55 protein-coding genes and 1 tRNA gene (2 of these 56 cut by a window edge) are annotated in these 57265 nt (G+C 53.6%); 41 read left to right on the top strand and 15 right to left on the bottom strand.

Features of this window, described 5'->3' with window-relative positions:
* Nucleotides 1-414: the start of a serine/threonine-protein kinase gene (locus ONV78_RS12705; RefSeq protein WP_279503515.1), read on the bottom strand. The gene continues 879 nt to the left of window position 1, outside the view; 414 of the gene's 1293 nt are visible here — the first part of the coding sequence; it begins with the start codon at nucleotides 412-414; the stop codon falls past the left edge of the window.
* Between the two features lie 331 nt (nucleotides 415-745).
* Between ONV78_RS12705 and ONV78_RS12710 the strand changes: the two genes are divergently transcribed.
* Nucleotides 746-1213, top strand: a complete 468-nt coding sequence (locus tag ONV78_RS12710) for a flavodoxin family protein (protein ID WP_279503516.1) — start codon at nucleotides 746-748, stop codon at nucleotides 1211-1213.
* Between the two features lie 67 nt (nucleotides 1214-1280).
* On the opposite strand, the gene ONV78_RS12715 is transcribed toward ONV78_RS12710, so the two are convergent.
* Together ONV78_RS12715 and ONV78_RS12720 are read right to left on the bottom strand one after the other, a co-directional pair.
* On the bottom strand, nucleotides 1281-1916 hold the full coding sequence (locus ONV78_RS12715) for a YchE family NAAT transporter (protein ID WP_011398640.1): 636 nt from the start codon (nucleotides 1914-1916) through the stop codon (nucleotides 1281-1283).
* A gap of 171 nt (nucleotides 1917-2087) precedes the next feature.
* Complete coding sequence (locus tag ONV78_RS12720; RefSeq protein ID WP_127969340.1) at nucleotides 2088-2840, bottom strand: ABC transporter substrate-binding protein; 753 nt, start codon at nucleotides 2838-2840, stop codon at nucleotides 2088-2090.
* 698 nt (nucleotides 2841-3538) lie between these two features.
* Here ONV78_RS12720 and ONV78_RS12725 point away from each other — a divergent pair.
* Nucleotides 3539-4384 carry a helix-turn-helix transcriptional regulator gene (locus ONV78_RS12725; protein WP_279503519.1) on the top strand — a complete coding sequence of 282 codons (846 nt, stop codon included), beginning with the start codon at nucleotides 3539-3541 and terminating at the stop codon, nucleotides 4382-4384.
* A complete protein-coding gene (locus ONV78_RS12730; RefSeq protein WP_279503521.1) occupies nucleotides 4381-4704 on the top strand; it encodes a cyclic-phosphate processing receiver domain-containing protein in 324 nt (107 codons plus the stop codon). Before ONV78_RS12725 ends, ONV78_RS12730 begins: the two co-directional genes overlap by 4 nt.
* A 141-nt stretch (nucleotides 4705-4845) precedes the next feature.
* Here ONV78_RS12730 and ONV78_RS12735 read toward each other — a convergent pair whose 3' ends face one another.
* On the bottom strand, nucleotides 4846-5631 hold the full coding sequence (locus ONV78_RS12735; protein WP_279503522.1) for an iron-containing redox enzyme family protein: 786 nt from the start codon (nucleotides 5629-5631) through the stop codon (nucleotides 4846-4848).
* 495 nt (nucleotides 5632-6126) lie between these two features.
* Between ONV78_RS12735 and ONV78_RS12740 the strand changes: the two genes are divergently transcribed.
* The 5 genes from ONV78_RS12740 (at nucleotide 6127) to ONV78_RS12760 (ending at nucleotide 11735) form a co-directional block, all read left to right on the top strand.
* Complete coding sequence (locus tag ONV78_RS12740) at nucleotides 6127-6672, top strand: YbhB/YbcL family Raf kinase inhibitor-like protein (protein ID WP_279503524.1); 546 nt, start codon at nucleotides 6127-6129, stop codon at nucleotides 6670-6672.
* A 128-nt stretch (nucleotides 6673-6800) separates the two neighbouring features.
* Nucleotides 6801-7262 carry a GNAT family N-acetyltransferase gene (locus ONV78_RS12745; RefSeq protein ID WP_279503525.1) on the top strand — a complete coding sequence of 154 codons (462 nt, stop codon included), beginning with the start codon at nucleotides 6801-6803 and terminating at the stop codon, nucleotides 7260-7262.
* Between the two features lie 314 nt (nucleotides 7263-7576).
* Complete coding sequence (locus ONV78_RS12750) at nucleotides 7577-9595, top strand: methyl-accepting chemotaxis protein (protein ID WP_279503526.1); 2019 nt, start codon at nucleotides 7577-7579, stop codon at nucleotides 9593-9595.
* A 97-nt stretch (nucleotides 9596-9692) separates the two neighbouring features.
* On the top strand, nucleotides 9693-11150 hold the full coding sequence (locus ONV78_RS12755; RefSeq protein WP_279503527.1) for an oxidoreductase: 1458 nt from the start codon (nucleotides 9693-9695) through the stop codon (nucleotides 11148-11150).
* Between the two features lie 48 nt (nucleotides 11151-11198).
* The gene (locus ONV78_RS12760) at nucleotides 11199-11735 is read left to right on the top strand and encodes an O-acetyl-ADP-ribose deacetylase (RefSeq protein ID WP_279503529.1); all 537 of its coding nucleotides are present in this window, start codon (nucleotides 11199-11201) and stop codon (nucleotides 11733-11735) included.
* Between the two features lie 246 nt (nucleotides 11736-11981).
* Here ONV78_RS12760 and ONV78_RS12765 read toward each other — a convergent pair whose 3' ends face one another.
* Nucleotides 11982-12248 (bottom strand): hypothetical protein, encoded by a 267-nt coding sequence (locus ONV78_RS12765; RefSeq protein ID WP_216737212.1) that lies wholly within the window; start codon nucleotides 12246-12248, stop codon nucleotides 11982-11984.
* A gap of 134 nt (nucleotides 12249-12382) precedes the next feature.
* Between ONV78_RS12765 and ONV78_RS12770 the strand changes: the two genes are divergently transcribed.
* Together ONV78_RS12770 and ONV78_RS12775 are read left to right on the top strand one after the other, a co-directional pair.
* Nucleotides 12383-13297 carry a LysR family transcriptional regulator gene (locus ONV78_RS12770; protein WP_216737211.1) on the top strand — a complete coding sequence of 305 codons (915 nt, stop codon included), beginning with the start codon at nucleotides 12383-12385 and terminating at the stop codon, nucleotides 13295-13297.
* Between the two features lie 4 nt (nucleotides 13298-13301).
* The gene (locus ONV78_RS12775; protein WP_279503535.1) at nucleotides 13302-14291 is read left to right on the top strand and encodes a ribonuclease Z; all 990 of its coding nucleotides are present in this window, start codon (nucleotides 13302-13304) and stop codon (nucleotides 14289-14291) included.
* 129 nt (nucleotides 14292-14420) lie between these two features.
* On the opposite strand, the gene ONV78_RS12780 is transcribed toward ONV78_RS12775, so the two are convergent.
* Complete coding sequence (locus ONV78_RS12780) at nucleotides 14421-14732, bottom strand: hypothetical protein (RefSeq protein WP_279503536.1); 312 nt, start codon at nucleotides 14730-14732, stop codon at nucleotides 14421-14423.
* Nucleotides 14733-15095: 363 nt separating this feature from the next.
* Nucleotides 15096-15587: a hypothetical protein gene (locus ONV78_RS12785; protein WP_279503537.1), complete on the bottom strand. Its 492-nt coding sequence runs from the start codon at nucleotides 15585-15587 to the stop codon at nucleotides 15096-15098.
* Between the two features lie 401 nt (nucleotides 15588-15988).
* Between ONV78_RS12785 and ONV78_RS12790 the strand changes: the two genes are divergently transcribed.
* Complete coding sequence (locus ONV78_RS12790) at nucleotides 15989-18571, top strand: M14 family zinc carboxypeptidase (protein ID WP_279503538.1); 2583 nt, start codon at nucleotides 15989-15991, stop codon at nucleotides 18569-18571.
* 419 nt (nucleotides 18572-18990) lie between these two features.
* Nucleotides 18991-19422: a hypothetical protein gene (locus ONV78_RS12795; RefSeq protein WP_216737206.1), complete on the top strand. Its 432-nt coding sequence runs from the start codon at nucleotides 18991-18993 to the stop codon at nucleotides 19420-19422.
* A gap of 71 nt (nucleotides 19423-19493) precedes the next feature.
* Here ONV78_RS12795 and ONV78_RS12800 read toward each other — a convergent pair whose 3' ends face one another.
* Entirely contained in the window at nucleotides 19494-19700 is a 207-nt protein-coding gene (locus tag ONV78_RS12800) for a 4-oxalocrotonate tautomerase family protein (protein WP_279503539.1), read from the bottom strand.
* Nucleotides 19701-19787: 87 nt separating this feature from the next.
* Nucleotides 19788-20978: a YbfB/YjiJ family MFS transporter gene (locus ONV78_RS12805; RefSeq protein ID WP_279503541.1), complete on the bottom strand. Its 1191-nt coding sequence runs from the start codon at nucleotides 20976-20978 to the stop codon at nucleotides 19788-19790.
* A 101-nt stretch (nucleotides 20979-21079) separates the two neighbouring features.
* Between ONV78_RS12805 and ONV78_RS12810 the strand changes: the two genes are divergently transcribed.
* The 13 genes from ONV78_RS12810 to ONV78_RS12870 all read left to right on the top strand — a co-directional run bounded on the left by ONV78_RS12810 (nucleotide 21080) and on the right by ONV78_RS12870 (nucleotide 35002).
* Nucleotides 21080-21934: a LysR family transcriptional regulator gene (locus ONV78_RS12810; RefSeq protein ID WP_279503543.1), complete on the top strand. Its 855-nt coding sequence runs from the start codon at nucleotides 21080-21082 to the stop codon at nucleotides 21932-21934.
* Between the two features lie 88 nt (nucleotides 21935-22022).
* Entirely contained in the window at nucleotides 22023-22418 is a 396-nt protein-coding gene (locus ONV78_RS12815; RefSeq protein WP_279503545.1) for a diacylglycerol kinase, read from the top strand.
* A 204-nt stretch (nucleotides 22419-22622) separates the two neighbouring features.
* Nucleotides 22623-24374: a phosphoethanolamine--lipid A transferase gene (locus tag ONV78_RS12820; RefSeq protein ID WP_279503547.1), complete on the top strand. Its 1752-nt coding sequence runs from the start codon at nucleotides 22623-22625 to the stop codon at nucleotides 24372-24374.
* Nucleotides 24375-24462: 88 nt separating this feature from the next.
* A complete protein-coding gene (locus ONV78_RS12825; RefSeq protein ID WP_206618045.1) occupies nucleotides 24463-25185 on the top strand; it encodes a response regulator transcription factor in 723 nt (240 codons plus the stop codon).
* 1 nt (nucleotide 25186) lies between these two features.
* Nucleotides 25187-26419 carry a HAMP domain-containing sensor histidine kinase gene (locus ONV78_RS12830; protein ID WP_279503553.1) on the top strand — a complete coding sequence of 411 codons (1233 nt, stop codon included), beginning with the start codon at nucleotides 25187-25189 and terminating at the stop codon, nucleotides 26417-26419.
* A 312-nt stretch (nucleotides 26420-26731) separates the two neighbouring features.
* Complete coding sequence (locus tag ONV78_RS12835; protein ID WP_279503555.1) at nucleotides 26732-27238, top strand: hypothetical protein; 507 nt, start codon at nucleotides 26732-26734, stop codon at nucleotides 27236-27238.
* A gap of 22 nt (nucleotides 27239-27260) precedes the next feature.
* Nucleotides 27261-27659 carry a hypothetical protein gene (locus tag ONV78_RS12840; protein WP_279503557.1) on the top strand — a complete coding sequence of 133 codons (399 nt, stop codon included), beginning with the start codon at nucleotides 27261-27263 and terminating at the stop codon, nucleotides 27657-27659.
* Between the two features lie 374 nt (nucleotides 27660-28033).
* The gene (locus ONV78_RS12845) at nucleotides 28034-28345 is read left to right on the top strand and encodes a hypothetical protein (RefSeq protein WP_279503559.1); all 312 of its coding nucleotides are present in this window, start codon (nucleotides 28034-28036) and stop codon (nucleotides 28343-28345) included.
* A gap of 24 nt (nucleotides 28346-28369) precedes the next feature.
* Nucleotides 28370-29062, top strand: coding sequence for a DUF6882 domain-containing protein (locus tag ONV78_RS12850; protein WP_216737196.1), 693 nt, complete (start codon nucleotides 28370-28372; stop codon nucleotides 29060-29062).
* Between the two features lie 147 nt (nucleotides 29063-29209).
* Complete coding sequence (locus ONV78_RS12855; RefSeq protein ID WP_279503562.1) at nucleotides 29210-30985, top strand: alkaline phosphatase D family protein; 1776 nt, start codon at nucleotides 29210-29212, stop codon at nucleotides 30983-30985.
* A gap of 265 nt (nucleotides 30986-31250) precedes the next feature.
* Complete coding sequence (locus ONV78_RS12860; protein WP_279503565.1) at nucleotides 31251-33212, top strand: methyl-accepting chemotaxis protein; 1962 nt, start codon at nucleotides 31251-31253, stop codon at nucleotides 33210-33212.
* Nucleotides 33213-33321: 109 nt separating this feature from the next.
* Nucleotides 33322-34029 (top strand): metallophosphoesterase, encoded by a 708-nt coding sequence (locus tag ONV78_RS12865; RefSeq protein ID WP_256446012.1) that lies wholly within the window; start codon nucleotides 33322-33324, stop codon nucleotides 34027-34029.
* A gap of 109 nt (nucleotides 34030-34138) precedes the next feature.
* Entirely contained in the window at nucleotides 34139-35002 is an 864-nt protein-coding gene (locus ONV78_RS12870; RefSeq protein WP_279503569.1) for a CAP domain-containing protein, read from the top strand.
* Between the two features lie 72 nt (nucleotides 35003-35074).
* Here ONV78_RS12870 and ONV78_RS12875 read toward each other — a convergent pair whose 3' ends face one another.
* Nucleotides 35075-35548: an Lrp/AsnC family transcriptional regulator gene (locus ONV78_RS12875; RefSeq protein ID WP_279503571.1), complete on the bottom strand. Its 474-nt coding sequence runs from the start codon at nucleotides 35546-35548 to the stop codon at nucleotides 35075-35077.
* A gap of 127 nt (nucleotides 35549-35675) precedes the next feature.
* Here ONV78_RS12875 and ONV78_RS12880 point away from each other — a divergent pair, with 127 nt between their 5' ends.
* Nucleotides 35676-36644, top strand: coding sequence for a hypothetical protein (locus ONV78_RS12880; protein ID WP_279503573.1), 969 nt, complete (start codon nucleotides 35676-35678; stop codon nucleotides 36642-36644).
* 100 nt (nucleotides 36645-36744) lie between these two features.
* Complete coding sequence (locus tag ONV78_RS12885; protein ID WP_279503576.1) at nucleotides 36745-37554, top strand: lipase family protein; 810 nt, start codon at nucleotides 36745-36747, stop codon at nucleotides 37552-37554.
* Between the two features lie 9 nt (nucleotides 37555-37563).
* On the opposite strand, the gene ONV78_RS12890 is transcribed toward ONV78_RS12885, so the two are convergent.
* On the bottom strand, nucleotides 37564-38082 hold the full coding sequence (locus ONV78_RS12890; RefSeq protein WP_279503577.1) for a GNAT family N-acetyltransferase: 519 nt from the start codon (nucleotides 38080-38082) through the stop codon (nucleotides 37564-37566).
* 874 nt (nucleotides 38083-38956) lie between these two features.
* Between ONV78_RS12890 and ONV78_RS12895 the strand changes: the two genes are divergently transcribed.
* Together ONV78_RS12895 and ONV78_RS12900 are read left to right on the top strand one after the other, a co-directional pair.
* Nucleotides 38957-39544 (top strand): hypothetical protein, encoded by a 588-nt coding sequence (locus ONV78_RS12895; protein WP_279503579.1) that lies wholly within the window; start codon nucleotides 38957-38959, stop codon nucleotides 39542-39544.
* Nucleotides 39545-40356: 812 nt separating this feature from the next.
* Nucleotides 40357-42852 carry a DNRLRE domain-containing protein gene (locus ONV78_RS12900; protein ID WP_279503581.1) on the top strand — a complete coding sequence of 832 codons (2496 nt, stop codon included), beginning with the start codon at nucleotides 40357-40359 and terminating at the stop codon, nucleotides 42850-42852.
* A 59-nt stretch (nucleotides 42853-42911) separates the two neighbouring features.
* Here ONV78_RS12900 and ONV78_RS12905 read toward each other — a convergent pair whose 3' ends face one another.
* The 4 genes from ONV78_RS12905 to ONV78_RS12920 all read right to left on the bottom strand — a co-directional run bounded on the left by ONV78_RS12905 (nucleotide 42912) and on the right by ONV78_RS12920 (nucleotide 45324).
* Nucleotides 42912-43382, bottom strand: a complete 471-nt coding sequence (locus ONV78_RS12905; protein WP_279503583.1) for a GNAT family N-acetyltransferase — start codon at nucleotides 43380-43382, stop codon at nucleotides 42912-42914.
* 223 nt (nucleotides 43383-43605) lie between these two features.
* Nucleotides 43606-44478 carry a hypothetical protein gene (locus tag ONV78_RS12910; protein WP_279503585.1) on the bottom strand — a complete coding sequence of 291 codons (873 nt, stop codon included), beginning with the start codon at nucleotides 44476-44478 and terminating at the stop codon, nucleotides 43606-43608.
* A 70-nt stretch (nucleotides 44479-44548) separates the two neighbouring features.
* Nucleotides 44549-44902 carry a hypothetical protein gene (locus ONV78_RS12915; RefSeq protein ID WP_279503587.1) on the bottom strand — a complete coding sequence of 118 codons (354 nt, stop codon included), beginning with the start codon at nucleotides 44900-44902 and terminating at the stop codon, nucleotides 44549-44551.
* 345 nt (nucleotides 44903-45247) lie between these two features.
* Nucleotides 45248-45324, bottom strand: a tRNA-Arg gene (locus ONV78_RS12920).
* 160 nt (nucleotides 45325-45484) lie between these two features.
* On the opposite strand from ONV78_RS12920, the gene arsS reads away from it, so the two are divergent.
* The 12 genes from arsS to ONV78_RS12980 all read left to right on the top strand — a co-directional run.
* A complete protein-coding gene (arsS, locus tag ONV78_RS12925) occupies nucleotides 45485-46447 on the top strand; it encodes an arsenosugar biosynthesis radical SAM (seleno)protein ArsS (protein ID WP_279503588.1) in 963 nt (320 codons plus the stop codon).
* Nucleotides 46444-47139, top strand: a complete 696-nt coding sequence (locus ONV78_RS12930; RefSeq protein WP_279503589.1) for a TIGR04283 family arsenosugar biosynthesis glycosyltransferase — start codon at nucleotides 46444-46446, stop codon at nucleotides 47137-47139. Before arsS ends, ONV78_RS12930 begins: the two co-directional genes overlap by 4 nt.
* Nucleotides 47132-47794, top strand: a complete 663-nt coding sequence (locus ONV78_RS12935) for a TIGR04282 family arsenosugar biosynthesis glycosyltransferase (protein WP_279503591.1) — start codon at nucleotides 47132-47134, stop codon at nucleotides 47792-47794. The genes ONV78_RS12930 and ONV78_RS12935 overlap by 8 nt, the downstream gene beginning before the upstream one ends.
* Before the next feature lie 263 nt (nucleotides 47795-48057).
* Nucleotides 48058-49038 carry an NAD-dependent 4,6-dehydratase LegB gene (locus tag ONV78_RS12940; protein WP_279503592.1) on the top strand — a complete coding sequence of 327 codons (981 nt, stop codon included), beginning with the start codon at nucleotides 48058-48060 and terminating at the stop codon, nucleotides 49036-49038.
* Complete coding sequence (locus tag ONV78_RS12945) at nucleotides 49031-50215, top strand: LegC family aminotransferase (protein ID WP_279503594.1); 1185 nt, start codon at nucleotides 49031-49033, stop codon at nucleotides 50213-50215. Before ONV78_RS12940 ends, ONV78_RS12945 begins: the two co-directional genes overlap by 8 nt.
* Nucleotides 50212-51396, top strand: coding sequence for a UDP-N-acetylglucosamine 2-epimerase (neuC, locus tag ONV78_RS12950; protein ID WP_279503595.1), 1185 nt, complete (start codon nucleotides 50212-50214; stop codon nucleotides 51394-51396). Before ONV78_RS12945 ends, neuC begins: the two co-directional genes overlap by 4 nt.
* Nucleotides 51393-52484 carry an N-acetylneuraminate synthase gene (gene neuB / locus ONV78_RS12955; RefSeq protein ID WP_279503596.1) on the top strand — a complete coding sequence of 364 codons (1092 nt, stop codon included), beginning with the start codon at nucleotides 51393-51395 and terminating at the stop codon, nucleotides 52482-52484. Before neuC ends, neuB begins: the two co-directional genes overlap by 4 nt.
* On the top strand, nucleotides 52477-53112 hold the full coding sequence (locus ONV78_RS12960; protein WP_279503598.1) for an acetyltransferase: 636 nt from the start codon (nucleotides 52477-52479) through the stop codon (nucleotides 53110-53112). The genes neuB and ONV78_RS12960 overlap by 8 nt, the downstream gene beginning before the upstream one ends.
* Nucleotides 53113-53375: 263 nt before the next feature.
* The gene (locus tag ONV78_RS12965) at nucleotides 53376-54431 is read left to right on the top strand and encodes a nucleotidyltransferase family protein (protein ID WP_216737831.1); all 1056 of its coding nucleotides are present in this window, start codon (nucleotides 53376-53378) and stop codon (nucleotides 54429-54431) included.
* A gap of 34 nt (nucleotides 54432-54465) precedes the next feature.
* Complete coding sequence (locus ONV78_RS12970) at nucleotides 54466-55191, top strand: acylneuraminate cytidylyltransferase family protein (RefSeq protein ID WP_279503601.1); 726 nt, start codon at nucleotides 54466-54468, stop codon at nucleotides 55189-55191.
* Between the two features lie 19 nt (nucleotides 55192-55210).
* Complete coding sequence (locus tag ONV78_RS12975; protein WP_279503604.1) at nucleotides 55211-56527, top strand: glutamate-1-semialdehyde 2,1-aminomutase; 1317 nt, start codon at nucleotides 55211-55213, stop codon at nucleotides 56525-56527.
* A 165-nt stretch (nucleotides 56528-56692) separates the two neighbouring features.
* Nucleotides 56693-57265 carry the 5' portion of a class I SAM-dependent methyltransferase gene (locus ONV78_RS12980; RefSeq protein WP_011398589.1) on the top strand. The gene runs 288 nt beyond the window's last position, so 573 of the gene's 861 nt are visible here — the first part of the coding sequence; the start codon lies at nucleotides 56693-56695; its stop codon lies beyond the right edge, outside the window.

Below are 57265 nucleotides of genomic sequence, written 5' to 3' on the forward strand. Positions count from 1 at the left end.
ATCCAGGCGGGATATGGCTTTGGCTTCCTGCATCAGGCGAAAACGGACGCGTTCGTCGGTCGCGACTTCCGGCGCCAGACACTTCAGGGCCACAAAGCGCTCCAGTCGCGTGTCTTCCGCCTTATACACCCAGCCCATGCCGCCTTCTCCGATCTTGCGAATGATCTTGTAAGGGCCGACCATGACGCCGGGGTGCATCTTCGGCAGCACCAGTGTGGCCTCGGCGGAGGCGATGTCATATTGCTTGGGGAGGATGTCGTCAACGTGCTCATCAGCCTGCACCAGTTGCAGGACTTCTTTCTTCAGCTCGTTGTCCTGGCAATGAATATCCAGATAAGCCCGTTGTTCTTCTGTGGATAGGTCCGCGATTGCTTCGAACAGTTCTTGTATTTGATTCCAGCGAGATACATCCATAATGCGCAGTAGCTTATTTGTCTTAGTTGCTGCTGTTCGGACCAGCGCCGGATGTCCAGGACGGCGTGGGTCGGTTTATTGGGGATAGCGGACGCTCTGATGGCGCGACGCATCGATATCCTCCAGTCCTGTGGAAATTATAGCCTCAGGTGCGGGCCAACCTCTGATTATTGCAATAATCCATCTGCGCAAACATTAACCTGAGGGCGGTTCGGCTTGGTTATATTAACCTCTAAGCGCTGAAATGTCGCAATTGCCCGTCGCTGGCGTTGCAGACGATGTCGATTCAGCCAATCATGGTTGGTGGACGAAGATGTTTAAGGAATGGGATATGGCTGAAAAACACCTGCTCATCGTTGCGCATGCGCCTTCCCCCAATACGCAGAGACTGGTTGAGGCGGTGATGCGCGGCGCTGGGCATGAGGATATCGAGACGGTGACAACGACGTGGATTCCTCCGCTTCAGGCGACGCCGGAGGATGTGTTGGCCTGCGACGCGATTATTCTCGGGACGACAGAAAACCTGGGATATATGAGCGGAGCCTTGAAAGATTTTTTCGATCGCTGCTACTACCCCTGTCTGGAGAAAACCCAGGGACTGCCTTATGCGTTATACATCCGCGCTGGCCATGATGGGACGGGAACCCGGCGGGCGGTGGAGAGCATTGTCACTGGTTTGCGTTGGCGCGCGGCGAGAGAGCCTTTGATCTGTCGGGGAGAGTTTCAGGAAATATTTGTGGCGCAGTGTGAGGAGTTTGGCATGTATGTGGCGGCGTCGCTGGACGCCGGCATCATATGATAACGATTCTTTTGCTGTAGAGCAGAGAAGGGCTCATGACCACGCCCTTCAAAACCGAACCCAGGTATTAGGCAAGAACTGGGAAAAGTCCTTTCAGGCCGTTGGCGATAAACTCAATGGCGATCGCCGCCAGAATTAAACCCATGATACGGGTGAAGATATTGATGCGGGTCTTGGTCAGATGGCTGGAAAACCAGGGGATCATGGAGAACACAAGCCACAAGGTCAGGCAGAGTATCAGAATCGCCACGCCCACCAAGGCGTAGTGAGCCGCGTCAGTGCCCCGGTGGGCGTAAAGAATTACGGTGCTGATCGCTCCTGGGCCCGCGAGCAGCGGCATCGCCAGGGGGACAATTGCGACAGAGTGATGATGTCCTTCCTCTTCCACGGTTTCTTCTTCTGTATGCACGGTGGCGCTGACTTTGGCGTGCAACATGGATATGGCCATCAACAGAATCAGGATGCCGCCGGCTACCCGGAATGAGTTGATGGTGATGCCGAAGAAGCTCAGCAGGTATTCGCCTAATAACATGGATATCAGCAGGATCAGGCCCACGGCGATGACCACGGATTTGCCGATTTTCTTACGTTCCGCTCCGCTGACGTTGGAGGTGAAGGCGACGAATATGGGAACCGCGTTAACCGGGTTCACGATGGCCATCAGGCCGATGAGAATCTTGGTGTATTCATGGAACTCAAGCATAGACGTCGCGCCTTTTACTCGTAAGTAAGGGGAGGTAAAAATTCGGCGCAATCATAGCGGCGGGCCGCTTAATAATCGAGGTAATAAATATACCTACCGTCAGGCGCCGCCATGCTCGTCCGAGTTCCGGCTGCCTATCCGGGACGGCTGAGCGTCCCGGATATCGACAGCTTACTGCATGTAAACGTCAGTAATGGATTTGGCTTCACCGGAGTCGGTGATGGCCTTGAAGCCGGCCTGCAGCGCTTTCAGCACTTCGGGGCTGGTTTCTTTGTTGATCGCCATGTACATCGGGGTGGTTTTGAACACCAGGGCGGGAACCAGATTAGTCATGTCTTCCACTTCCGACGCCACGTAAGGACCGGACAGGCCGTCAGTCACCCACAGGTCGATCTGATCCAGCGCCAGACGGCGTGGGTTCAGGCTGTCGTTGGCGATGGTGGATACATTAAAGCCGCGCTCGATGAGATAGTTGCTCATGACGTCGCCTTTGTAGCCGCCGATACGGTACTTTTTAGCCTGATCAAGGCTAGTCAGCTTCAGGTTGGAGCCCGGTTTGGCGAACAACGTCCATCTGATCTCCGCCAATGGTCCGATCCACTCGAAATAGGGGAGGCGGTCATCTGTTTTGGAGACGCAGTAAATAGCATGGTTGGGCTTGTTTTTGGACCGGTTCATGGACGTAGCCAGATCCCGCAGTTTCAGAGAATACTCAAGAGGCGTACGCTTCAGCAGCGCTCTCACCATCTCCGTACACAACCCTGCAATCTCTTCCTCTTTGTGGGCGAAAGGCTGCCCGCTCAGAGACATGTTATAGGGAGGGTAGTTCTCGGTAAAAATATGCAGCTTTTCCGCAGCCAAGCTTTTACCGCTGACAAGGGCCGCCAGTAGCATATAAGTCCAAAAAGCCAGTTTGGATCTCATATTCAAATATCACCTCTATTTACTTAAAAACGCTTCGTTGGCGCCCGGATGCATCCCGTGCGCCGGCCTTATTAACCAGGTTTGTGATTGTTCCGGCTGCGAGCGACTCCAAGCCTGCTGCTACCGACAATAACCCACACGCAAACTCCGGAAATCAATTCCGGGAATTCGTCCGTAAAAACCCTTTATAGACGGAAGATTCTGTCAGATGGATTACTACATTTTTTTGGACGACTTGTCTGTGGCAAGTCTTTGGGCTCTGCGTCGGCATACGGCTGATTGCCGGTTTGGTCCGCGCGCCCGATTTGTTATATGAAAGGCGCAATTTTATAACACTTTGATGTAATGTTTGTGAGCTTATTGTAATGATAGTTCATGATTTGTTAAGCGCCACATCGGGCGCGGATTCTTGTCTGACGGGCGATTCCACGGCAGGAGAGTGGATGGCGGTGGGCTAACTGGCTTGTGGACTGCATTAAGTTAAGTTTTATTCTTCATTATCCTGTCCGACAGTTTTGCCTCGTAGATATACCGATAGGAATACGCAATGGATTGACGTGTTTTTGATAGGCGACAAACGGGATTAAATGTAATGATAGAAACGGGCGAGCGCGCGTCGCCAGACAGGGCTGAATTTCGCATTTAACTGACTGGCGGAAAGAACTGTTTATCACAACTGATCACAACGGGAGACGAAGGTGTTGCTGGAAACCATGCGGCCAAAGTTGATTCGCCTGATGCAGCGTGAGGAAAAAGAATCCGTCGCGCTGCCTTTCAGCGTCTATCGGTGTCTGCAGCCGCAGAACCTGCACGGCGTGCCGTTCATTGATCCTTGTCTCATCATCGTACTGCGCGGCGCCAAGGTGTTGAGCTTGCAGCCGGAATTGACGTGTCGGTCGGGCGAATTCATTTTGGCTCCGGCGGGTATTGAGCTGCAATTCATGAACCTGCCGGAAGGGGAGTATATCGCTGTGGTGATTGGCTTCTGCGCATCCGATCTGGAAGCGATCCCCGTTTCCGCGTCTCCGGACAGGGACGGCGCGGCCATCGCCAAAGTGGACCGGACGCTGGCGGAATTTCTCAACCAGTGGATTAACTGGATAGACGTCAGTCCGTCGGAGTTGTGGGCGTTGCGGCGCAAGGAGCTGGCGCATTTGCTGTACGCCAAGGGCTACGGGTCTTTGTTGAAAAGTCGTAGCGGGGCGTCCTGGCGTCGTAAGGTGAGTGAGATTCTGATACAGGAGCCGGCGAAAGACTGGAGTTTATTGGAGATCAGCCGCTCGCTGGCGGTGAGCGAATCCACTTTACGCCGTCGCCTGCAATCGGAGAACGCCGGTTTCCGTGATTTGCTGGAGTCCGTGAGGTTGAGCATGGGATTGCATCTGGCGCAAACCACGCTGCTGCCGATCGCCCATATTGCGGATCAATGCGGGTATCAGTCGCAATCCCGTTTTACCGAGCGTTTTAAGCAGCGTTTTGGCATGACGCCGAGTGAGCTGAGGCAAACCCGGCTGGAGGAATTAGGAGAGGGCATTTTGACGTGAGCGAAGTTTATAAAGTTTATCTGGACGATGAGCGTCCAACGCCGCCGGGCTGGACCCGGGTTTATTGGCCGGATGAAGCCATTGCGCTACTGGAGACGGGCGCGGTGGTGGAGATCAGTCTGGATCACGACCTTGGCGACGATGAGCGGGGAACCGGCTATGACGTTGTGCTCTGGATTGAGGAAGCGGTGGCTACGCGGGGTTTCAATCCGCCGTTGATTCGGGTGCATTCCGCAAATTCTTCCGCCCGCAAGAAGATGGAGTTGGGCGTGGAGAATATCCAGGCTCTGGCGAAGAGATTAAGTGCGGTCGTCGGTTAGGACTAACAAGACAACAGCGGCAAGTCTTTTGCGAGCTTTGGGGGCGGCTCCTTGTGCCCCCGGCCTTCCTGGCGGTTCAGATAATTCCTCCTGACCTGAATGCTTCTGTTCCGACTTAAAATTAAAGCTCTGTGCTGCCTGCTATTGCAGTCTGAATTGCGATCCTGGCGGATTGACCAATTCTCCCTCGTCATCGAAACGGGGCAGGTAATCCACGCCTATCCACGAATGCAGCATCGCCCCCCACAGTGAGACGCCTTCCAGCGCCTTACGCAGCAGCACTTTCGCGCGATGAGAGTCGGCGGGATCGCAGTCTTCTGGAAATGACGTCAGATACTCCAGGCCCATAATGGAGTGGTGCTCGTCCGCTTCCACATGAATATCGAAGTAACAATGGCCAGCGTTCAGCTCGTACATTTTGGGCGCCACGACCTTGAAGAAGTCATTGGAGCAGCGCTCGATGCCGCTATTGATGGCGACAAGCCACTTCTCCTGATCCTGCTCAATCGCCAGTTGATAGGCCATATTGACGCAGGCGTTGGTGTATAGACTGGTGATGACGTTATCCAGCTCCGACGCGTTGCGAATAAGCCCATGCTGCAACATCCAATCGCGCAACAGCATGTGATGATCCGCCTCGCCGAAAGCATGTTTGGCGTAAAACGGCATCATAGGATTGTTGCGTAGCGACGTCATACCGAGCATTAGCCCGAGCACTTTGGGAAAAGTCGCGGAATGGTAGTACAGTTGCTCCGCCACAGGCTTGAACTGTCTGGCGTCGTTGAGGTTTCTTACCCAAGTAAAGAAAGGCAGCCGGGTGATATGGTCGCTGGCGCGGTAGATGGGCTCCACCAGCCAGGCATGTCTTTTTCTCAGCGCATCCATTTTTCCATGATCAACCACTTCATATACGGTCTGTTCAGTCATGATCCATCTCCTTTTGACTGTATTGAGAACATTGCGTCGCACCGAAATTGGGTCCTCGGGCGCGTCAATGAAGCGTTAGAACCTCCGTGGAGGTAAGGCTACTGTCCGTAATATCCGGCGCGCCGACAATTTGAAAACCGTAACGAATTGCGACGCCCCTGTAGTGATGCGTTATTGCTGTGAGAAAACAATGTGTTTGCGGCGCAAAATGCAACGAATTGTGTGAGAGGCCTAAGAGTGCGATGTTACTGCGACGAACTGAAACCTCCTGACGCTAAAGGCGATGGGCGCATATTCTGAGTGATAAAGAGTTGATAGCCTGAAGCGATGGGCGGGCGAATTTCAATAAAACGTAACTGCTGGTCACACAAGCATGCAAAAACAAAACTGAACGCATCAGGCGAACTTTTGACGTTTTCAGGCGAACGCCGGCGGGCTCTTTTGGGTAGATTGAAAGCCTGTTATTTAACTCAGTCTGACTATATGGAGACGGCCATGAATACGACGACGGCGGCATTATTGGGGCTTTTGGCGGCCAGCATGTCACATGCGGAGATGACCCTGACCAGTCCGGATGTGACGGACGGCGGCAAGCTATCGAAGCAGCAGGAATATAAAGGATTTGGTTGCGATGGAGGAAATCAGTCGCCGGAGTTGGAGTGGCGGGGAGCGCCAGAGGGAACCAAGAGCTTCGCCATCACCGCCTATGATCCAGATGCGCCCACTGGCAGCGGCTGGTGGCATTGGCAAGTGATCAACGTACCCGCCGATATTAATAAGCTGGAGCGCAATGCTGGCGTGGAGAACTCAACCGCTTTTCCCAAAGGGGCGCAGCAGATTGAGACGGATTATGGCTCCGCTGCATTCGGCGGCGCCTGTCCTCCTGCTGGCGATAAGCCCCATCGCTACCAGTTCAAGGTATATGCGTTAGGCGTGGAAAAGATTGATTTGCCTGCCGATAGCTCCAACGCCCTGGTGGGCTACTATATTCACGCCAATATGCTGGACAGCGCGGTGATTGAAGCGACCTATCAGCGTTAGAACGTTTCCTGCTAAAACCTAACCTTTAGGAATCACTAGTCATAGTGGAACAAAAGGAACAACGAGCGTAGACGAAGCTGTGCTACGCTCGTTTTCTTTTATGTCATTGGGAAAATCAGGGAGCGTTGATGACGGCTGTCGAAGAAATTCTTTTTTGTTCGCCGCGAGATCCTATGGCGGCGACATTGGTGGAGGAACTGTCGCAGGCGTTGCGTAATCTGACTGGCGATGACGGACGTTCGTCCTTCTCGGAAGCCGATGCGGAAACGCCGAACTCCGCGTTTGTGGTGCTGTTGCAAAATGGCGCGCCAGTCGCCTGTGGCGCGCTGCGACCACTACAGGATGACTGTGCGGAAGTTAAGCGCATGTACTCCCGGCGCCCTGGAGGCGGACTCGCTGTGCTGCTGGCTTTGGAGCGGCGCGCGAGGGAGCTGGGCTACCGTGAAATATGTCTTTCAACGCGTAAAATCAATGATCGGGCGGTCTCCTTCTACCGTAAACATGGGTACGTCATTGCCCAGCCTTATGGGAAATATCGGGAGACGGATTTGTCCGTCTGTTTCTCCAAACGGCTGCTACCAAATGCCTGAGAAAGGAAACCGAAGCGGCGTATTAGGTAACAGAAAATAACTCGAAAATTTTCCGCTTTGCCTCTATAAATTGTGATAGGCGTCACAAAACGAGGCGTCTCTGCAGAATGAATGACGTTATAAGGACAAGACGGTCAATTCCCCATAAAAGGAATTCACACCGCGTACATAGATAGTAATAAGTAAATAGATAGTAGTAAGTAAATAGTATCCCTTCCGAACCCAAGCGTGTCCCGCTGGATTCTGATCTGCCAAAGCAGAAGGACCTGCGGACAGCCTGATGAATACGCCTGAGAAAATTCGAGGTGGACGCCATGTTCAGACGGTCTATAGCAGTACGCCTTTCCAGCGTGGTGGCTTTATGCATTGCGGTGGTGCTAGGTGTGGCTTCCTTTTTCCTGATTCGTTCGGTTGACAAATCCGTCACCCAACTCACCCGGTCGGACTTACAGCACTTGGTCGGCGCCGCTCACATGGCGGCTAAAGCGTACAGTGAAGAGCTGGATAACGAGGCGGTGCGCCTGTCGGAAGTATTTGGCCTCACATTCCCCGGTGAGTTCAGCACCAGCGCAGGGGAAAAAGTGGATGTCGCGGGACAAAGCGTCTTTCAGATGTACTCCGGCGACACCCCGTTAGCGGGAAATTATACGGCGGTAGATAATTTCGCCAGCGCCACCGGCGGCAATGCGACGATCTTTGTGCGGCGTGACGATGATTTTGTGCGCCTGGTGACGTCAGTGAAAAAGGAAGACGGCTCTCGTGCTGTCGGCACACTACTGAGTCATTCTTCTCCTGCCTATGAAAAGAATCTGAGTGGCGAGGCCTACACCGGCAAAGTCACGCTGTTCGGGCGCGATTTTATTACCAACTATACGCCGATCAAGAACAGTCGCGGCGATGTGGTCGGCATTCGTTATATCGGCATTGAGTTCTCCAGCTCCCTGGCCAACCTGAAACGTCAACTCGGTTCTCAGCAAATTGGAGAGGAAGGGTTGCTCTTCGTGGTCAACGCCGATAAGGGCGAAGCCCGTGGGACCTTCCTGCTGCATCCTTCGCTGGAAGGCAAAAACGTAGTGGGACAGGACGGACTTGGGCAGGCGGTCACCGCCATGTTGCAAAAGCATAATGGGGAAGTCACCTTCACAGCCCCGGACGCCAATGGCGTACAGCGCAGCTATCTGGCGTTTTTCCAGGAGGCGCCGGAGTTACGCTGGGTAGTCGCCGCCGCCATGCCCATGGACGAGATCTCCGCCACCAGCGACTGGCTGTTGAACGTGATGATCGTAACCGCTGTCTTGATTGTGGCGATCCTGTCCATCGTCATCTGGTTCGCGACCAAGCGTATGGTCGGCAAACCGCTTGAAGAGGCCGTGTTCTGGATGGAGGAAATGGCGCATGGCGACTACTCCCGCGATATCGAGGTCAATCGCGAGGATGAGGCGGGCAGGCTGCAAGAGGCGCTTAACACCATGCACCGGCATATGCGCGACATTGTTAAAGATATCGCCTCCACTGCAACGGATCTGGCTTCGGCTTCGTATCAATTATCCGACGCCAGCAAACAAGTGGCGGCAGGCTCCACACAGCAAAGTCAGGCGGCTTCCTCTATGGCTTCAACCATCGAAGAGCTGACCGTCAGTATCGACAGGCTGTCGGAAAACGCCGACGAAGCGCAACGCCTTTCATCGGAATCATTCCATACGGCGGAAGACGGCGCGGTGGTGATTGAGCGGGCGGGAGAAGAAATGCAGCGCATCTCTACGACTGTGAAGGAGTCTTCTGAAACCATTGGAGCTTTGGGAGAACTATCCGAGCAGATCTCTTCCATTATCATGGTGATTGAGACTATCGCCGGGCAGACCAACCTGCTGGCGTTGAATGCGGCGATTGAGGCGGCCCGGGCGGGAGAACAAGGGCGCGGCTTCGCCGTCGTGGCGGATGAGGTGCGCAGTCTGGCGGCGCGCACGACTGAGTCGGCGCGGGAGATTACCTCCACTATCGCGAAGATTCAGGAAGGCTCGCTGGATGCGGTGGAAACCATGAGTCGCGGCGTAGAGCAAGTGGAGCAGGGCGCCACATTGGCCGGACAGGCCGGAAGCTCCATTCATGGCATTCGCAACAGCGCCAAACAGGTCATGGACGTGTTCAGCGATATCTCTCTCATGCTGCGGGAACAGGCTCAGGCCAGCACCGATGTCGCGCGCAACGTGGAGCAGATCGCTACCATGACGGAAACCAATAATCGTGCGGTGCAGGATGTGGCGACTGCAGCCCGCGAGCTGGAAAATATGGCCGGCGGCCTGAAGACGCTGGTGGGACGTTTCCGCACTTGATGCGCCGCTGCGAGCGGCCCGTTACTCTGCGTTAAGGTGACAAAGGACTGTCGCCTGCAGTATAAAGCGGTTTTAGCCGATGTAGATGGAGAGGACAATGCGTCCGGTACGAACCGCCTTGATTGGCCTGGGATTTTCCGGCCAGACCTTTCACCTTCCGTTTCTTAAAACCCTCCCTGAATTTGAAGTCAGCGCTGTATTGACCCAGCGTGAAGAGCTGGCGCAATCCTTGGCTCCGGAAGCCGCGCATTGCCGCACTATGACGGAACTGCTGCAACAGGATATTGAGTTGGTCGTCATCACCGCGCCTAATGTTGAGCATTATCCGCTGGCGCGACAAGCGCTGGAGGCGGGTGTGCATGTGCTGGTGGAAAAGCCGTTTACGCCCGAGTCCGAACAGGCCAAGGCGTTATGTGAGCTGGCGGCGCAACGTAATCTTGTGCTCAGCGTTTATCACAATCGTCGCTGGGATGGAGACTTTTTGACGGTCAAGTCGTTATTGGAGAGTGGCCGGCTGGGCGACCTCTATCACTTTGAAAGCCATTTTGACCGTTTTCGTCCCCAGGTGCGCGACCGCTGGCGCGAGAAGCCAGGAGCAGGCAGCGGCTCGCTGTATGATCTGGGCTCCCACTTGATTGATCAGGCGCTGTGTCTATTTGGTCCCCCAAAAGCGGTCACCGCGCAAGCTCTGAAGCAGCGCCCGGGCTCTGAAGCAGTGGACTATTTTCATGTCGTGCTGGATTACGCGCCGCTGCAGGTGATTCTGCACGGCAGCGCCTTGACCGCCCAGCCTGGACCTCGCTTTCAGCTGCATGGCGACCGCGCCAGCTATATCAAGCACGGGCTGGACCCGCAGGAAGACGCACTGCGCGACGGGCAGGTTCCAGACAGCGCCAATTGGGGGCTAGAGCCGGAGCACTGTCATGGCATGGTGACGGATGCGGAAGGCTCTCAGGCGCAGGCTACTCAAGCCGGGGATTACACGCTTTTTTACCGGCAACTGGCGATGGCGATTCGCGGCGAAGCGGATAATCCCGTACCACCAAAGCAGGCGATGCAGGTTATCCGCATCATCGAACTGGCGCAGCAAAGCTGCGACGAAGGACGACGCATTGCATTCGAGGAATTAAATCAAGGATATTTCATGGAAGTAACAGGACTGGACCATATCAACATCACGGCGCCGCTGGCCCTTTTGGAGAGCGTGCGCGACTTTTATCTGCATGTGCTGGCGCTGCGACAAGGGCCGCGCCCTTCCGGGTTTCGGCGTCAAGGTTTCTGGTTGTATGCGGGCGAAGCGCCGATTCTGCATCTGACAGTCTCGGAAACGGCTGCCTGCGACAGTGTGGCGACAGGCCATCTGGATCATGTGGCGTTGCGTTGTCGCGGTTTGCCGGAAACCATGCGGCGGCTTGCGGAACACGACTTGAGCCACTCGGTTGAGGTTGTTCCCGGATTGGGGCAAACGCAGATTTTTCTGCGCGACCCTTCCGGCTTGGGCGTAGAGTTGAATTTTGTCGATGAGTTTCCGCAGGATGCGGATCAATCAGCCTGACCCCGTCTAGCGAAACCAATAGGCTGTCAGCAAAGGGAGACGAAAACCATGCTGCAGGACAGAATCGATATCATTCGTGGAGACATCACCCGTTTGCAGGTTGACGCTGTAGTCAATGCGGCGAATAGCGCTCTATGCGGCGGCGGTGGGGTGGATGGCTCCATTCATCGCGCGGCGGGGCCGCAGCTGTTGCAGGCGTGTCGCACCTTGGGGCGCTGCGAAACGGGCTACGCCAAAGCCACTAAAGCATACAACCTGCCTGCGCAATGGGTGTTTCATGCTGTCGGGCCGGTCTGGCGCGGCGGCGACGCCAATGAAGACGCACAGCTGGCGTCCTGTTATCGGGAGTGCTTCCGCCTGGCGCAGCAATATGCTGTCACCTCTATGGCGTTTCCCGCCATCAGTTGCGGCGTATATCGTTTTCCTATCGCCAGGGCTTGCCAAATTGCAATGAGGGAGGTGATGGCTGGGCTACAGCACAACCCCCAGATTGAACGGGTGATTTTCGCTTGTTTTGACGGCCAGGTAGAAGATGCGACGCGAAAAGCGTATGCGGAGATCGTTGGCTCGGACGAGTCGTCCTGAACTTCAATTTACTGGTTTTGTGGATGCATTGGGGCGGGACTTCAAGCGCGTAAAAGCGTCGAGAGAATAAAGGACGCGATATTCCTGTTGGGAGAGAAGGAATATCGCTGCCGGCGGTTCAGGGACGGGAGCCCGTTTTTGAGTCGGTCCTCGCCCTGATTTCGCTCCTTGCCTTGCCGCTGTGAGGCGGTCATACGCGTCATCCGTGATGGCGGTTAGCCGCCGACGTCTCTATCCTTGCGCGCCTCAAGACTCTTCGACTACTTCACCGCGGATGTACTTCACTGTACCGGTGTACTGACCGTCGACCACTTTCTTGTCATCTGCAGACTTAGCTACCGGGATGCGCTTGCCTTGCTCAAAACGGTAGTTTCCGCTGTAGTGAGCGTTAGGGGTAGGCACGTCCTGAACGCTTTCAGCGCGACGGTCCGCCAGGGATTCAGCGCTTGCTACGCCAGCCATTGCGGAAAGAGATAAAGCAGCTACTACTGAAAAAAGTTTTGAAGTTTTCATTTGAAATTTTCCTCTAGGTTTTGATTTCAATCGTTGTGTGGTGGCTACTTTATAGATACCATGATTGGGAATAAATATGCCTTTCTGAAATTCATTGTTTCTAAAAACGAAACAATACTAAGGGGGAAATCCGGATGGATAGAATTCAGGCAATGCGTGCGTTCGTCGCCACCGTCGATCATGGCAGCTTCGCGAAAGCGGCGGACATTCTTGATTTGTCCCGACCCGTGCTGACACGGCTGGTGTCAGGGCTGGAAGATAGTCTGGGCGCCAAGCTGTTGCATCGCACGACGCGTCGGCTGAGTCTGACGGAATCTGGAGAACGCTTTCTGGAAGCCTGCCGCAATGTGTTCTCCCTGCTCGATGAAGCGGAATCCGATCTTTCCCAACAAACCCAATGCCCCAAAGGCGTTTTGCGACTGAGCGCGCCGATGGCGTTTTCTTTATTGCATCTGGAGCCGGTCATCGCAGAGTTCATGACCACTTATCCCAGTATTGAAGTGGATATGGAGCTGGCGGACCGCCGCGTGGACCTGGTGGAAGAGGCGTTCGACCTGTCCATCCGCATCGCTCACGAGCTGGAACCGGGCCTGATTGCACGCCGTATCGGCGGCACCGCGCTGGTCACCTGCGCTTCCCCAGAATACCTGAAAGTAAACGGCTTGCCGGAAACGCCAGATGACCTGAGAACCCATGAATGCATGGGGTTCTCGCTGGCCCGGCGCAACTCATGGAGTTTCTGGGAGAATGACAAGGTGCGCTATGTGGATGTGCGCGGGCGGTTTAAGTCCAATAACGGCATCTTCCTCGCCAAGCTGGCGGAGAGCGGCAAGGGTATCGTGCAACTGCCTTGTTTTATCGTGAATGAAGCCCTGCGTGAGAAACGTCTGGTCACGGTATTGAAGGACTACCAGCCGCCGAATCTGGATATTTTCTGCGTGTACCAAAGTCGTGAGTATCTGCCCCAGAAAGTGCGGCTGTTTATTGATTTTATTAGTGAATACTTTTCGTGTAATTGTCAGAAAATAGTGACTTTGAAAAGCGCCTGAACCTATGGAACTTATATTTCTCGGCACCTCCTCAGGCGTGCCGACAAAAAGCCGCAATGTCTCTGCGGTATGCGTCAAAATGACCGAAACCAAAGATTGGTGGCTGGTGGATTGCGGGGAGGGGACGCAGCATCGTTTGCTGCATTGTCGACACACTTTGAAGCAACTGCGTGGTGTATGCATTACGCACGTGCATGGCGATCATTGTTATGGCCTGCCGGGTTTATTGGCCAGCGCCAGTATGAGCGGGCGCACCGAGCCCCTGACAGTGATTGGTCCGGCGCCTCTGCAAACGTTTTTGCAGGCGGTGATTGAGACTACGCAGTTGCGCTTCACCTACGAGTTGCGTTTTGTGGATGTCGAAACCTTGTTGCATAGCGATTTCGTTGATGCGGACTTTCAACTGCGCGCTCATGCGCTTTCTCATCGGGTCCCTTCCTATGCCTACTCATTTACTGAAAGGCATGTGGAGGCGAAGCTGGATGTGGCGAGGCTGCAAGCGGACGGCGTACCTCCGGGTCCCATCTGGGGACGCCTGCAAAAAGGCGAGAGCGTGACCCTGGATAATGGCGCCGTGATCCATGGCGCGGACTATCTGCTGAGTGAGCGAGCGCCAAGACGCATGGTTATTGGCGGCGATAATGACCAGCCGGATTTGCTGAGGGAAGCGTGCGTTGGCGCTCAGGCGTTGGTGCATGAAGCGACTTATACCCGTGACGTGGCGGAAAAGGTCGGACAGGGCCCGCAGCACAGTTGCGCGCTGGCGGTAGCGCAATTTGCTGAGTCTGTGGCGGCGCCCAATCTGGTTCTTACGCATTTCAGCCCCCGCTATCTGGATAAGGCGGATGACAAAAGCGCCTCAATTCTCGATATTGAGCGGGAAGCAGCGTCAGCGTATTCGGGGAGTCTGTTTTTGGCGCGGGATTTTGAAGTCTATCAACTGGACAAAGAAGGGCGCTTACACAGAAGCGGAGACGTTGTCGTTGATATCTGACAGCGCTGACGGATGTCGCGCTCTGCTAAAACGGCCCGCCGCATCGGCGGCTGGACCAAGCCTAAATCTGCAGGCGAGACCTGCAGATTTAGGTAATAAAAGCCATCTCTCAGCTAAGATTAAGGTAACTTACTCAGTTACCGGCTCATCCAGGATTTGCTCTTCGCTTGCAGAACCTGAAGCGGTGGCTTCACCAGTGTAGATGGAATATTCCTGTGGGCTGATAACGCCGTCTTTGTCGATGTCGACAGACGCCCAGTTGTTAGTCAGCTCAGTGTTGCTGCTGGCTTCAGATTCATCAAGCACGCCATCCTGGTTAGCATCCAGAGCTGAGAATTGTTGCTCGGACGGCATTTTTTCGGAGGCTCCCAAATCGCCTTCTGCATAGGCGGCGGAAACGGCCAAAAATGATGACAGTGCAAGTGCGCTCAGTTTGTTCATGTTAATCACCTCTCTGTGATCCTTTGAAATCTTTAAGTTGTCCGCAATGAACATTGTCCTTATCCAATGTTGGCCTTCGTACTCCTGTAGTAATCCCTGCCGATGCGGTTCCTAATGCGCTTTAGCGCTCACTGTAGAGATTCCAAATTCGGCGCCAGAAAATGAAAATCATTATAAATCAAATGATTGGAGGCTTTCTGGGGAAGGGGCGGTCGAGAACGTTGTGCTGAAACGTCCCCGTTTTGCGACGCTTGGTTGTGGGTGAAGATAAGAATCCTTATAAATCAGAAGCTTAAGCGTCCGTGATTTGCGACAGTGCGTTTTCAGCGTTGGCGGACGCCTCTGGGAATTGGCGCTGATTGACTATTCCCAACTATATAGCCAGCCTGAGGCCGTTAAGGTTTCGCCATCGAAGGCGAATATCAGCTGGTCATGGGCGCCGCGCCAATCATAGACCCATAGTGAACCTTGCGGCTTGCCTTTCCATTCCGTCATGCGAACCACTGTGTCGAAATGCTGATCTCCCGGCTTGAGTGTGCGGTCGGGCGCTCCCATCAGCTCTCGGGTGCGAGTGGCGTCGAGACGCTCTGACGCGACTTTAGCGCCAAGCACCTGCATGACCTGATGCTTTTTGCCTTGCCACTTATCCACATCCTCATTCCATTGACCGCCGTTGAAGTGGCCTTTGATCTCGCGAAGTTCCCGATAAACGCCAGGGGCCTGGGCCTCAAGTCCGGGTAAGGGTTTACCTGTATTGGCGGGAGAGGCCTGTGCGCAGCCTGACAGAATGGCCGTTGCGGCGAACGGCGCTAAAAAATGCCCTAATTTGCGGCAAAGTGGTGTGATATGTCGCATAAGCGCCCCTTTTTGGCGAGTTTTCCCTGCATGTTTTAGAGAGTGCAAGATAAAGTTTTCTCGTCTCGATACCGCCTTTGATATTGCGGATTGTACTTATATTTGTCAGGAATAAGCAGTAGCGCAACCTTTCTGGATTGACACTAAACAGCTTAGCTTCTACGTTAATCGAGGCTGTTTAACGCTGTTCAAATTTGATGATTGGGAAATAGGCTTAATCTCTAAGGCCACTTTCAGCCTGAATAGATTTTGTCACATTATGCGTGTTAACAGCCTCAGTGGAACGTCGATTGCAGTAACGGACCGCGCCGCCCATACCCGGGCGCTGATAATAATCAAATCGATCTCCCTACAAGGGAAAAATAAATCACCGGGAACCTGGATTCCAAGGAGAAATAACAATGAAAAAGAAAGCTAGCGGCTTATCTGTGGCCACTCTCATGGCGGGCGCTTTGGTAAGTTGTTCCGCGCTGGCCGCCCCTGGACACGCCCACGACGCCTATCAACTACTCGAACAGGAAAAAGCGTCGGATAACATTTATAAAGCCTATTTCCCTAATCAGGATATCGCTCGCAAAGCGGCGATCAGTTTTCATGCCCAGATGCTGGAGTCCCACTACGACGACGGCTATCTGGTTATGCAGTTGCAGCCGGAGGAAATGAAAAAGCTGGAGCAATTCGGCTTCACCTTCGAAACGGCGACGGATTTTATTGAACAGCGCAACTCCATTCTGACCCAGATGCAGGGTTTGAGCAGTCTTGGCGTTTTCTCCGCGCAGTCGGTCAACGGCTCGGTAGCAAGCTCAGAAGCCATGCTGGCGGGTATTCCCGGTTACCCCTGCTATGAAACGGTAGAAGAAACCTTCGCTGCGGCGGAAGGGTTCGCCAGCAGCCATCCAGAGCTGGCGGAATGGATCGACGTTGGCGACTCCTGGGAAAAGAAACAGGGGATTGGCGGCTTCGATATGCGCGTCCTGAAACTGACCAACAAAAATACCGGCGGCGACAAGCCCAAGCTGTTCATCAACAGCGCCATTCACGCCCGTGAATACACCACTGCGCCTTTGGCGCTGGAGTTTGCGCGCTGGCTGGTCAATGGTTATGGAACCAACGCAGACGCCACCTGGATCATGGACAACCATGAAGTGCACCTGATGTTGCACACTAACCCGGATGGACGTAAGAAAGCGGAAACCGGTTTGTCCTGGAGAAAGAACGCCAACCGCAATTACTGCGGCTCTACCAGCAACAGTCGTGGCGCGGATTTGAACCGCAACTTCACTTTCGGCTGGAACAGCACCAATGGCGAAGGCTCCAGCGGCAGTCAGTGTAATGAAACCTATCGCGGCCCCAGCGCTGGCTCTGAACCGGAAATTCAGGCGTTGGAAGGATATGTGCGCAGTCTGTGGCCAGATCGTCGCGGTCCAGGCAAAAACGACCCGGCGCCCAGCGACACCAGCGGTATCCACCTGGATATTCACAGCTACAGCGAACTGGTGTTGTGGCCATGGGGCGACACCAATCAGGCGGCGCCTAACGGCACAGCGTTGCAGACATTGGGTCGTAAATTCGCTTTCTTCAACGGCTACTCGCCGCAGCAGTCCATCGGTCTTTATCCCACCGACGGCACCAGTGATGGCGTCAGTTACGGCGAACTCGGCGTAGCGGCTTACACATTCGAGCTGGGCACGTCGTTCTTCCAGAGCTGCAGCACCTACGAGAGCAAGATCAAGCCGGACAACCTGAACGCATTGATCTACGCGGCCAAAGTCGTGCGCACGCCTTATGTCACGCCAGCGGGTCCAGACGTCACCAGTCTGGCGCTGAGCGGCGGCGCTTCCAGCGGCGGTGTGGAGCCGGGTACGCAGGTGACCTTGACCGCATCCGTTACGGACACGCGCTTCAACAACAGCAACGGAACTGAGTCCACCCAGAACCTGACGGCGGCGGAATACTATCTGGATACGCCGCCCTGGGCCAACGGCGCTCAGGCCATCGCTCTGTCCGCTTCCGACGGCTCATACAACTCGAAGACGGAAGGCGTCACCGGCGTGATCGACACTACCGGCATGAGTGAAGGCAAGCACATCGTCTATGTGCGCGGCAAAGACGCCAGCGGCGCCTGGGGTGCGGTCAGCGCCGTGTTCCTGGTTATCGACAGCGATCCGACCATTCCGCCTGCGGAATACTGCGATGCAGCCAGCAACAGCTCGAATGACGAGTGGATTTCCGGAGTACAGGTCGGCGGCTTCCTGAAGTCTTCCGGCGCGTCCAAATACAGCGACTTTACGGAAGTCCAGGGCGGCGAAGTAGTATCCCTGGTGAAAGGCGGCAACAGCGTTACCTTTACGCCCGCCTTCTCCGGTCAGTCTTACAAAGAGTACTTCAAGGCATGGGTCGACCTGAACGGCGACGGCGACTTTGACGACGCTGGTGAGGAAGTCTTCGACTCTGGATCAGCCTCTTCTTCGCCCGCCAGCGGCACGTTGACCATTCCGGCGAGCGCGTCCTTTGAGAAGACCACCATGCGTGTGGCGATGCGTTATAACGCGGCTCCAACTCCATGTGGAACCTTCAATTACGGGGAAGTGGAAGACTACACCGTGTCCCTCGGCGATGGCGGCGAGCCGCCGACAGATCCAGACGCTTATGAGAATGACACCGACGTCAGCATCCCGGACAATAACGCCACTGGCGTCAGCAGCCCGATTGATGTGACTCGCAGCGGCGCTTCCGGCTCCGTGAGCGTAGCGGTGAAGATCAAGCACACTTATATCGGCGACTTGATCGTGGATCTGGTGCATCCGGATGGAACAGTCTATAACCTGCACAACCGCACTGGCGGTTCTACAGACGACATTGACCAGACCTACACTGTTGACGTGGGCGCGAAGGATTCCGCAGGAACCTGGAATCTGAAAGTACGCGACAGAGCCAACCGCGACACCGGCAACATCGACAAGTGGGGCATTACTTTCAAGTAAGCCTGCCTGACGTGCGCCATGGCGATGACGCTATCGGCATACTGAACTAGATTAAGGCCGTCCTTCGGGGCGGCCTTTTTTGTAGGGTTAATTTCTTTATAAAATTTTTATGTCCCGCGGGTATCGCAACAGGGCTTATGGGGCTAGAATTTTAATGCTTCCTGCGGCGCCGAAGTCGTTAAGGATAATCGATATTCAGGGAAGGTCCGCTGCGAACGGGAGAGTTCTTGTTCTTCATCACCGGCTTCGTTTGATTGTCGCCTTGTTCTTAACAGTAGCGCTGGCGACCGTTGTGAAGTGTCCGGGCGCGTCGCGTTCGGGGTACGCTATCAATCGATACAGCCCGCCCTCGTGCGGTTAACAAGTTTGGGTGTCCTTCTTGTCGGCTGTCTAAGTCGGGCGGTGAAGGAGATCTTTCAATGGAAAACCCACAAAAAACACCCGTCTCTTCTTTCGTTGAACACAAGCTTTATAAAGTTTCCGGTATCGGCATTGCGACCTTTTTGGGGTCGGCATTGGCTGGCGGCATTCTGTTGGCGAAGAACTTTCGCAAGCTGGGCAAGGAGTCTCATGCCCGCAAGGCGATCGTTGGTTCGTTGGCGGCGACGATAGGCGTTATTATCGCCGCTCTGCTGGTTCCGGCGGAGTGGCATGTGCCCAAGCTGGTGTACTTCGCCCCGCAGATCATGGTGATGCTGCAGTTGGCGAATCTGTTTCAGGGCAAAGCCATCAGAGGGCACCGCGAAAGCGGCGGCGAGCTGGCGTCCAACTGGGCGGCCGCAGGCGTGGGCGTCACGGTGCTGCTAACCCTCGCCGTTTTGGCGGCTCCCGTCTTGTGGATGTTGCAATAGCGTAGGCTGACTACGCTGAGCGCCAATGCGTTCAGGCGGGCGTAGGCCTGCTTGAACGCATTCATCCGCTGTCAGCCCGCCTCGCGTTTGCGGCGCACGGCGACTGACTCGCCGCCGATTCCCCAGTTGTCCGTCTCCACCTCATCTATGATCACGAAAGTGGTGGCGGGATTCTTGTTCAGTGTTTCCTGCAAGAGACGGGTAACGCCTTCGATCAGCGCCGCTTTTTGCTCTGCGGTGGCGCCTTCGCGGGTGATTTTGATATTAACGTAGGGCATGCTGACTCTCTCTCTTCTTGAGTTGGTTCACGACTATTAATGGCCAGGTGTATGACAGGTAATAACCAGATGTATGACAGGTAATCGTCAGGTGTATGACAGGGCCTGGCGGCGTTCACTCTGCTCCACGCTTTTCAAGGCCAGCAGCAGCAATACCCCCAGCGCCATCACAGCAGCGGCCAGATAAAGGCCGTCCGCATAGTCGCCGCCTGTCGCCGCCAGCCTGCCGGTAAGAGCGGGGGAAAGAATCTGTGCGACGCCGTAGGTCAGGGTCATTTTGCCCATCATTTTGGCGGGGCGTGACGGGTAGAAACGTCCCGCCATCGTCAGCACCAAACTGACGATTCCCATAAACGTGGCCCCGAAAAGCGCGCCGCCAAGCAGCGCCATGGCGAGGCCGCCCTGTGTCGGCGCCAGTATGCTCAGAGCATGCAAGGCCGCCGCGATGATCAAGGCGTTGATGTCGCCGATGCGTCGCGCCAGTAAATCCCAAAGGATACAGGCGGGCGCGGCTGCGGCGCCCACAAGAAGAAATACAAAAGCGCCTTGCCCCTGTAAGGCCGGTTGCTGATCGACGATGGCGACTAAAAAGGTGGCGCTGACCACATACCCCACGCCAGCGCAAAAATAGGCGGCCATGAAAATACCCATATAAAGACGCGAGGGCGGTCGGTCTTGCATTGCGTCCTCATGTTGAGAACGGCTGGCGGCGGTGGGCGAGGGCAACCATAGCCAGGCGGGGATGGCGAATAGCAACCCGCATAGCGTCAGCGCTACCCATTGCTCGCGCCAATCGAAGTGGGGAGTCATAAGATCCACGGCGAGAGAGCAACATAGAATGCCCAGACCGACGCCGCTGAAATGGATGCCCAACTCGCTGCGGTGACCATTGCGGATAAGCCAGTGCATGATCAGGCCGGAGCCAATTAACAAGCCTGCGGCGCTGCTCAATCCGGCGATGAAGCGCATGAACGCCCACACCCATACGTTGTCGCACAGCGCCATGCCAGCGGTGCTGATGAGGGCGATTAGTAAACCTGAGCGGTATAGCTTGTCTTTCAGCGTCAGGCTGCTGATAGAGGCGGCGATCAAGGCTCCGCACAAATATCCCAGATAATTTACGCTGGCCAGCCAGCCGCCTGCGAAAGCCGATAGTCCCGCCTGCTGTTGCATGAGGGGTAGTAGCGGCGTGTAGGCGAAGCGCGCCACGCCCAACATCAGCATCAGACTGAGTATGCCCGCCGTCAGCACTTGCAAGCGTTGTAGTTGTGCGCTCATGGTTCACTTCCCGTTGTATCTCTGGGAGAGAAGATAAATAATACGACCTATCAATACAATCGAATAATAGAGAAGAAAATATTCTCTAATGGAGAATAGTTATGGAGTTAGTCGCGTTGCGCACCTTTCTCGCCGTAGTGGAGGAAGGCGGCATCCTCGCCGCAGCGAGTCGGCTCAACACGGTGCAATCCAATGTCACGACCCGCATTCGCCGTCTGGAGCAGGAACTGGAGGTGCAGCTGTTCTTTCGCAAAGGGCGCGGACTGGAGCTGGCGCCTGCAGGACGGGTGCTGCAAAAACACGCGCAGGAGATACTGCAAATGGCGCAACAGACCGCCGCTGCCGTGCGCTCCGCGGGTGAAGCCACCGGCGAGCTGCGCATCGGGACCATGGAGACTTTCGCTGCTGTCAGACTTCCCTCCGCGTTGAAAAAAGTGCGCTCCCGACATCCTGGGCTGGATTTGCAGGTGCAGACGGCCACCTCCGCGGATCTCATTGAGCGCGTGCTGAGCCATAAGTTGGACTGCGCCTTTATTGGCGGCCCTTTGGATCACCCCATGCTGATCGCGGAGCCTGTGCTGGCGGAGGAACTGGTTTTGGTGACGGCGAAAGGCGAGGGCGATCTACAGGAGCCTCTGATTTTGTTTCGCGAAGGCTGCGTCTATCGCGCTCGCGCGCTGGCCTGGCAGCGGGAGTGTGGTCATCAGATTGCATCCGTTATGGAGCTGGGGACGCTGGAAGGCATACTGGGCTGTGTGGCGGTGGGGTTGGGCTGCACGCTGATGCCGCGAAGGGTGGTGGAGCAATCGCCCTATGCGAAGGAGCTGGCGGTCTCTGAATTGCCGGAGCATATCGCCCATACGCCTACCTTGATGATCCGTTATCGGGACATCCCTTTGCGGGGAGGCATGCAGACTTTGCGGGACGCCGTCGCCGGCCGGCCCATGACAAAGTAACGTCTGCGCTACTCCCCGGGTGGCTTTGTGACTATACTGTCATCGCATTACAGTCGTGAGTATTAAGCAGTCAGGAGCCGTCAGTCCCATGACCGATTCGTCCGAAAATCTTTCTTCTTCTTCAATTCAGCCTAAAGGCGCCACGGGCATAAAACGCATTATTCTGGCGACAGGCTACTCGATAAATGGACTGCGCGCCGCATGGAGAAATGAGTCCGCTATCCGTCAGGAAATGGTCGCCGCTTTGATTCTGGTTCCTCTGGCGCTGTTTTTGTCCGTCACCATGGTGGAGAAAATACTGATGATCGGCAGCGTCTTGCTGGTGCTGATTGTGGAGTTGATCAACTCCGCCATTGAAGCTGTGGTCGACCGCATTGGCGCCGAGCGTCATGAGTTAAGCGGACGCGCCAAAGACATGGGCTCCGCAGCGGTGCTGGTGGCCTTGAGTCTGGCTATGTTCACCTGGATTGGCATTCTGATTTAAGTCTCTCGCCGCATGGGCGTTATGTTCATGCGGCCGTCTCGTTATAGTCTCCCGCAGTCCGCATTCTTCGCTTTTTCCTCTGTCTCAACTGTCTTCTCTATCTCACTCCCCTCGTCAGGCGTCCTTTATTCGCTTTGATATTTCCTTGATGTTTTCTTGAGATTTGCTTGGCTCGTGGTTTTTTAAACTCTGCAGATAGCTCTGATGAGCGTGCGTTATTTGCAGGAGGGGGAGTTGATTCGGGCCAAACTTAACAAACTGTTGGGAGCGGGCATTTCGACATGGCTCATGTCGTTGGCGGTGTCCGTGTATCTGCTTTGCGCCTTCAATACCAAGTTTTTCACCACGGTCTTTCAGCTGCGGGGCGATGAAGGCTCCGGCGGCTTGATGTTTATGGTCAGTGTAGTTTTATTCCTGCTGGTCATTTTTAATCTTTTCTTGTCCCTGTTCGCCTTCAAGTACCTGTTCAAGCCAACGTTGATGTTCATTCTGGTGACGGCGTCACTCGCCGCTTACTTCATGAACGCCTATGGCGTCATGATCGACAAGACCATGATTCAAAATATGATGGAGACGGATTACCGGGAGTCTATGGAGCTGATGGACCCATGGTTATTTGTCTACGTTATTGCTTTGGGCGTGGTTCCCGCGGTGCTGGTGGCGTGGATTCCCATTCACTACAAGCGGTTGCCGGGAGAGTTGATGAATAAGCTGCTGGCGGCGGTGCTCGCCGTTGTGGTGATTGGCGCAATCGCCGCCGCTTTCTATCAAAGCTACGCCTCCTTATTCCGCAACAATCGCTATATCCGCGACTTGATCGTGCCGGTTAACTATATCTACTCAACGTCTTCTTATATTCGCAAGCTGACTCCGAAAACGGAGGTCGCCTTCACTACGTTGGGAGAAGACGCCGCACGTGTTGAATTGAGAAAAGTGTCCAGCGACCCCCAACGCAAGCTAGTGACGGTTCTGGTGGTCGGAGAGACCGCTCGCTCCCAGAATTTTTCATTGAATGGCTACGGACGCGAGACGAACCCCAACTTGAGCAAAGAGAAAGTGGTGAGTTTCGATAATTTTCATTCCTGCGGTACGGCGACGGCCGTATCCGTGCCCTGTATGTTTTCTCGCGCAGGGCGCTCGGACTTTGACGGCAGTATGGAGCGTTACACGGAAAATCTGCTGGATGTGTTCAAGCATGCTGGCGTGGAAGTGCTGTGGCGAGACAATAACTCCGGCTGTAAAGGGGTTTGCGATCGCGTGGCGTTTGAAAATCTGAACTCGGAACAACTGGCGGGCGTTTGTCGTCTGGATGAATGCTACGACATGGTGCTGCTGGACCGGTTACGGCAGAAAATTGAATCCGCCAAAGGCGATATGCTGATCGTGCTGCATCAGAAGGGCAGCCATGGACCCGCTTATTATCTGCGCGCGCCCAAGTCGTTTCAGCAGTATCAACCGACCTGTCACTACGTGCAGCTGCAGAAGTGCTCGCAAGAAGAGATTACTAACGCCTACGACAATACGATTTTATACACGGATTATTTCCTGTCGCAGGTAATCGGATTGCTCAAATCTGTAGATGGCGCTGCGGACGCCTCTATGGTTTATGTTTCCGACCATGGCGAATCCCTGGGGGAAAACAATATTTATCTGCACGGGCTTCCTTATATGATCGCACCGGACGAACAAACCCATGTGCCTTTCATGGTGTGGATGTCTGAGCGTTTTGAGAAGCGCTTTAATATCAGCTCAGAGTGCCTGCAGGCGGAAGCCTCCCAAAATTTTACCCAGGATAATTTGTTTGACTCTATGCTTGGGTTAATGGGCGTGCGGACGCAGGTTTACGAGCCGAAGCAGGATCTCTTCAGACCCTGTACCGGAACCGGTCTGGAAGTGGCGTCTCCTTCGGGAGATCCACGGGAAGAGGCGGGCGCTATGGCGGCGTCTCCAGGTTGAGAGTATTCTGAGGGCCTGCGCGGGGTAGCGTGGGCTGCGATAAGCGGTAATTAAGCGGATCTGTAGGGAAATCGAAGGCGAATTATACGTGTTGAGTGATTGGAAAATGGCGGATCGTACGATTACCGACAAACTTCGGGTGCTCATCGTTGAGGACCATCGCAGTCTGGCGGAGAACCTGTTCGAGTTTTTGGGAGAAGAGCGCTACAGCCTGGATTTCGCCGCCGACGGTCTGACGGCCCTGCATCTGCTGGCGACGCAGCACTACGATGTTATTGTGCTGGATGTCATGCTGCCCGGGGTCAACGGATTCACTTTATGTCGGCGCATCAGAACGGACCTGGGCAAGAAAACCCCGATTATTCTGGTCACCGCCAGAGACTCCATTGAAGATAAAACTGAAGGGTTCAACAGCGGCGCTGATGACTATCTGGTGAAACCCTTCAACATGCGCGAACTGGAGCTTAGAATTCAGGCCCTGTGTCGTCGCCGCCAATTGGCCGACGACGATCTGAGCGCCGGAGACATCCGCTATTCGCCAGGATCGTTGACGGTCATGACGGGGCAGGGCGAGCGTCTGGCTTTGAGCGGATACAGCGCCACCATCTTTGAGGCGCTGATACAGGCATATCCCAACTTTGTCGCCTATGAAACACTCAGTCAGCGACTGTGGGGGAACGCCGACGGCGATCCGCACACCATTCGTACGCATGTTTATGTATTACGCAAAACGCTGAAGACAACGTTAAACCGTTCGATGATTCGCACTCTGCATGGCCGCGGATATCGCCTGGAGCCGGAACTGGCTTAGCATGGCGACCTCCATCTCCCGACGCGTTTTCACCATATTTTTCTGGAGCAACGTGCTGAGCCTGTTGCTGGTGATTGCTGTCGCCTGGGGAGGGCTGGAGGCGCTGGAGGCGACCGTTTTGGAGATGGACCAGCAGGCGGAGCTGGAGCACTTCCAGAGCCGCTATGATCCTGATAAACCCCAGTTCAATCAAACCGCCACGCTGACCATGTTCTATTGGCCGGGCGAGGCGCCGCCTGAAGAAAAACTTCCCGCGGTTTTCCGTGGACTGACGGCGCCGTACAACGGTGAAGTGGATGTCGATGGCAAGGATTATGAAATCCTCGTCAACCAGGTGCCGGGAGGCGTGTATTACCTGGCCAAAGATCTGGCGCTGTTTGAGCAGCGCGAGACGCAGTCCACCATCGTTATTCTGGGGCTGGCGCTACTGGTTTGCGCGCTGAGCTTTTTTACCGCGCGTCTGGCCAGCCGTAAAATTTCCCGTCCGTTGCAGGGGCTCACTGGCGACATTGACGCCGCCGCGCCGACGGGAGGCTTCCGTTTACCTCTTGATTATCCCGACTCGGAACTGACCCAAATTTCCCAGGCGATCAATAAATTCCTGGATCAGATAGATGAACTGGTCAAGCGTGAACGCTCGCTGGTCAGTCTCGCCAGCCATGAATTACGTACGCCTATCGCAGTGATTCTGGGCGCGGTGGAAGTCATTGAGCATCGGAATAAACTGTCTGCGGAAGACAAGAAAACCCTGGGGCGCATCAGCGCCTCTGCTCAGGAAATGTCCGCCAATGTGCAGGCGCTTCTTAAGCTGGTGCGACGTACAAAAGAACCTTACGTGCCGGTCAGCTTTCCGGTGGGCGATATTCTGAAAGAGCTGGCGCAGGAGCATGGTCTGTCCGCGACCGAAAACGAAGGCAGGCTGGAGCTTTCCCTGTCGGCGCAGCAACCGGTTGCGCTGGGCGATCCCGTCCTGGCGAAAATTCTCATCAATAATCTCATCATTAATGCGCTGAACCATACTCAGGGCCAAGTCTATGTGACGGAGTATGTGAAGCATCTGGAAATTCGTGATGAAGGCGCCGGCAACATAAATGGCTTCTCACAGGAGGCGCCCAGCTCCAGCGGTTTGGGACTGTTTATCGTCACCCTGGTATGCGAGCACATGGGGTGGCGGTATGAATTGACCACGGATGAATCCGGCTCTCGTGTCAAAGTCTGGTTCTTAGCCGCCTGAGTTCCAGATTCTGCGGACCTCTCTAAACGATAAAACAGCTAAGCGCGGCCCGATATGTCGGCGGCTTTTCTGGCTGTTTTGAAGTCTCAATTCTCCTTTTGAATACCCTGTTTTCCTTCTTGTTAACTCCTCTCTAATCCATCGCTTTTTGTTGTTTTGACCTGTTCTGACGTCTTGGTCAATGGCGCCGGATTTATACAATCCCTGCTTCTCCCACATGGATATTCTGAACCTATGAAGACACGGGTCCCAGCGCGGCTTTAACGCCCGGGGGGCAAGCATGGCGCGGAAAACACGGGAGGAATTTCGACAATGAAACGGACTTGGATATTGCTCGGAGGCGTTTTGGTCCTGGAGTGTCTGCAAACCGGGTTGCTCTGGACGCGAACTCAGGAAGCCAAGACGCAACCAGCACCGGCGATGGCTTACGAGGCGGCGCCAGCCGCAGTGATAGAACCTTCTCCACAGTTCGCCAGTGACGTACAGGCGTTGGAGCTGCAGATCGCCAAACTGGAGCGGCTGTTGTCTCAACACAGGGAACATAGCGCTCCCGCTGCGACGGTTACTCAGAGCCAGTCCGATAAAGGTTCTACTGCTCAGGAAGAGCGTCCCGCGCTCACTTATGACGAAAACTTTCAACAAGGGTTGTCTGTGGTGGAAGGCGCCGTATCGGCGGGCGCCTGGGGGCAGGAAGACAACCGAAGGATGTTCGAACTGAAACGGGCCCTGACTCCGGCTCAGTACGAAGCGCTGGTGGATGAAATATCCACGGCGATCAACCAGGGCGCGCTGACGATGCAGGCGCCCCCAATCTTGTAAGCAATCATAAAGGAATATCTGTATGAAAAATCTAGGCAAAGCATTAATGATGGCGGCGGTATGCTCAGTCGCAACGACAGCGATGGCGCAACCTAACGGAAACGTGGAGGTGGCTGACTGGTTCAATAACCATATCATGTTGAGCGCTCAAATCGGGGATCAATATACGGGGGGGAACAGTGGCGGTGGCCAAATTTCCGCTAATCGCTCAGGGACTGGCATCAATTTTTCCGGGCATGATCCAAAAAACGGTAGAAACTTTACATGTAATGTGTACAAGGGCGATGCCTTGTATGAAGCTGCTTATAACGCTGTTACCGATTTGCGTGAAGGGGGCAGGGTGCTAATCATTCGGCCTGAAAATAGCAACAAGTGCAGTGAGTTCGTAATAACCGGCATTTCCTTCAACTTTAGTCAGTAATAGATGAGTTCAAGCCCGGCCTCAGAGTCGGGCTTTTCTTGGCGTCAGCGTAGAAGCACAAAATACTCGCCTTGCAGCACGCCTTGCGTCGTACGCATATCCTCCACTGCGGCTGTCAGGTTCTTTCCATTCAGATCCCTGTGCCACTGTTCAATCCACCATGCGGATACTTCCGGTCCGTCGTGGCATTGTATTGGCGATAAGCGAAACTTTAAAAAACGGGATTCTGATTCACACTATGTTAAGGGCTTGTAAGGGTGTCAGGACTGGCTAAATCCATCCACTTGGCATACCCTAGCAAACTGGCGCCAAATGTTGGCGCAAGGGGCTAAATTCCATATTTGGAATTGTTTTTACAAGGAAAGTTGCTAAAAATGAATGGTAAACGACGCGTCTATGCGCCGGGCGTTATGGCGTCCGATATATCTCATCCGTTGTCTTCGTGTTATTCACGCGATATCCCTCCGTCTGACTCGACGGACAAGTCCTCTGACGCCGATGCTTTTGAGCCTGCCCAGGCGCAAGCGCGTCAGCAGGAGCATTATCTTCCCAGCCGTTTATTTAGAACCATGATCCTCGCCAACCTCAAGTCAACCAGCACGTCTGCGCCTGCGCAAGACGATGACATTGAAGAGTGGCTGGAACATGTGGACCGTTTGATCTCAACGCCAGGGAAAAGCGTATGAGCTATAAAAGTCAGGATAAATAAAATGGAAAAAATGGATTATTTCAGAATGGACGCGACAGCGAAGGTCACTTTGGACTCGCTGAAGGAATTATACCTGCTGCCTCAGATAAGCCGTTACCAGCGGCTGCAAACGGCTTACCCCTGTGAATCGCCGGTGGAGTACAACCTCTACGAAGGCGTCGCTCGCTATGGCGATACGCGGCGGCGCATTCAGCTTATCGGCACCTATGCGACAGGCAGTCGCTCGTTTTGCTGGGCCTGGGCGAGCCCTAATCCGCTGCCGGAAACGGTGATACAGGCCAGCCTGCAATTGGTGGCCTGGGCGGAAGCCGCCAAAATTGAAAGCTGGGGCGTTATCAAAGGCGTCTGCGAACCCGTGGAGCCTGTGGTGGTGTCATCCATTGCGGCGGGGGTATTGAATCATGATTATGTCTTCGACGTCTGGGAGTTCACGGAAACGCTGCATGGCTGTGTCCTGGTGGAGCACTCTGACGATCTGCCCAAATTAGGATTGCATGCTATCTGCCGGGTGCTGCAAACGGCGTTGCGGCGGCTCTCCACGCGCCAGAAAACCCCTGTCCTGGAGTATCTGCGTCAGGAGGGCTTCAAACTGCGTGAGGAAGGTTCTTTCTGCTATGGCTCCCGGGCCGACGGTGAACTCACGCTAACCTTTGACGAACGGGGCGGCGTGCGCCAGATCACTCCCAGCCATTAATTGCTAACTGTCAGGCGGCCGCTTAGGAGCCAACTATCCTCTTCTTCGGGTAACGAAGTCTTCACGAAGCTTTAACAGTGTTTCATTAGCATTGTCTCGCTTTGGCGGCTTCACCACTAAACAAAAACCGAAGAAGAGGAACCCAGAGTGCCTGACTATAATAGACGACAATTTCTGTCACTCATGGCGGCAGGGACCGCCACGCCGTTCTTGCTTACTTTCAGTGCGGATAAAGCGCTCGCAGGCCTGAGCCGCGCCGCTTATCCGGATAAAGCTCCACTACCGCTCAACCGAACTGACCCCTCCGCCGTATTTGATCTGTCCGTCGCCTCCGGCGATCCCACCGCCAGCGGCGTCATGCTGTGGACTCACATCCGCTCTGAGCAATATGACCCCAACGAAAGCCTGACATTCCAGGTGGCGGTTGACCCTGGATTCACTCTGCTGGCGTTGGAAGGCAAAGTGCGAGGCGAGCAGTTCGGCTCGGACCGGGATCATACCGTTAGGCTGGACCTGGATGGCCAACTGAATGCGGACAGCTATTATTACTACCGCTTTCAGTACCGGGGCGTATTCAGTCGTATGGGGCGCTGTCGCACGGCTGCGGCCGTCGGGCAGTCCGTGGACAGCGTCAAATTCGCGTTGCTGACCTGCCAGGATTACACCAACGGCTACTACGGCGCATTGAACTACGTCGCGGACGACAACAGCATCGATTACGTGGCTCACCTAGGGGATTTCATTTACGAGAGCGTTGGCGACCCCCGCTATCAGGATCTGCCTTTCGAGGATCGCAGAATAGAGCTGCCCAGCGGCTTCCCCGTGGCGATGAACCTGGAGGATTATCGCTTTTTACACCGCACCTATCGCAGTGATCCTTTTCTACAAAAGGCGATGGAGAATCATACCTGGATCATCACTACAGACGATCACGAGACCTGTAACGATTGCTATTGGGACTATGAACAGGACACGCTGGGATGTCCGGACCACCCATACAGCACGGACCCGCAATTCAATAACGACGCGGATTTGAAGCGCCAGCTCAAACTCGATTCACAACGGGCCTGGGCGGAATATATTCCTGCGCGCATCGACGTTGACGAGGGGCGCACCCATCCCCATTTGTATTCGCGTATCTATCGGCAGTTCCGGTTTGGCGATCTGGTGAATCTGAATATGCTGGACACGCGCACCTACCGAACGCCTCATCCATGCGGCGAAGAAGCGTTTCTGGGCCGTTACGTTCCTTTCGGCTGCGGCAATCTCAATAATCCCGAGCAGAGCATGATGGGTGAAACCCAGCGGGAATGGCTGATCAACACCATGGCGGCGTCGACGGCGCGCTGGAATATGCTGGGCAACCAAACCTACATGGGGCGTTTGGGCATCGACCTGGGGGAAAAAGCCAGGCTGCCATTCAATGTCGACGCCTGGGATGGGTATGACGCCGAGCGGATATGGCTGATGAACGAGGTGCAATCCAACTCAATCGAAAATCTTGTGGTGGTGACCGGGGATTTGCACACCTATATGGCTTCTCAAGTAAAGAAGAACTACGCGGATCTGAATCCGTTTAACTTCTCCAATCAGGTTGGCGTTGAATTCATGACGCCTTCGCTGACCTCCGCGGGGCTGTTTGACGTGCTGCTGGCGCAGGCCCCGGACGACGAGGTCAGAGATTTTCTGCTGAATGCGACCAGCGAGGGCGCGGTGCGTCTGACCAACCCGCATATCCGCATGTTCAACAGCAAAGACCATGGTTATTCGACGATTGAATATACCGATGGCTATTGCGAGTGGATTGCTTACAAGGTCAACAAAAACCTCAATAGCAGCGAGCAGGAACGCAAGGCGCTGGCGCGTTATCGTAAATATGAAGCCTGGCCCTGGATGACGCAAAAGTCGGTGCAAGGCTACTAATAATCAGGCGGAAAATTAGCTTCCTTCTATTTGTCCGCAACGACAGGGCCCGCGCATGTCAGGGCCTGTCTTCGTCGGCTAGCCGCCGCACAGACGCAGGCAAATTTACTTTCTTTTGCATATTTTTAGCCCGTTTTCTTCATGGAAAACGGGCTTTTTGCATCTAACTGCTAAAATTTAAATATAAGTGACTATCAAGCCATGGAGGTGTGAATGGTCTTTAACCAAACCTAACAGCGCCAGACCTCTATGTCGGGAGACGCTTATGTTCGCCAACATGAAGCTCCGTACGAAGCTGGCCGCAACTGGCGTTGCGCTGCTGCTTCCCTTGATTTGGGTAACCTATCTTCTGTCCGATGAAATGGACATCCGCATCAATTTCGGCGCGCAGGAAATCCTTGGCGTTGAATATCTCAACCCTTTACAAAACCTGTTGGATCAAGCGGGCGAATATAAGGTCGCCGTCGCCGCCAACAGCAGCGTAACGCAGATCGTTTCGCGGCTTGAGAAAGCCATGTCCGCCCTGGAAAAAGAGCAGCAACGCTCCGGCGTCGCGCTCAAAACGGCGGAACAGTATGCGAACCTGCAAAAGGCCTGGGGGCAGTCGCGGGCTAAGCCTGGCGTTACGGAAGCGGACGCGCTGATCGCCGCCACGCGGGAGCTGATCGCCAAAGCGGGAGATACTTCCAACCTGATTCTCGACCCGGATCTGGATACTTATTACGTGATGGATGCGTTGCTGCTGAAACTGCCCAACAGTCTGGATTTATTGGCGCAGATGCGAGAATTCGGAACCGGGCTGATGAACAGCGGTTCAATGAGCGCCGATGACAAAACCCGTATGGTGGTTTTATCCGGTCTGTTGCAATCAGATCTGGACGGGGTGAATTACGACAGCAAGGTGGCCTATGAAAACAACGCCGTGGGAGACATGCCTCAGTCCGTTGCAAAAGCGGTGGATAGTTACACCCAGGCCATTGGCGGTTTTCTTGCCTTTGTGGAAAAAAACATTACTGGCCGCAGCCTGAATGTTGACGTGAATGGTTTCAAATCCGCCGCTCAGCGTGCTGTGGAAGGCAATATGGCGCTCTATCAGCAAGCCTCGCCGGCGCTGAAAAGCATGTTGCAACGGCGCATTGACGGTTTCTCGTCTCATAAGCTCGGGCTGTTGGCGGGAGTGATCGTCTTTGAACTGCTGGCGATTGCATTCAGCGTCATGACGGTGCGTCGGATATTGAATCAATTAGGCGGCGAACCTGAATACGCCGCGGATATCGTGCGTGCTATCGCAGCTGGTGATTTGACCCGGCAAGTGAAAATCAGCGATGGCGATACGACAAGTTTGCTCGCAGGCATCCGTAATATGCAGACAGCGCTGCATGATCTGATCGTAAAAGTCAGCGACAGCGCGAGTAAGATCTTGTCGTTCTCCGCGGAAATCACCCAGACCACGGAAGCGATCGTCACCAGCTCCAGCCGCCAGAGCCATGCCACTGCGACCATGAGTTCAGCGGTGCAGGAAGTCGCCGCGAGCCTGCATGAAATGGTGGCCAGCGCGGGTGAGGCGAGATCGCTGTCACTGGAGTCCAATCAGCGCTCCAGCGAAGGCAAGGATATCGTTGAACAAGTGTCCGAGGACATTCGTCGGCTCTGTGATTTTGTGGGGGACTCGGCCAAATCCGTACAGAGTCTGGGGCAGCAGTCGGAACAGATTTACTCCATCGTCAATGTCATCAAGGGCATCGCCGAGCAGACCAATTTGCTGGCGTTGAACGCCGCTATCGAAGCCGCCCGGGCGGGAGAGCAGGGGCGCGGATTCGCCGTGGTGGCGGACGAAGTGCGTAATCTGGCTGCGCGCACCGCGTCCTCGACAGTGGAGATTACCGATATGATCCAGCGCATCAAAGATGATACTCTGGCCGTCGTCAAGCGTATGGATTCCGGTGTGGAGGAAGCCTCCCGCAGCGCCGGGCGAGTGACCTTGACGGTGGACACGATCGCCGCCATCAGCGACTTGTCGGAAAGCGTCAACCGCTCTGTGACGGAAATATCCACAGCTCTCGAACAACAGGCTCAGGCCAACGAACTGCTCAGCGAAAATGTCGATGAAATCGCGCAACTGGCCGAGCAGAATCATGGCAGCGTCGAGAAGACCGCCGACAATCTGAGCGAACTAAAAGCCTTGGCGGATACGCTGGAAACCGCCATCGCCAGCTTCAAGGTATGACGGCGTTAGCGCCGTCATCATCCGTTAAATCGCCAAAAATCGCATAAATGTTAGAAACCCTGACTGCAGAAGCCTAAAATAAGGACTGGTTGTCAGCTTAAGGATGTGCATGGAACTTTTTAAACGTCTTCCCCCAAATACTGCCGGTATAGATTTTTTTGTGGGAGATATTCACGGTCACTACAGTGAACTGATGAAAGCCCTGGAGGCGATAGATTTCAAATTCGACAAAGATCGGCTGATCAGCGTCGGCGATCTGATCGACCGCGGCGAAGAGAACGAACGTTGTATCGAGTTGTTGCATGAGCCCTGGTTTCACGCCTGTCTGGGCAATCATGAATGGATGATGATCGGCGCCTTCGTGTATGAAGATAGATATGACCTCAGCCTGCAGCGCGGCAATGGCGGCGAATGGCTGGATAATCACGATACCGATCAACTGACGGCATGGGCGCACTTGCTGCAACAGTCCTGTCCGCTGGCGATAGAAGTTCCCGGTAAAGGCGACAGGCTGATCGGCGTTACTCATAACGATGTAATCAATAGCGACTGGACGCGCATGGAATCGGCGCAAAAGGGCGACATCGACGAATGCGTATGGAGCCGGACGCGTTTTGCGTCAGCGCTGACCAACCCCTCATTGGCGGAGCCCATCAAAAATATCGATGCGGTCGTATCCGGCCATAATTCTCATACAGGCATACTTCTGGCTGGCAATCAGCTCTACATCGATACGCTCTGGAAGAGCGGCCAGCTGACTCTTCTGTCAGCCATGGAAGTCTTAGCGGTCGCGGCGCGCGGTAAGCTTCCCGCTTAGTTTCTCCCATTGACCCTGCGTTAAATCTGTTTGTTTTTTGAGCTAAACTTGTGTTTGCGGCTGCTGCAGCCGCTCGCATGAGCGTAATAAGCAAAAAAGGAATTTGCATATGAAAAACAGACTGTATTTGGTATTCACCGCTACGATTCTCATCCTCCTTCTCGGCTCTACGCCGGTTGTTCTTGCTGATGTCCTTAAAAATGGCGAAGCGCTTGAAAATCTGTCCGGCGCTAGAGATAGCGAAGTGAGCTACTCCATTGATGTTGGAGAAAAATCACTTAGTCTGGTTGTGGAAATATGGGGCGGCCAAGGCGACGCTGACCTGTATGTCGCTTTCAAGCGCGAGCCCGATAAGTCCGATTTCGACTGCCGGCCTTATGAATGGGGCAATAAAGAGACTTGCACCTTCAAGCCGCCGGAACAGGGTACTTACCACATCATGTTGCACGGCTATGACCAATATTCAGGCCTTTCTCTGAAAGCCACATACGTGCCGGACAGCGGCGGCGACCCCGACCCTGATCCGAAGTGCGCCGATGGCGGGGAAGGCCCTTCCGATGTGCAGAAGGAGTTATTGACCGCTCACAATAAAGCGCGCAGTCAGGGACGCAGTTGCGGCGGCGTTTATTATGACGCAGCGCCAGCTTTGACTTGGAACTGCAAACTGGGCAAGGCCGCCACGAAGCACACAAAAGACATGGTGGACAATAACTTCTTCAGCCATACCGGATCTGACGGCTCCAGCGTTAGCGACAGAGTGATAGCGCAAGGTTATCAATACCGCACAGTGGGTGAGAATATTGCAGCTGGGTATTCCTCCGTCGAGCAGGTCATGGACGGATGGCTGAAAAGCCCGGGACATTGCGCCAACATCATGAGAAGCAGTTATACAGAACTTGGGGCTGAAAAAATCAGCACCTCAACGGCTAACTATCCGCACTACTGGACCTCCGTCTTTGGCGCGCCGCAGTAAATCATCGCCTGGTTCTTAAACCTAAACAGACCGCAGCCGCCGCTGCGGTCTTTGCTAGCAACCCAAACGCCTTCAGGACGGAATGGCGTCCAGGTTCAAGGTGGTGTCGAACTTATGCCGCTGCATGGAAATCAATGTGCGGAATTTGCGCATGTTGGGCTCAGCATAGAGCACCTCATTACAGAACTTATCGTAGGCGGTCATATTGGGGACCGTGACAACTAACACGAAGTCCACCTCTCCGGTGACTTGATAACACTGCTTAACTTCCTTGGCGGCGGTCGCTCGCTTAAGGAACTGCTGATATAGATCCAGACGATCTCGCTCCATCACCACTTCCACCACCATATGCAGGCAGGCGCCGAAGGCGTCCGGGTCGAGAATCGCCACCTGCTTCTGAATATAGCCTTCCTCTCGTAGCTTCTTCACGCGCTTGAGACAGGCGGGAGGCGACAGGCCAACGCTTTCCGCCAGATCGAGATTGGTTTGGCTACAGTCGTTCTGCAACAGCGAGAGGATTTTCTTATCAATGCGGTCTAGCGACATGGGTTAATAAAATTAAAAAATTATGGAAACAAACAAATTATATGAAAAGAAAAACATAAAACAGGGGAAATAATTAAATGTCTAACTTTTAAAATAGCAGGCATTAATGCACTTCAAGGGAAATGTCATGTCCGCCTCACAATCTGGCAGCAGTTGGATTTCGCGTTTAAAGCGGGAATCGGTCGAGCTGGCGAAAAGTATTTTCAAAGTCTATTGGACCCTGATTAAAGTTACGGTTCCCGCCTTGGTGGCGGTGAAGTTGCTGGATATGGCGGGAGGAACTCAGTTGTTGGCCTGGATGTTGTCCCCGGTCATGGGGCTGGTGGGGCTGCCGGAGTCGATGGGCGTGGTCTGGTCCACGGTGTTGCTCACCAATATTTACACCGGTATGGCGTTGTTAGTGGATATTACGGCGCAGGACCCTTTGACGGTGGCGCAGGTATCCGTATTGGGCGCCATGATGCTGGTGGGGCATGGGTTACCCGTTGAAGGCGCTGTCGCCAAGAGCGCAGGCGTCAGCTGGCGCGCAACTTTGGCTATTCGAGTGGGGGGCGGCTTGGCGTTGGGCGCTTTGTTGCATCTTTTCTACAGCGCGACTGGTCTGCTACAACAACCTGCGCATTTCTTATGGCGTCCGGCTGAAGGACCTGCGGACATGTGGTGGCTAGCGCAGATCAAAACGTTGGGCGGCATCTTTTTTATTATTGTCTTCCTGATGACCTTTTTACGCATGCTGCGCTGGCTGGGAGTGGAAAAGTGGATGCACGCCTTGTTGTTTCCTGTGCTTCGGCTGCTGGGAATTGGGCGCGAAGCGGCGAACGTAACTGTCATCGGCGTCACACTGGGATTAAGTTTCGGCGCAGGATTATTGATAGAAGAGGCGCGCTCAGGGCGTCTTACACGTCGGGATATTTTCCTGACGATTGGTTTTCTGGGGCTCTGCCATAGCCTGATTGAAGACACTCTGGTAATCATGCTGCTCGGAGCGGATATGTCCGCCATTTTATGGGGACGTTTACTATTCGCCCTGGTCGTGATTGGCGTTCTGGCGCGGCTGCCGGCGCTAAACCGACGTTTGCAGGAAGCGGCTGCCTAGACTGTCTGCACGGCGTACGTCGTATTCTGGTCTATGCTCAATCAATAGCCGGCTCCTGCATGCGCCGGCTTTTGTTTCCAAGGAGCACAGGAGAATACGAATGAGCGCCATCCCCATGTATTTCCCTCCCGCGCCTTTCCATATGGAAGACGCGAGAATTTGCGCCACCCTGGTGAATACCGCCTACGACATGTACGACCAATGGGTGGATCAGAAAAAGCCTCATAAAGATCATTTCAAATGGACCCCGAAAGGGCCGGCGATGAACTACAGCCAGCCTATCTGGGGCGCGGAAACCTTACTGTGGATTTTTAAAACTACAGAGCCCTTTGCCTTCGTCTCCTGGACGGATGCCGGAGATGTCTATCTGATGTTTCGCGGCACGGAGTCGCTGGATGACTGGATTGACGACGCTGAAGCCGGGCAGAATCCCTATCCACAGGTGTTTGGCTACGGCAAGGCGCATGACGGCTTTCTGAAGCTTTACGGCACCATGAATCAGGCTATTTTGGAGGCCTTACAGCAGGTAAGTAATCCTAAGAGCCTTTTGATTGGGGGGCATAGCCTCGGCTCTTCTCTTTCGACACTGGCGACGCCTGACGTCATCAATCATTCCGTTTATAAGCCCGGCTCCTTGAATGTGCGGCATTACAATCTGGCCAGCCCCCGAGTAGGCGACCCTGAGTTTGTGAATGCTTACAATCAATGCGGCGTACCCACTTATCGCATCGTTAACACCACGGACTTAGTGCCGGAAGTGCCTCCCGGCGTATTGGACCGCGATCTCTATGAGCATGTCGGGATTCCCGTGGACTTCACCGCGCAATACGGCTCCATGGCCGGCAATCACAGCGCCTCAGACTGCTATAGCTACGCGCTGAACCACCCCGACAAACCACAGTCAGACTAACTAACGAAATTAGTCATACAACTCATAAAAGCGGGCGGCGCTGATGGCGAAGGTCAACAGTCCGTCCGCATCATAAAGTCGTTCGTTGTCGTTCGGCGTCATACCTATTTTCTGCAGTATGGCCACTGAAGCCAGATTATCCTCTTTCGACACGCCGTATACCTGATTAAACACCTCCCGCCCCAACGCATACTCGATACAGGCGACCGCAGCCTCTTTGGCGAAACCCTGTCCCGCATGGGCGCGCGCGACGCCGTAACGTAAATCGAAACAATCGGGACGGGGGCTCTCTTCCACGCCCACATAACCCACATACTCCGTACTGGACTTACAAATGATCATGAAAGAGCCAAATCCGCGCTGCCAATGCTCCACCCGGTTGCGGACATAACTTGCAATCTGCTTTGTAGAGTAAGGTCCTTCGTTAGGCAGGAAACGGGTCGAAACAGGGCAGGAAAGAAAGCTTTTGAAGAACGGCAAGTCCGTGGATTCAACCGGGCGCAGAATTAATCTCGAAGTCTCAATCATTGTTACAGCGGGCGTCTCTTCTTAAAAAAGGGCGCTATTAAAGGCGATTTTGAGAAAAAATGGAATAAAATCAAAGTGTTTTTAGTCGGATAGGATGGTTGATAGCTGACAGGCGAAGCCAGCTAGAGTTGGAGTCTGGACGTATGCTGACGGCACGCTGCTCGCAGTAATAATCTGTCAGGGACGAAAGTTTTAGGGGCTTTTAACCTTTAACGGGAGTGTAAATTTGACGTTTTAGGGATGTTATATTGGACGTTATTTTTATAATGACTGGTTATAAGCTTTTATAGCTAATCCTATATAAAGTTTAGATAGCTTAAAATCTTAAATGCCTGAAAGGAGTTGTGACGGTATTTGTAATTGTTTATCGCTTTATTCGAAAAAGGATGAACTTAATATCCTTATTTTTTAGCTCAGAGAAACAAGCGTCCCAGATTTTTGCTTTACTCAATTGCAGTTGTCATGGGAGTCCCTGTGAGCCAAGCCTTGGAAAGCTTGATAGTGAGGATAGTTAGCGAAAACTTTATGTCTTCGGGAAATATCTACATAACTCTCTGTAGCTTTTATTTAGCATTGGATACTCCGAAGTTCCTAGTCCGAAAATACATGCTGAAATTGCACTTTATATGCAATTTAACTCGTTGACAGGAAACAGGTATTCGTTTGAAATAGCAGTCCTGACAGCAAAGTTGTAATTTGCGGGTATTGCTGAAAATTGGACAGAATGGCGCTGTTTTTGCCGATCTTATTTGCAGTTAGTTGGTGAAAATGCCGGTTGAAAGGAAATCCGGTTGCTCGAGATGGACGCCTTAATGCTGTCGTTATTTTAGCCAAGTGCGCTTTTTATAAAAACACAACACGGATGACAGATACTATGAAATCTGCTCTTTTGACATTACTTTCAGTACTATCGTTGAACGCTTCGGCGTCGTACGTTGATATCAAGAATCATTGGGGTATGCCCTGGCCGGAATCGACCAGCGTTACTTTGGATTACGACATAGTCATTGACGACTTACCTGATGGCAAAGACGTCTTCATCTATGAAACGGCTTTCAGTTTTGACTACTTGTCTAAGGATGGGACGTGGAAAAATCTGCTGAACGACCCGTTTCCATTGCCGTTTCCTAGTCCGTGGGACAGCTTAAAAGAAAACGGTATTTATCATTATTCCTTCGAAATCAGAGATCTGTTAACAGAGTACTTGGATAGTACAGATGGTTTAGGAATGATCAGGGTAACGTCTGTTTTCTCTGAGATGTTGTTCCATGATGATAACTGTTCGCCAGTGCCTGAGCCTGGTAGCGACAAGCCTGAATGTACTCCGGACCAGTATAAAGAAGCAAAACTGTACGGAGACAAAGGTTACTATATCTTCGTTGACGAGCCTTCTCTCGTTGGTTTGTTAGGTTTAGGCCTTGTGTCAATGGCGGCTGTTCGTCGGAGAAAAGGAAAAGCGTAACTTCCTGTTATAGGGGGGCTGAATGCAGGCCCCCTATAAATGCCCTTTTGGGTGGTCATGTCTCATTAGTAGTTTATTCCTGTTTTCTCTTCCCTCTGCCTATCTTCCTGTTATCTGTCTTCCTCAATAAAAAATTGTGTCATAGCTATATTTGCTGGTTGTTTTTTGTTCTACACTTTGTTGTAAGGGACCGGAACCGAGTAAAGCGTAATTGGATGGCTTAGTTGTCGAAAACGCAGGCAGTAATCCGGGAGACAGTATGCTCACGATCGCTATGATTTTGTTTTTGTTGTTGTTCTTAGGGGTTTATGCGCTAATCCGAAGATCTCCAGAAAAATGTGAAGGGTGTGGGAAAGAGTCCTTAACAAAGCCGTGTGGGAGCTTTGATCTATGTGAGCAATGCGAGCAGAAATGGGATGTCGCTCGGATGGCTGTCAACTACACCGTTGTCCCTGCCTCTAGATCAGTTAAAAAGAGAAAAAGTCACATCTAAGGAACCTCTGAAAAACGTTGGCGATGCCGCCAGTGCAAGGAAAAAGTCGGCGAAAAGCGCAGTTTATCGTGAATAAATGAGCATTTTGAGCCGACTTTTGACGCCGCAATGGCAATGCAGATAGTTTTTAAGAGGTTTCCTAAGTCCATTTGACTAATATGTGGGTCTATCTACACGCATTTTAAGGAAGCAGCGGTTACTATCCTGTTTGGTTCATTTCAGCGCCTATCGGATACAAAACAACGCCGTAACTGAACTGATTGTCACGCCGTTGTGTAAATAATGGTCACTTCCTCTGATCAATATTTGGGAGTGGCGCATGGCGGGTGATTTAAACTGGAAGGTTGGGTGGGCAAGACACAAGTTGGCGACAGGCGTTAGGATTGCGATGGCGCTTGGTGCGGCGCCTGCCGTAGCGCAAGCGGGAGTGGTTGTGCTTGAGCCGGTTGCGGACACGGTTTTACAGGAGCAGTTAATTGACTCCAATCAGGGCGGCAGCCCTTATTTGTCTATTTCACCAGAAGCCAGTGTGCAGCGTGCGCTGGTAAAGTTTGACCTCTCTTCCTTGGCGGGTTACGCCGGTAACATCACCTCAGTTAAGCTGGCTTTGAATGTCGACTTTAACGGCAATGACTGGGCCGGAGGCGGGTCGTTGATCGATCTGCACCGTGCGCAGGAGGACTGGAATGAGAGTCAGGCGACATGGCGTTGCGCCAGCACTCCGGTTTGCGGTTGGGATGGCGGAGATTTTAGCGCCGCCGCCACAGATAGCGTAGATGTTAAGAACATTAATAGCGGTTCCGTTCAGTTTGACGTGACGTCGGACGTCGCCCAAATGCTGGCGACAGGAACCAATTATGGCTGGGCGTTAAAGAAACGCCGGGAAGACAAAGACGGCAGTATTAGCTTCAGCTCGAAAGAGGGCGCAATAGCGCCGAGGCTGATTGTAACGACTAATGGAAGTGTTGATCTTCCTCCGTCCATAGAGATAGCTGCGCCTACATTCCCGATTCTTATAGATTCCGATCCCACTTCTTTTGTTATTCGTTACTCCGATGACATCGGCGTCGACTTGAGTTCATTAGTGGTGACATTGGATGGCGTTGACCTGACGACTTGCTCTGTAACCCTGAATATGGCGACTTGCGCCTATTCCGGGCTGACTGAAGGCGTGCACTTATTGCAGGCGGGCATTCTGGATAACTCTGGGGACGCCGCCAATTATGCAGTGGCTCAAGCCAGCTTTCTGTACCTTAAAGAGTATGGCGGAGGCGTCGCCGCCTCGAAATGGCATACAGGATCAGGTGCGCCTTCTGCAGCGTTGGGTGTGGAAAGTGACCTGTACTTGGATAAGAGCAATGGCGATGTCTACGAAAAATTAAGCGCGGGATGGTCATTGGCGCTGAATATTAAAGGACCACAAGGCGAAACTGGCGCGCAAGGTCCGCAAGGCATTGCAGGGCCGATAGGACCTCAGGGTGAAGCTGGCCCCGCTGGCGTTCAAGGTCTGCAGGGCGAAGCGGGTCCTCAAGGCGAAACAGGTGCCCAAGGACCTCAAGGTATTGCAGGATCAATAGGGCCTCAGGGAGAAGCAGGGCCGGCTGGCGCTCAGGGACCACAGGGAGAGGCGGGTCCACAAGGCGAGACAGGCGCGCAAGGACCTCAAGGTATTGCAGGTCCGATGGGGCTGCAGGGTGAAGTCGGACCGGCTGGAGCTCAAGGTCCACAGGGAGATCAAGGGCAGCAAGGCGTTCAAGGGATCGCCGGAGCGATGGGGCCTCAAGGTCCTCAGGGGGAAACAGGGCCAGCAGGTCCTCAAGGTGAGGTGGGCCCTGTCGGACCACAAGGACCTCAAGGTGAAAAAGGTGAGGCTGGGCCTGCTGGAATCGCCTCTAATGTATTCGCCGGGTTTATCAATCTGGATGCGCCAGGGAGCTCGGCGATCCCCGGCGGTTGGGCATTAAGCGAGATCAGCGATGGGCAGTTTGAGTTGACCCACAACCTGAACACAGAGTCAGTATCCTTTGTCGCCACAATGCAAGCATTGACTGGTGGCGCTGGTGATGCGATTACAATCAACCAGCTAACGCCGAATAGCATTACTTTTAGTCATGTCAATTCAACAGGCGCGCTGGTAACTGGAAACAGTTCAGGTTTGAACGCCCATTTCATTATTGTTGCACACTCAAGCATAGCGCCGTCGCCTGTAGGTGGAGGTGTATCCTGTAACGCCATTCTGTCGGCAAACCCCGGCGCAGCAAGTGGCATGTACACTATCGATCCTGACGGGGATGGTCCTTTAGAAGCGTTTGAAGCTTATTGTGACATGGAAACAGAAGGGGGCGGCTGGATGTTGGTAGCTCACCTAACTGACGGGATGTCCAATATACCTGTTATCGATGGCCTTTCCTCGTCAGATATTGGTGTCGTTAATGCAACCGTTTGGAGTCAGCTGCGGGATAACATGAGTGCAGGAATGATGTTTATTGATGAGTTCGGTAAGGTCTCGACAATCAGTCATGCCAAGCTCTATTCAGGGAACTGTCTTGCGTTGCAGGACAAAGATAATCTGAGTGAAAAAGAAAATTACAACGCTGAAAGCAAAGCCGCTACGATTTGGCACAATGAAAATACGGAGTGCAACCATCTGGGTTCAGACTATTCCATGATTGTTGTTCCGAGTCCGTTGAACTCAGGCAATAACACTGGTGGCGCGGCTCTCTATCAATACTCGACGGTTAAGTTTGATAAATGGCCCTATGCGTCAGATGTCTCTTATAACGAGCAAAATGAGCTTTTTTACTTTATAAAATAATATAGTTTGGACTGAGCCCAGACGCCCTGAGAGAAACTCGCAGGGCCTTTGGGCTGGTTTTATAGTGAAAACTCCATATGCAACAAAGGAAACGGCTTGCCCATTCCATCTACAGGAGAGCGCCCGACAATATTAAAGCCGAAGCGTTCATAAAAGCCCACAGCCTGTGGGTTTTGTTCATTTACATCGACCTTGACGGCTCGCATCTCATCAATCGCATGTCGTAACAAACATCCGCCTATGCCAGTTCCGCGAGCTTCAGCGGTGACAAATAGCATCTCGATATTCCTATCCGCGACGCCGACAAAACCAAGTATTTTTCCGTCCGCACTTTTGGCGCATCTCAGGTTTACCGCCTTCAGGTATTCATTGAGTATTAGCGGTTTGAAGAATTGAATATCTTCCTCAGATAAAAAGTCATGGGTGGCTCTCACTGAGGATTCCCAGACCTCGACAATGTCTGGATATTCATCGGCTTCAACGCGGCAGAGTGGTTGCGTTGGACTGTATTGGCGGGATAATTTTGACATAGACATAACTCCATTTAACGAGCATGGAAGATACTGTCTTTGTTTTTATTTATCAAATGCTTATAAAGCGGAAAAGGTCTGTAGGAAAGGCGCGCTATTAAGTGCGCCCTGATCTGTGCTTCTGTATAGCTTTACTTTGTATCTGCCGCTATCGGTTAGTTGTGGTGGTGAGCATTAGGCTCTAGTCGTGGTTCTGATGTTTAGCGTAGAGAGTAAATCAGAATTAGCCTTTTCCCAGCTTGTCTTCGGCGTCGAGATGTAGCAGGTTGCATTTAGCTCGGCGAAGATATTTGTCTATTGTCCTGGTTGAAACCTGTCTCTGTTCAAACTGCTCAAGGAGTTGCTCCAGGACATGGGTAATTCTTTCTTCATCTTCAGGGACGAGGTCCATACCTATAATGGTGCTTTGAATCGTCCATCTAAAGTCCGAAAAGCAATCCATCGTACAGTTGTTGCACGTGTTCTCTATCTCCATGATGTTGTCTAAAAGCGTAATGGTGTCGGACAACGCTTTTTGACTAAGACGACGTTTAGCAATTTTCTCGCGGCTACTTTTCGCCAGGTTTTCAATAATATAGTCGCACACTTGCGCGAGACGAGTCAGATCATCCAGCTTGTTATCGTCCAACAGGGTCAGGCAGATGGCGAAATAAGGATAGTTGATGAGAGTCTTGTTATTAAAACGGATGATTCTGTCTTTCTGTAGCGTCAGGTGGGTGATTATTTTCGCCTGCAGATCAGTAATAAAGCCATCATGTGAGAAAAGATAGTATTGCTCTGGCCAGTTGATCAGGAAACAATATTCGAAGTCATAGTAAGCAAGCGCCTCTAGAATGTGCGCGCCGACGTTTAATGGCGCGTTCTCATGACTGCACCTTTCAAACAGAGCGATAATATTACCCAGAGAGCTATTGGAGCGCATTTGATCCATCAAAAGATTAGAAAGTTCTCTGTTTGATTCCTCTAGCTCCGTGTTCTTTTTCTCCAGTTCGGAGGCTTTATTGATTATTAAAGTCTGTTTTTTATTAATGGTGTTGGATCTTGCGAAGGCGCCTAAGGAGCTTGGGTTATTATTCTGTATTAATAAGTGAAGCATAAACCTGAGCCTTAATTTAAGAGTGTTCTGGGGCGAATCTGTTTACGAAGAATTTTTGCTTTTGGATTTTTTATGCTTCATTTCGAGGTATGGAGGCGGCGATTGAATTAATCGTCTCTGTCAGAAGGAAAAGCGGCTCCATATAGCGCTCTCTTTCTTGGGCATCCACAAGCATCTTAAATGTGAAGTGCTTGTTGACATTGATCCAGTAGTTCTCATGAAAAATAATATGAGGAGACTCCAATGCAGCCTCTGATATATCTTCTACATCAGATAGTAAAAGATAGTCTCCATCAGAGAAAATCCATGTCTTTTTGTTTATGGAAAGTCTGAATATGTAAGCGGGAATATCGTAAAAGACAAGCGCCTGCTGAACGGAATACGCCAGTTGGAAAGAGTCTCTGGTCGTCAGATAGTTCGTCAAGAGGTCAATGATTCTTTTGAAGTGACCACTGTTATCAATTAAGTTGCAGCCGGAAGCTCGCGTCCGATATACGCAGCTCTCATTGGACTTGGGGCATAGGTCGGATATTAGTGTTGGTTTTGTCGCGCACAATTTTGCGGCCTCCGATACAGTAATAAAGATATTACATAACTTCTCCGGAGAATTAATTGCGTACCGATACTGAATTTATTAGGTGGCTCTAAGTAATACTACTTATTATGAATGTGGGCTTTTGAGTGAATATTAGCCACATGTTAAAATCGCTGAAATGCCGCAGATTTAAAGGCTTTTGGGTGATTTTATGTAGTATCGAGCTAGGCGGGGTGGCGCCCTGGGCAGGATTCGAACCTGCGACCTTCCCCTTAGGAGGGGGACGCGCTATCCAGCTGTGCCACCAGGGCGTCAAGAGCGCTAAATAATAGCGGCATTGGGCCGTTCTCTCAACCCTCTATTTTCCGGGCGGGCAGGGCGCTTGAATGCTTTGCGCGAGTTGGGAAACTTTCCTGTGCGGCGGCTGTCTATTACTCTTATAAGTAATGACCCCGTAGTAAGGAGCCTCTGATGTTAGATGTACGGCCGATGTTGATGGTTTCCAATTTTCCCGCAGTCACTCGCGGAACCCTGGAGACCCTGCAGGTCAACTTGGGGTACAAATGTAATCTTAGCTGCACGCACTGCCATGTCGCCGCCGGTCCCACCAGGACGGAGATGATGACGGAGGCGGTGATTGCGGATGTGCTTGAGTTCATCTCGGTAAAGAAAATCAAAGTGCTGGACCTTACTGGCGGCGCGCCGGAGATGAACCCATACTTTCGTTCCCTGGTGACGGAGGCGCGAGGGATGGGGGTGAAAGTAATGGATCGCTGTAACCTCACGATCATGCATGAGGACGGACAGGAGGACCTGGGTGATTTCCTCGCGAAGCAAGGCGTTGAGATCGTGGCGTCCTTGCCGTGTTATGCAGAACAGAACGTGGATAAACAGCGCGGCAAGGGCGTTTATCAGGAGAGCATTTCTGCGCTGAAAAAGCTCAACGCTTTGGGGTATGGGCGTGAGGGCAGCGGATTAACCCTTAATCTGGTGTACAACCCGGGCGGTCCTTTTTTGCCGCCGGCCCAGGAAAAGCTGGAGGCGGACTACAAGCGCGAGCTGTTGGATCATCACGGCATTGAGTTCAATCAGCTATTCGTGCTGACCAACATGCCGATCAGTCGCTTCGGCAGCGTTTTATTATCCAAAGGGCAGTTCAATGACTATATGCAACTGCTGCACGCCTCCTATTCCGAACATAATTTACATTCGGTGATGTGCCGCACGCTGATCAGCGTGGATTGGCAGGGATATGTGTACGATTGCGACTTTAACCAAATGCTGGACATTCCCTTGATTGCGTCAGACAAGCCCAAAGTGCATTTGCGAGACTTGATGACCGAGAACCTGGAAGGCTCCAGTATCGCCACGGCGGATCATTGTTATGGATGCACCGCCGGACAGGGCAGCAGCTGCGGAGGCGCACTGGATTGAGCATACCCGTCAGCGTCATCATTCCTACTTTGAACGAAGCCGAATCTATTTCGGCTTTTTTGCGGGTATTGCAACCGCTGCGCGAAGCTGGATGGGAGCTTATTCTTTCTGATGGCGGCAGTCGCGACGAGACGGTGTCTCTCGCTGAACCGCGGGTGGATAAGATTATTGTCAGTACGCCAGGACGTGCGACGCAGATGAACAATGGCGCTGAGAGCGCTAGCGGAGAGGTCCTGCTGTTTCTGCATGCGGATACGCAATTGCCTCAAGACGTGATCGCGCAACTGACTGCGTTTGTGGCGTCCAATGCTGACTGGGGGCGTTTTGATGTGGCGCTGTCTGGGCGGCGATTCATGTTTCGCGTGGTGGAAACCCTGATTAATCTGCGTTCCCGCATCACCTCGGTTGCGACGGGAGATCAGGCGATTTTTATTCGCCGGTCTGTTTTTCGGCGGCTTGGCGGTTATGCGCGCATCCCATTGATGGAAGACGTGGAAATCTGCAAACGCCTGCGACGCCTGAGCCCGCCCTGTTGCATTCGCGCGAGGGTGATTACGTCCAGCAGGCGCTGGGAAACCCGTGGGATTTGGAAAACTATCTTTCTAATGTGGCGATTGCGTTTCGAGTATTGGCTCGGCGTCGCCCCTGACAAGCTGTTTCGTCGCTACTATGGGAGGCCGGGGAATGTCTGAGTGCTGCCTGATTCAGTTCGCCAAGCGCCCTGTCGCCGGATTGGTGAAGACCCGTTTGATTCCGGAATTGGGCGCCGCGCGGGCGCTGGATGTGCATGAAGCCCTTTTGCGCAAAACGTTGAATGTCTTGCTTGAATCCGACCTTGGCCCGGTAGAGTTGTGGTGGGACGCTCATTGGGACGATGCCGACGCCATGCAACGCTTTCTGATTGCGACGGTGGAGCCCTCGCACATGGCGCAGGCCAGGAAGCTGATGATCCGCTATCAAGAGGGCGCGGATTTGGGAGAACGCATGAGTCATGCTTTGGCGCAGGGACTAAGGCAATCCCAAAAGACGTTATTGGTGGGAAGCGACTGTCCGGTTATCACGCCAGATTATTTGCGCCAGGCGATGATGGCGCTGGATCACTCTGATGTGGTGCTCGGGCCGGCGGAAGATGGTGGGTATGTGTTGATTGGCGCGCGTAATATTACTTCGCTGTCTCTCTGCGGTATGGCCTGGAGCGTTGAGACGGTTCTGCAGGCGACTATTGCGCGATTAGGCGATGCTGGCCTGAGTCATCAGCTTTTACCTGTTTCCTGGGATGTTGATGACTACTCCGACTACCTGCGCTGGCGTCAAGAGGAGGAACGCTCGCATTCCCGCGTCGATTAACCTGTTCTGAATAGCTTTTACTCTGCTACTTGCTTGATTATTAAAGAATCTAATTGCTATCCCACCTTGAATTTAAGGCCCGTACAGCTACATTTCATGTATAAGTAGTGAGAATGTATAAGTAGTGAGAATGTATAAGTACTGAGAATGTATAGGTAGTGAGAAGCTGGAAGCGCTCACGTAGCAGTTAAATGCGTGTCAGCGCCTAGCATCAGCGCAAGGTGCGCAAAGTGTTTGGCGGACAGGCCTGAAGATTATTCAAAATGAAAACAGCGTTAGTGACAGGGGCGGACGGATTTATCGGTTCGCATCTAGTGGAGATGCTGCACGCGCGAGGTTACCAAGTTCGCGCGCTTAGCTATTACAACTCGTTTAATGATTGGGGATGGCTGGAACAATCCGCCTGCCTGAAGGATCTGGATGTTTGGAACGGCGATATCCGTGATCCGCATTATTGCATTGAGCTCACCAAGGGCGTGGATGTGGTTTTTAACCTCGCTGCCCTGATTGGCATTCCCTATTCCTATACGGCGCCGGATACCTACGTCGACGTCAATATCCGCGGGACGGTGAATATTTGCCAGGGCGCCCGGCTCAATGGCGTTGGCCGGCTTGTGCACGCGTCAACCTCGGAAGTCTACGGCACCGCCAAATATGCGCCTATTGATGAGAAGCATCCCTTACAGCCGCAGTCTCCCTACAGCGCCTCCAAAATAGGGGCTGAATCCATGGCGCTGAGTTTCCATAATGCGTTTCAGTTGCCGGTGACGGTGGCGAGACCTTTCAATACATACGGGCCCAGGCAGTCCGCCAGAGCGGTTATTCCCACCATCATCTCTCAAATCGCCGCGGGTAAGTCCTCAATCAAGTTAGGAGATCCAACGCCTACGCGGGACTTCAATTTCGTTGAAGACACTTGCCTGGGCTTTATTGAGTTGGCGGAATGCGAGCAGGCGATTGGTCAGGTCGTCAACATTGGCTCCAATACGGAAATTTCCATTGGCGATACCTTCGAATTGATTTGTCGGCTGATGCAGGCGGAAGTGGTGATGGAGTCGGATCAACAGCGTGCGCGACCCGCAAACTCGGAAGTGTTTCGGCTTAAATGTGATAACGCTTTGATAAAAAGTCTCACCGGGTATGAACCGAAATACAGCCTTGAGCAGGGACTGCGCAGAACAATCGACTGGTTTACGCGCCCCGAGAACCTGAGGCGGTACAAGGCGGATATTTATAATGTCTGATCCCTCAGTCTCTGCCCGTCGCCACGAATATAAACCACTGTTTAAGTTTATTCGCAACGCTTTTCCCAACCAGGGCGTGATCCCTTTGCATGAACCGAGGTTTAGCGCGCTTGATAAGCAGTATGTAAATGAAGCGATTGATTCAACCTTTGTCTCCAGTGTGGGAGCTTTCGTTGATAGATTCGAACGCCAGATTGCTGAATACACCGGCGCGGGCTACGCCGTCGCTGCGGTGAACGGTACGGCGGCATTGCACTTGGCGTTGGTTCTGTGCGATGTGCAGCCGGGAGATGAAGTCATCACCCAGGCGCTGACCTTCGTGGCTACCGGGGCGGCGATTCTGTATTGCCGCGCCAACCCCGTGATGGTGGATGTCGACAAAGATTCGTTAGGCATGAGTGCGGAAGCGTTACGGAACTGGTTGGAGAACAACGCCCGTAAGGAGGGTGGGGTGGCTGTCAATCAGGCTACGGGAGCGGTGATTAAAGCCTGCGTCCCAGTGCATGTGTTTGGCCATCCTTGCCGGGTAGATCAGATTAGAGATATTTGCCAGGAATGGGGGATCAGGCTGGTGGAAGACGCCTCAGAATCTCTAGGCAGCTTCTGTAAAGGGCGTCACACGGGTACGTTTGGCGATATGGGAGTGTTCAGCTTCAATGGCAACAAAGTTGTCACTACCGGTGGCGGAGGCGTTATTGTGACGAATAATGAACGCCTCGCCAAACGCGCCAAGTTTTTATCCACGACCGCGAAACAGCCGCACCCCTATGAGTTTTTTCACCCTGAACTGGGATACAACTACCGTCTTCCCAACTTGAATGCGGCTTTGGGTTGCGCCCAGCTCGAACAACTGGAAGGGTTTATTGAGGCCAAGCGCGAGTTGGCTCACGCCTACCGTGACTTCTTCAATCAGGCGGGCATGCCCGTAGCCTTTGTGGAAGAGCCGCTGGAAAGTCGATCGAATTACTGGCTGAACGCTATTTTAGTGTCGAGTGAGCAGGAGAAAACTGCGTTACTTGAAGCGGCCCTGGAAGAGTCCGTGCAGATGCGCCCAGTCTGGCGTTTGCTGCATGAGCTGCCAATGTTTGAGGGCTGCGCCCATGATGGATTGACGGCTTCCATTGAGCTTTCGCGCAGGCTGGTCAACCTTCCCAGCAGCGTGGTTCAAAAGCGATGACGACATCCCGAAGAAAAATCTGTGTCGTCACCGGCGCGCGCGCCGACTATGGTCTGCTGTATTGGTTGCTGAAGGAAATCGAGGCGGATAACGCACTCATCTTGCAACTGGTGGCGACAGGCATGCATCTTTCGCCGGAGTTCGGCTCTACATGGAAGCAAATCGAAGCCGATGGGTTCCATATATCCGAAAAAGTGGAAATGCTGTTGTCCGGGGATTCGCCTCAGGCGATCAGCAAATCCGTTGGACTGGGTGTTATTGGGTTGGCGGACGCCTATGCACGGCTGCAGCCGGATCTTCTGGTATTGCTCGGCGACCGCTTTGAGGCTTTGGCGGCGGCGCAGGCGGCTATGCTGGCGCGTATTCCCATTGCGCATATTCATGGGGGAGAGCTGACGGAAGGGGCGGTGGATGAGTCCATTCGTCACGCTATCACCAAGATGTCGCAATTACACTTTGTCGCAGCGGAAGCATACCGCCGCAGAGTCATTCAGCTCGGCGAAAATCCGCAAAGAGTGTTTAACGTGGGCGCGCCGGGGGTAGAGAACATCCGACGTCTGCCCCTGTTGAGCAAGGATGAGGTGGCGACTCGGCTAAAGGTCGATATGGGGCGTCCTGTATTACTGATTACCTATCACCCTGAGACGCTCAGTGAGACGGCTCCGGTGGAATCAATGCGGACGTTGCTGTCGGCGCTGGACGAGTACCCGAACGCCCTCAAGATCTTTACCTATCCCAATGCGGACGCCTATGGTCGTGAACTCATTGATTGTCTGCTCCGTTATCAGGAGCGCCACGGAGACAACGTGCTGGTGTCCTCTTCCCTTGGGCAGTTGCTGTACTTGAGCGTTATGCGTTGCGCTGACGCGGTGGTCGGCAACTCATCCAGCGGTTTGATTGAAGCGCCAGCGCTGGGGCGGCCGACGGTCAATATCGGCGGCAGGCAAGGGGGACGATTGCAGGCGGCTTCCGTCATCCAATGCGAAGAAGAACGCGCCAGCATTGTCCAAGGGATCGCTCGTGCGCAGGAGTCTGAATTCCTGGCGAGCCTGAACGGGATGACGCCGCCATATGGCGGTGGCGACACCGCCCGACAAATTGTGGAGGTTCTCAAACAGGCTCCATTAAAGTCGCTATTGCTCAAACCATTTTACGACCTGCCACAAGGAGATGTGGAGTGAAGACGCTGATCATTGCGGAAGCCGGCGTGAACCACAACGGCGATGAGGCCATGGCGCATCAGCTGATTGAGGTGGCGAGCGTCGCCGGCGCTGATGTCGTGAAATTTCAAACATTCAAAGCAGACCTCTTGGCTACCGCGGAGGCGCCCAAGGCCGCCTACCAGAAAAGAGGTTCCCAGGCGGAGGAATCCCAACTGCAAATGCTGCGTCAGCTGGAGCTGGACTACGCGGTTTTTAGGCGCTTGCGAGATGAGTGCGACCGGCGTGGAATCGGATTTATGTCTACCGCTTTCGAGAGCCGCAGTCTGAAGTTTCTGGTGGATGAGCTGGGTGTGGAGCAACTGAAGATTCCCTCTGGTGAAATCACCAACGCGCCTTTTCTCCTTGAACACGCCGCGGCTGTTCGAAAATCAGAGAAAGGGCGTCTGATTCTGTCTACCGGCATGGCGACGCTGGGAGAGGTGGAGTCTGCGTTAAGCGTGCTGGCCTTTGGGCTGTTGGCGGAAAGTGGAGAGCCGCCATCCCCGGAAGCCTTCGACGCCGCCTGGGGATGTCGTGAAGGGCGCGAGGCGGTGCGCGCCAAAGTGACCTTGCTGCACTGTACGACGGACTATCCGACCCCGTTTGACGATGTGCGGCTACGGGTCATGCAGTCCTATCGGCAGGCGTTTGGAGTTCGGGCCGGGTATTCGGATCACACGCAAGGCGTCGCTATTGCATTGGCGGCGGCGGCCCTGGGCGCTGACGTCGTGGAAAAGCACTTCACCCTGGATCGTAACCTGCCGGGACCGGATCATATGGCGTCACTGGAGCCGGATGAACTGCAGCAAATGGTGGCGGGCATCCGCGCGATTGAGCAGTCGCTGCAAGAGTCTGTCAAAGTTCCCAGCAAAGCGGAAATGGCAAACCGGAAAGTCGCCAGAAAAAGCCTGGTCGCTGCGCGAGCTATTAAAAAAGGGGAGCCTTTCGATGCGTTGAACGTCGCCGTCAGCCGGCCCGGCGGAGGCATGTCTCCCTTCCTGTACTGGCGGCTGCTGAGCGGCTCGGCAACCCGGGACTATCAGGCTGGGGAGCTTATTTGTGAATAAGCCCGTGCTGCTGATCGGAGGAGGCGGGCACGCTCGGGTGCTGATGGACATCCTCATCTTGAACGGGGCGGAGGTTATTGGCGTACTGGACCCGGGTTTTGCGCAGGGAACGCAATTGTGGCGCGGAGTGGAAGTGTTGGGAGGCGATGAACGCTTGAGCGACTATGACCCCTCTACGGTGGATCTGGTCAATGCGCTGGGATATTTGCCCGGCAAGATGGCGCGCAACCAGCTTTTCGCCAAATTATCCTCTCAGGGATACTGCTTTCCCACATTGGTTCATCCTCATGCCGTTCTGTCTGACGATATTAGTTTGGGAGAAGGGTGTCAGGTCATGGCGGGAGCGATCCTGCAGCCGGGCTGCGTCATTGGCCCCAATACCATTGTTAATACCCGCGCGGTCATAGAGCATGATTGCGTTGTAGGCCCGGACAATCATATTGCGCCAGGCGCAGTCTTATGCGGAGGCGTGCAAACAGAGAACGGCGTGTTTGTCGGTAGTCATGCGACTGTTCTGCCGCAGGTTCGCATTGGCGTTAATGCATTGGTCGGCGCCGGCGCCGTAGCGGCAAAAGACATACCTTCAAACGGCAAACTGGCGCCGCCAAAAAGCAGTTTGCTCTCCTGATGCGGCAAATCCGCGCTTCCGCCTTGTGTCGCCTTTGTAACGGACTGTGGCGAAAGCGTAACCGCCTCTAAAGAATAAAGGAGAAAAGCCGATTAACAATTATGCAACGCGTCGCCAATTCACTCTCCTTCGCCTCTCCGCTCCATGCGTTGAACGGGGCGCATATCAAAGGCGGGAGGACTGGAACGAAGATTGCTGTGTTGCCATATATGTAATCGGGTTGGTCCAGCGGGATTTATCCGACTGGTTTGGAGGGTAGAAGTATGTGTGCCGATTGGCGTCAGGTATTGATCCAGCCGCAAGCAAGTATCGAACAGGCGATAGAGGTCATAGAAAAAGCCACTTTGCGCATTGCGTTGGTCGTTGACGAACAGCAACGGTTGCTGGGGACAGTGACGGACGGCGACGTGCGACGGGCGCTGATCAATCACACTCCTTTATCCGCTTCAGTCGTGCGGATTATGGAAAGCGAGCCCAAAGTTGCGGAAATCAATGATTCGCGGGCGCGTATTCTCTCCATCATGGAACGGCGCAAGCTGCTCCACATCCCTATTGTTGACAGTCAGCGCCGGGTGGTGGGGCTGGAAACTCTGTTGAATATCGCGCAACAACCGCGCTACGACAACCCTGTTATGCTGATGGCGGGTGGCTTGGGAACGCGCTTGCGTCCGTTAACCAACAACTGCCCCAAGCCCCTTTTAAAAGTCGGCAATAAGCCTATTCTGGAAAATATTCTCGAGAGCTTCGCCTCGTCTGGCTTCTCTAATTTCTATATTTCGGTGTATTACAAGCCGGAAATGGTGATGGACTACTTTGGCGATGGCTCTAAATGGGGAGTCAATATTCAGTATGTGCGCGAGAATACGCCCCTGGGCACAGGCGGCGCGTTGGGGCTGCTGCCGAACGACATGCCTGATTTACCTGTATTGGTGATGAATGGCGACATACTGACCCGTGTGAACTTCGAACATTTGCTGCGTTTTCACCAGCAGCAGCGAGGGGCCGCCACATTATGCGTGCGTGAGTACGAATTCCAGGTGCCTTACGGCGTCGTACAAGCGGAAGATCAACGCATTACCAGCATTGTGGAAAAACCCACGCATTCCTATTTCGTCAATGCCGGCATATACGTTCTGGAGCCGCAAGTGATTCGGGATATCAAACCTGAGCAGCACCTGGATATGCCGACTTTACTGCAACAGTTGATGGAGCGCCGTAAGGATGTGGCGATGTTCCCCATTCACGAATACTGGCTGGACATTGGTCGCATGAACGACTTTGAAAAAGCGCAGAAAGACTACATGGAGGATTTCGCGTGAGCCGTTTCACCTTCATTTGCAGAAAGGCTTCTTCATGATTGACGGTAAACGCGTACTGGCGATTATTCCCGCCCGTGGCGGCAGCAAAGGCCTTCCCGGTAAAAATATTCGTCCCTTATGCGGCGTTCCTTTGGTGGGGTGGCCAATCAGGGCGGCCCTTCAGTCCCGCTATGTGGATAGGGTGCTGGTGTCTACCGACTCGCCGGAGATTGCTGAGGTGGCGAAGAGTCAGGGCGCGGAGGTTCCTTTCCTGCGACCCGATGAGCTGGCGGGCGATTGCGCGCCGACAGCGCCGGTGTTGCTGCATACCCTGGATTGGTGCCGGCAGCATGGCGAGTCCTACGATTATTTAGTGCTGCTTGAGCCGACGTCCCCGCTCACTGAAGCTACCGACGTGGATAAGGCGTTGGAAATGCTATTCGGGTCGCGCGAGGCGCAAGCAATTGTCGGGGTGGCGGATGTCGATGTTCATCACCCAGTGTACTGTGCGGTGATCAAGGAACGCGGTTTGCTGGCGCCTTACCAAGGCGGAGACTTCGCCGCCATGCCGCGCCGGCAGGATATTCCCGACGTGTATTACTTTGACGGAACCCTCTACATTTCCACAGTCGAAGCTTTACGTGAGAAAGGCGGTTTCTACCATGATCGAACACTGCCTTACGTGGTGCCTAAGTGGAAAGCCCTGGACGTGGACACTTTAACGGATTTCATCTGCGTGGAAGCGGTTATGCAACGCAGAGAAGAATTGAAGTCTATGTGAACTCTTTGAGCGTGGTCCTATGTCTGATTATCAAAGCCGATTGTTGAGTGTCATTCCTGGCGGAGCGCATACCTACTCCCGAGGTTTTGATCAATTTCCCGCCAATGCGCCGCAGATCCTGACCTCCGGCAAAGGCGCCTATGTATTTGACCCGGACAATAAGCGTTATCTCGATTACGGCATGGCGTTGCGCTCGGTGATTCTGGGGTATGCGGATGAAGCGGTGAGTCTGGCCGCCGTTGAACAGATCTGGGCGGGCAACAATCTCACACGGGCGTCGACCATAGAGCTGGAGGCGGCCGAACTGCTGGTGGACATGATCGACTCCGTAGATATGGTCAAGTTCACCAAGAATGGCTCCACCGCTGTGTCGGCGGCGGTGAAATTGGCGCGCGCCTATACCGGGCGTGATCTGATTGCGCGCTGCGGGCAGCATCCATTTTTTTCCTATGATGACTGGTTTATCGGCTCAACGCCTTTGACGCGAGGGATTCCCCAGAATGTAGTGGAGCAGACCAAGTGCTTTAACTACAACGATTTGGCGTCACTGGAGCAACTCTTCGCCGCTTATCCGCAACAAATCGCCTGTGTCGTCATGGAGCCTGCAACCTCGGAGCATCCTGCGCCGTCAGCTACTCACGAGGGCGAAACCTTTCTGCATGATGTGCAGCGCCTGTGCGCGCGTCATGGCGTCGTTTTTGTCCTTGATGAAATGATTACCGGGTTTCGTTGGGATCTGCGTGGGGCGCAGCATAAATATCGCATCAAGCCGGACCTTTGCACATTCGGTAAAGCCATGGCCAACGGCTTTTCGGTGGCGGCGGTGGCGGGGCGCAGAGATATCATGGAGCTGGGATCTATTGAAAAGAGCGGGGCGGAGCGCTTGTTTCTGCTGTCCACGACCCATGGCGCGGAAATGTGCGGCCTGGGGGCTTTTGTGAAAACGGCGGCCATGTTGCGGGAGCGCGATGTCGTTAATCATATCTGGTCATACGGGGCCAAACTGAAGTCCGGTATGAACGCTCTGGCGGCGGAAGCGGGAGTGGCGGATTACTTTCGTGTGGAAGGCATAGACTGTTCACCGGGTTATCTGACGTTGGATCGCGATGGAAATCCTTCGATGGCGCTACGCACGCTATTCAGCCAGGAAATGGTCCGGCAAGGCGTACTGATGCCATGGATCGCCTTGAGTCGGGAGCATGGCGAAGAAGAACTGGAGCAGACCTTGAGTGCGGTTAAAAACGCATTGAGGGTATATGCGCAAGCGCTGGAATCTGGATGGGAGAACTTGCTGGAAGGGCCCGTCATCAAACCTGTTTTTCGCAAATATAACTGATCTCAGCTATATAACATTGTATATACGGCGTTTTTCGACGCGGGCTGACGGCTGGCGCTCGAAAATACAATGGCGTACCAATTGCAGTCACTATAAAGAAATGGCGGGCGAGACACATTTTCGTCACCCCGGCAAAGAACAGCAGCCTGTGCGAGAGAGGAAGCCATGACGACTCACAATCCACACGATGACTTTGTAGAGATTCAACCTATTACGCAGACCCCGCAATCTGCGCCCAAACCCGCCAAGCTGCCGCCGGTGACGCTGTCGCAACAGGATTTGGCGGACATTAACGCTCACCTCAATCAAAGCCCGGTAGACCTGCTGAAAGTGCCGGCAGTGCGAATGATACTGACCCGCAACCGCATGGCCCAGGTGAATCGCGAGAGTATCGAGCGGGCGGCGAACGTCGACTCCGCCGTTATCGATAACTGCATTGAATACAACATGTCCTGTCTGGCGGATGACGTCACTCATAATCGTCCGGAGCGCTTGATCGCCCCCTTGTGCCAGATTGGCTACATTGCGCGAAACATGCCGAAAATGCGAGTGCTGACGGTGGGGCCGCGTTCGGAATCGGAGCTGCTTTGCCTGATATCCTCGGGCTTTAATGAAAATAATATCCGTGGTCTGGATCTGTTTAGCTTTTCTCCCTATATCGACGCTGGCGACATGCACGCCATGCCTTATCCGGATCACTCTTTCGACATCATTATCCTTGGCTGGGTGCTGGCATAC

Source organism: Hahella sp. CR1 (assembly GCF_029813005.1).
Classification (GTDB): domain Bacteria; phylum Pseudomonadota; class Gammaproteobacteria; order Pseudomonadales; family Oleiphilaceae; genus Hahella.

Excerpts from the sequence above, each read along its gene's own strand:
- ONV78_RS12800 (WP_279503539.1), bottom strand. The coding sequence starts at position 19,700 with ATGCCCTACGTTAATATCAAAATCACCCGCGAAGGCGCCACCGCAGAG.
- ONV78_RS12740 (WP_279503524.1), top strand. The coding sequence starts at position 6,127 with ATGAATACGACGACGGCGGCATTATTGGGGCTTTTGGCGGCCAGCATG.
- ONV78_RS12770 (WP_216737211.1), top strand. The coding sequence starts at position 12,383 with ATGGATAGAATTCAGGCAATGCGTGCGTTCGTCGCCACCGTCGATCAT.
- ONV78_RS12710 (WP_279503516.1), top strand. The coding sequence starts at position 746 with ATGGCTGAAAAACACCTGCTCATCGTTGCGCATGCGCCTTCCCCCAAT.
- ONV78_RS12720 (WP_127969340.1), bottom strand. The coding sequence starts at position 2,840 with ATGAGATCCAAACTGGCTTTTTGGACTTATATGCTACTGGCGGCCCTT.
- neuC (WP_279503595.1), top strand. The coding sequence starts at position 50,212 with ATGACGACATCCCGAAGAAAAATCTGTGTCGTCACCGGCGCGCGCGCC.
- ONV78_RS12940 (WP_279503592.1), top strand. The coding sequence starts at position 48,058 with ATGAAAACAGCGTTAGTGACAGGGGCGGACGGATTTATCGGTTCGCAT.
- ONV78_RS12895 (WP_279503579.1), top strand. The coding sequence starts at position 38,957 with ATGAAATCTGCTCTTTTGACATTACTTTCAGTACTATCGTTGAACGCT.
- ONV78_RS12910 (WP_279503585.1), bottom strand. The coding sequence starts at position 44,478 with ATGCTTCACTTATTAATACAGAATAATAACCCAAGCTCCTTAGGCGCC.
- ONV78_RS12860 (WP_279503565.1), top strand. The coding sequence starts at position 31,251 with ATGTTCGCCAACATGAAGCTCCGTACGAAGCTGGCCGCAACTGGCGTT.
- ONV78_RS12715 (WP_011398640.1), bottom strand. The coding sequence starts at position 1,916 with ATGCTTGAGTTCCATGAATACACCAAGATTCTCATCGGCCTGATGGCC.
- ONV78_RS12875 (WP_279503571.1), bottom strand. The coding sequence starts at position 35,548 with ATGTCGCTAGACCGCATTGATAAGAAAATCCTCTCGCTGTTGCAGAAC.
- ONV78_RS12840 (WP_279503557.1), top strand. The coding sequence starts at position 27,261 with ATGAAAAATCTAGGCAAAGCATTAATGATGGCGGCGGTATGCTCAGTC.
- ONV78_RS12790 (WP_279503538.1), top strand. The coding sequence starts at position 15,989 with ATGAAAAAGAAAGCTAGCGGCTTATCTGTGGCCACTCTCATGGCGGGC.
- ONV78_RS12810 (WP_279503543.1), top strand. The coding sequence starts at position 21,080 with ATGGAGTTAGTCGCGTTGCGCACCTTTCTCGCCGTAGTGGAGGAAGGC.
- ONV78_RS12805 (WP_279503541.1), bottom strand. The coding sequence starts at position 20,978 with ATGAGCGCACAACTACAACGCTTGCAAGTGCTGACGGCGGGCATACTC.
- ONV78_RS12780 (WP_279503536.1), bottom strand. The coding sequence starts at position 14,732 with ATGAACAAACTGAGCGCACTTGCACTGTCATCATTTTTGGCCGTTTCC.
- ONV78_RS12850 (WP_216737196.1), top strand. The coding sequence starts at position 28,370 with ATGGAAAAAATGGATTATTTCAGAATGGACGCGACAGCGAAGGTCACT.
- ONV78_RS12945 (WP_279503594.1), top strand. The coding sequence starts at position 49,031 with ATGTCTGATCCCTCAGTCTCTGCCCGTCGCCACGAATATAAACCACTG.
- ONV78_RS12795 (WP_216737206.1), top strand. The coding sequence starts at position 18,991 with ATGGAAAACCCACAAAAAACACCCGTCTCTTCTTTCGTTGAACACAAG.
- ONV78_RS12900 (WP_279503581.1), top strand. The coding sequence starts at position 40,357 with ATGGCGGGTGATTTAAACTGGAAGGTTGGGTGGGCAAGACACAAGTTG.
- ONV78_RS12880 (WP_279503573.1), top strand. The coding sequence starts at position 35,676 with ATGTCCGCCTCACAATCTGGCAGCAGTTGGATTTCGCGTTTAAAGCGG.
- ONV78_RS12765 (WP_216737212.1), bottom strand. The coding sequence starts at position 12,248 with ATGAAAACTTCAAAACTTTTTTCAGTAGTAGCTGCTTTATCTCTTTCC.
- ONV78_RS12935 (WP_279503591.1), top strand. The coding sequence starts at position 47,132 with ATGTCTGAGTGCTGCCTGATTCAGTTCGCCAAGCGCCCTGTCGCCGGA.
- ONV78_RS12870 (WP_279503569.1), top strand. The coding sequence starts at position 34,139 with ATGAAAAACAGACTGTATTTGGTATTCACCGCTACGATTCTCATCCTC.
- ONV78_RS12885 (WP_279503576.1), top strand. The coding sequence starts at position 36,745 with ATGAGCGCCATCCCCATGTATTTCCCTCCCGCGCCTTTCCATATGGAA.
- ONV78_RS12745 (WP_279503525.1), top strand. The coding sequence starts at position 6,801 with ATGACGGCTGTCGAAGAAATTCTTTTTTGTTCGCCGCGAGATCCTATG.
- ONV78_RS12760 (WP_279503529.1), top strand. The coding sequence starts at position 11,199 with ATGCTGCAGGACAGAATCGATATCATTCGTGGAGACATCACCCGTTTG.
- ONV78_RS12975 (WP_279503604.1), top strand. The coding sequence starts at position 55,211 with ATGTCTGATTATCAAAGCCGATTGTTGAGTGTCATTCCTGGCGGAGCG.
- arsS (WP_279503588.1), top strand. The coding sequence starts at position 45,485 with ATGTTAGATGTACGGCCGATGTTGATGGTTTCCAATTTTCCCGCAGTC.
- ONV78_RS12775 (WP_279503535.1), top strand. The coding sequence starts at position 13,302 with ATGGAACTTATATTTCTCGGCACCTCCTCAGGCGTGCCGACAAAAAGC.
- ONV78_RS12835 (WP_279503555.1), top strand. The coding sequence starts at position 26,732 with ATGAAACGGACTTGGATATTGCTCGGAGGCGTTTTGGTCCTGGAGTGT.
- ONV78_RS12865 (WP_256446012.1), top strand. The coding sequence starts at position 33,322 with ATGGAACTTTTTAAACGTCTTCCCCCAAATACTGCCGGTATAGATTTT.
- ONV78_RS12750 (WP_279503526.1), top strand. The coding sequence starts at position 7,577 with ATGTTCAGACGGTCTATAGCAGTACGCCTTTCCAGCGTGGTGGCTTTA.
- ONV78_RS12830 (WP_279503553.1), top strand. The coding sequence starts at position 25,187 with ATGGCGACCTCCATCTCCCGACGCGTTTTCACCATATTTTTCTGGAGC.
- ONV78_RS12890 (WP_279503577.1), bottom strand. The coding sequence starts at position 38,082 with ATGATTGAGACTTCGAGATTAATTCTGCGCCCGGTTGAATCCACGGAC.
- ONV78_RS12785 (WP_279503537.1), bottom strand. The coding sequence starts at position 15,587 with ATGCGACATATCACACCACTTTGCCGCAAATTAGGGCATTTTTTAGCG.
- ONV78_RS12735 (WP_279503522.1), bottom strand. The coding sequence starts at position 5,631 with ATGACTGAACAGACCGTATATGAAGTGGTTGATCATGGAAAAATGGAT.
- ONV78_RS12965 (WP_216737831.1), top strand. The coding sequence starts at position 53,376 with ATGTGTGCCGATTGGCGTCAGGTATTGATCCAGCCGCAAGCAAGTATC.
- ONV78_RS12905 (WP_279503583.1), bottom strand. The coding sequence starts at position 43,382 with ATGTCAAAATTATCCCGCCAATACAGTCCAACGCAACCACTCTGCCGC.
- ONV78_RS12970 (WP_279503601.1), top strand. The coding sequence starts at position 54,466 with ATGATTGACGGTAAACGCGTACTGGCGATTATTCCCGCCCGTGGCGGC.
- ONV78_RS12845 (WP_279503559.1), top strand. The coding sequence starts at position 28,034 with ATGAATGGTAAACGACGCGTCTATGCGCCGGGCGTTATGGCGTCCGAT.
- ONV78_RS12815 (WP_279503545.1), top strand. The coding sequence starts at position 22,023 with ATGACCGATTCGTCCGAAAATCTTTCTTCTTCTTCAATTCAGCCTAAA.
- ONV78_RS12755 (WP_279503527.1), top strand. The coding sequence starts at position 9,693 with ATGCGTCCGGTACGAACCGCCTTGATTGGCCTGGGATTTTCCGGCCAG.
- ONV78_RS12820 (WP_279503547.1), top strand. The coding sequence starts at position 22,623 with ATGAGCGTGCGTTATTTGCAGGAGGGGGAGTTGATTCGGGCCAAACTT.